General features: G+C 50.9%; 55 protein-coding genes, 1 tRNA gene and 2 pseudogenes (1 of these 58 running past the window's edge). 26 read left to right on the top strand and 32 right to left on the bottom strand.

Translation table 11 applies throughout. The features are described 5' to 3' along the window. The 4 genes in view from ACLD3P_RS18910 to hpaG are tightly spaced (at most 9 nt apart) and all read right to left on the bottom strand, a layout consistent with a single transcriptional unit that may run on beyond the window. A protein-coding gene (locus ACLD3P_RS18910) for a 5-carboxymethyl-2-hydroxymuconate Delta-isomerase (protein ID WP_260776474.1) crosses the window boundary here: on the bottom strand, nt 1-257 show its 5' portion. The gene continues 124 nt to the left of window position 1, outside the view; 257 of the gene's 381 nt are visible here — the first part of the coding sequence; its start codon is at nt 255-257; the stop codon falls past the left edge of the window. A gap of 9 nt (nt 258-266) precedes the next feature. After that, nucleotides 267-1,118: a 3,4-dihydroxyphenylacetate 2,3-dioxygenase gene (hpaD, locus tag ACLD3P_RS18905; protein WP_000517001.1), complete on the bottom strand. Its 852-nt coding sequence runs from the start codon at nt 1,116-1,118 to the stop codon at nt 267-269. A 1-nt stretch (nt 1,119) separates the two neighbouring features. Continuing rightward, complete coding sequence (gene hpaE / locus ACLD3P_RS18900) at nt 1,120-2,586, bottom strand: aldehyde dehydrogenase (protein ID WP_411006621.1); 1,467 nt, start codon at nt 2,584-2,586, stop codon at nt 1,120-1,122. Then, on the bottom strand, nt 2,583-3,872 hold the full coding sequence (gene hpaG, locus ACLD3P_RS18895; RefSeq protein WP_000679210.1) for a 4-hydroxyphenylacetate degradation bifunctional isomerase/decarboxylase: 1,290 nt from the start codon (nt 3,870-3,872) through the stop codon (nt 2,583-2,585). The genes hpaE and hpaG overlap by 4 nt, the downstream gene beginning before the upstream one ends. A gap of 274 nt (nt 3,873-4,146) precedes the next feature. Here hpaG and hpaR point away from each other — a divergent pair, with 274 nt between their 5' ends. The 3 genes from hpaR (at nt 4,147) to ACLD3P_RS18880 (ending at nt 6,897) form a co-directional block, all read left to right on the top strand. Continuing rightward, the gene (hpaR, locus tag ACLD3P_RS18890; protein WP_000543922.1) at nt 4,147-4,587 is read left to right on the top strand and encodes a homoprotocatechuate degradation operon regulator HpaR; all 441 of its coding nucleotides are present in this window, start codon (nt 4,147-4,149) and stop codon (nt 4,585-4,587) included. A gap of 217 nt (nt 4,588-4,804) precedes the next feature. Beyond that, nucleotides 4,805-6,367: a 4-hydroxyphenylacetate 3-monooxygenase, oxygenase component gene (gene hpaB / locus ACLD3P_RS18885; protein ID WP_000801496.1), complete on the top strand. Its 1,563-nt coding sequence runs from the start codon at nt 4,805-4,807 to the stop codon at nt 6,365-6,367. 17 nt (nt 6,368-6,384) lie between these two features. Further along, the gene (locus tag ACLD3P_RS18880) at nt 6,385-6,897 is read left to right on the top strand and encodes a 4-hydroxyphenylacetate 3-monooxygenase reductase subunit (protein WP_001195556.1); all 513 of its coding nucleotides are present in this window, start codon (nt 6,385-6,387) and stop codon (nt 6,895-6,897) included. 332 nt (nt 6,898-7,229) lie between these two features. Here ACLD3P_RS18880 and hiuH read toward each other — a convergent pair whose 3' ends face one another. Further along, nucleotides 7,230-7,640, bottom strand: a complete 411-nt coding sequence (gene hiuH / locus ACLD3P_RS18875) for a hydroxyisourate hydrolase (RefSeq protein WP_000833182.1) — start codon at nt 7,638-7,640, stop codon at nt 7,230-7,232. A gap of 135 nt (nt 7,641-7,775) precedes the next feature. Here hiuH and hprR point away from each other — a divergent pair, with 135 nt between their 5' ends. The 4 genes from hprR to ACLD3P_RS18855 all read left to right on the top strand — a co-directional run bounded on the left by hprR (nt 7,776) and on the right by ACLD3P_RS18855 (nt 11,674). Then, nucleotides 7,776-8,456, top strand: a complete 681-nt coding sequence (gene hprR / locus ACLD3P_RS18870) for a response regulator transcription factor HprR (protein WP_000698207.1) — start codon at nt 7,776-7,778, stop codon at nt 8,454-8,456. Beyond that, complete coding sequence (locus tag ACLD3P_RS18865; protein ID WP_183052015.1) at nt 8,449-9,813, top strand: heavy metal sensor histidine kinase; 1,365 nt, start codon at nt 8,449-8,451, stop codon at nt 9,811-9,813. The genes hprR and ACLD3P_RS18865 overlap by 8 nt, the downstream gene beginning before the upstream one ends. A gap of 172 nt (nt 9,814-9,985) precedes the next feature. After that, nucleotides 9,986-11,455, top strand: a complete 1,470-nt coding sequence (locus ACLD3P_RS18860) for a C69 family dipeptidase (RefSeq protein WP_020898652.1) — start codon at nt 9,986-9,988, stop codon at nt 11,453-11,455. Nucleotides 11,456-11,563: 108 nt separating this feature from the next. Then, a complete protein-coding gene (locus ACLD3P_RS18855) occupies nt 11,564-11,674 on the top strand; it encodes a hypothetical protein (protein WP_001579221.1) in 111 nt (36 codons plus the stop codon). Here the strand turns inward: ACLD3P_RS18855 and ACLD3P_RS18850 are convergent, their stop codons facing one another. Then, nucleotides 11,675-11,845, bottom strand: a complete 171-nt coding sequence (locus ACLD3P_RS18850; RefSeq protein ID WP_001111006.1) for a YlcI/YnfO family protein — start codon at nt 11,843-11,845, stop codon at nt 11,675-11,677. Between the two features lie 332 nt (nt 11,846-12,177). Between ACLD3P_RS18850 and sopB the strand changes: the two genes are divergently transcribed. Together sopB and sigE are read left to right on the top strand one after the other, a co-directional pair. Then, a complete protein-coding gene (gene sopB / locus ACLD3P_RS18845) occupies nt 12,178-13,863 on the top strand; it encodes an SPI-1 type III secretion system effector inositol phosphate phosphatase SopB (RefSeq protein WP_411006657.1) in 1,686 nt (561 codons plus the stop codon). A gap of 16 nt (nt 13,864-13,879) precedes the next feature. After that, on the top strand, nt 13,880-14,221 hold the full coding sequence (sigE, locus tag ACLD3P_RS18840; protein ID WP_076726376.1) for a type III secretion system chaperone SigE: 342 nt from the start codon (nt 13,880-13,882) through the stop codon (nt 14,219-14,221). 9 nt (nt 14,222-14,230) lie between these two features. Here sigE and ACLD3P_RS18835 read toward each other — a convergent pair. After that, nucleotides 14,231-14,550, bottom strand: a pseudogene (locus ACLD3P_RS18835) (hypothetical protein). 217 nt (nt 14,551-14,767) lie between these two features. Here ACLD3P_RS18835 and pipB point away from each other — a divergent pair. Continuing rightward, nucleotides 14,768-15,643, top strand: a complete 876-nt coding sequence (gene pipB / locus ACLD3P_RS18830) for an SPI-2 type III secretion system effector PipB (RefSeq protein WP_411006656.1) — start codon at nt 14,768-14,770, stop codon at nt 15,641-15,643. A gap of 222 nt (nt 15,644-15,865) precedes the next feature. Beyond that, nucleotides 15,866-16,546 (top strand): type III secretion system effector protease PipA, encoded by a 681-nt coding sequence (gene pipA / locus ACLD3P_RS18825; RefSeq protein WP_000938182.1) that lies wholly within the window; start codon nt 15,866-15,868, stop codon nt 16,544-16,546. Nucleotides 16,547-16,754: 208 nt separating this feature from the next. Here the strand turns inward: pipA and tnpA are convergent, their stop codons facing one another. Together tnpA and ACLD3P_RS18815 are read right to left on the bottom strand one after the other, a co-directional pair. Then, on the bottom strand, nt 16,755-17,213 hold the full coding sequence (tnpA, locus tag ACLD3P_RS18820) for an IS200/IS605-like element IS200F family transposase (protein WP_000502119.1): 459 nt from the start codon (nt 17,211-17,213) through the stop codon (nt 16,755-16,757). 181 nt (nt 17,214-17,394) lie between these two features. After that, nucleotides 17,395-17,482: transfer RNA gene (locus ACLD3P_RS18815), tRNA-Ser, on the bottom strand. 394 nt (nt 17,483-17,876) lie between these two features. Here ACLD3P_RS18815 and yccA point away from each other — a divergent pair. Together yccA and tusE are read left to right on the top strand one after the other, a co-directional pair. Further along, nucleotides 17,877-18,536, top strand: a complete 660-nt coding sequence (gene yccA, locus ACLD3P_RS18810) for an FtsH protease modulator YccA (protein WP_000374046.1) — start codon at nt 17,877-17,879, stop codon at nt 18,534-18,536. 86 nt (nt 18,537-18,622) lie between these two features. Continuing rightward, on the top strand, nt 18,623-18,952 hold the full coding sequence (tusE, locus tag ACLD3P_RS18805) for a sulfurtransferase TusE (RefSeq protein ID WP_000904446.1): 330 nt from the start codon (nt 18,623-18,625) through the stop codon (nt 18,950-18,952). Here tusE and yccX read toward each other — a convergent pair. The 3 genes from yccX to ACLD3P_RS18790 are packed head-to-tail and all read right to left on the bottom strand — an operon-like array spanning nt 18,949 to nt 20,632. Beyond that, nucleotides 18,949-19,230, bottom strand: coding sequence for an acylphosphatase (gene yccX / locus ACLD3P_RS18800; RefSeq protein WP_247249522.1), 282 nt, complete (start codon nt 19,228-19,230; stop codon nt 18,949-18,951). The genes tusE and yccX overlap by 4 nt on opposite strands. Before the next feature lie 48 nt (nt 19,231-19,278). Beyond that, the gene (locus ACLD3P_RS18795; protein WP_000548082.1) at nt 19,279-20,058 is read right to left on the bottom strand and encodes a helix-turn-helix transcriptional regulator; all 780 of its coding nucleotides are present in this window, start codon (nt 20,056-20,058) and stop codon (nt 19,279-19,281) included. 25 nt (nt 20,059-20,083) lie between these two features. Further along, the gene (locus ACLD3P_RS18790) at nt 20,084-20,632 is read right to left on the bottom strand and encodes a YbhB/YbcL family Raf kinase inhibitor-like protein (RefSeq protein ID WP_316987890.1); all 549 of its coding nucleotides are present in this window, start codon (nt 20,630-20,632) and stop codon (nt 20,084-20,086) included. Nucleotides 20,633-20,846: 214 nt separating this feature from the next. Here ACLD3P_RS18790 and rlmI point away from each other — a divergent pair, with 214 nt between their 5' ends. After that, the gene (rlmI, locus tag ACLD3P_RS18785) at nt 20,847-22,058 is read left to right on the top strand and encodes a 23S rRNA (cytosine(1962)-C(5))-methyltransferase RlmI (protein ID WP_000140480.1); all 1,212 of its coding nucleotides are present in this window, start codon (nt 20,847-20,849) and stop codon (nt 22,056-22,058) included. Between the two features lie 57 nt (nt 22,059-22,115). After that, a complete protein-coding gene (gene hspQ, locus ACLD3P_RS18780) occupies nt 22,116-22,433 on the top strand; it encodes a heat shock protein HspQ (protein WP_000561983.1) in 318 nt (105 codons plus the stop codon). A 44-nt stretch (nt 22,434-22,477) separates the two neighbouring features. On the opposite strand, the gene ACLD3P_RS18775 is transcribed toward hspQ, so the two are convergent. Continuing rightward, the gene (locus ACLD3P_RS18775; RefSeq protein WP_001537782.1) at nt 22,478-22,891 is read right to left on the bottom strand and encodes a CoA-binding protein; all 414 of its coding nucleotides are present in this window, start codon (nt 22,889-22,891) and stop codon (nt 22,478-22,480) included. A gap of 173 nt (nt 22,892-23,064) precedes the next feature. Here ACLD3P_RS18775 and ACLD3P_RS18770 point away from each other — a divergent pair, with 173 nt between their 5' ends. Continuing rightward, nucleotides 23,065-23,727 (top strand): DUF2057 family protein, encoded by a 663-nt coding sequence (locus ACLD3P_RS18770; protein ID WP_000847736.1) that lies wholly within the window; start codon nt 23,065-23,067, stop codon nt 23,725-23,727. A gap of 94 nt (nt 23,728-23,821) precedes the next feature. After that, nucleotides 23,822-24,280 carry a methylglyoxal synthase gene (gene mgsA / locus ACLD3P_RS18765; RefSeq protein WP_000424187.1) on the top strand — a complete coding sequence of 153 codons (459 nt, stop codon included), beginning with the start codon at nt 23,822-23,824 and terminating at the stop codon, nt 24,278-24,280. Between the two features lie 35 nt (nt 24,281-24,315). On the opposite strand, the gene helD is transcribed toward mgsA, so the two are convergent. After that, nucleotides 24,316-26,370 carry a DNA helicase IV gene (helD, locus tag ACLD3P_RS18760; protein ID WP_411006564.1) on the bottom strand — a complete coding sequence of 685 codons (2,055 nt, stop codon included), beginning with the start codon at nt 26,368-26,370 and terminating at the stop codon, nt 24,316-24,318. 123 nt (nt 26,371-26,493) lie between these two features. Here helD and ACLD3P_RS18755 point away from each other — a divergent pair, with 123 nt between their 5' ends. Together ACLD3P_RS18755 and yccS are read left to right on the top strand one after the other, a co-directional pair. Continuing rightward, nucleotides 26,494-26,940, top strand: a complete 447-nt coding sequence (locus ACLD3P_RS18755; protein WP_001261222.1) for a YccF domain-containing protein — start codon at nt 26,494-26,496, stop codon at nt 26,938-26,940. A gap of 18 nt (nt 26,941-26,958) precedes the next feature. After that, nucleotides 26,959-29,112: a YccS family putative transporter gene (gene yccS / locus ACLD3P_RS18750; protein WP_000950879.1), complete on the top strand. Its 2,154-nt coding sequence runs from the start codon at nt 26,959-26,961 to the stop codon at nt 29,110-29,112. Here yccS and ACLD3P_RS18745 read toward each other — a convergent pair. Further along, the gene (locus ACLD3P_RS18745; protein ID WP_001202375.1) at nt 29,099-29,704 is read right to left on the bottom strand and encodes a TfoX/Sxy family DNA transformation protein; all 606 of its coding nucleotides are present in this window, start codon (nt 29,702-29,704) and stop codon (nt 29,099-29,101) included. The two genes, yccS and ACLD3P_RS18745, sit on opposite strands and share 14 nt — an antisense overlap. 216 nt (nt 29,705-29,920) lie before the next feature. Between ACLD3P_RS18745 and sulA the strand changes: the two genes are divergently transcribed. After that, nucleotides 29,921-30,430, top strand: coding sequence for an SOS-induced cell division inhibitor SulA (sulA, locus tag ACLD3P_RS18740; protein ID WP_000288730.1), 510 nt, complete (start codon nt 29,921-29,923; stop codon nt 30,428-30,430). Between the two features lie 356 nt (nt 30,431-30,786). After that, nucleotides 30,787-31,839, top strand: coding sequence for a porin OmpA (gene ompA, locus ACLD3P_RS18735; RefSeq protein ID WP_001562588.1), 1,053 nt, complete (start codon nt 30,787-30,789; stop codon nt 31,837-31,839). 71 nt (nt 31,840-31,910) lie between these two features. Here ompA and matP read toward each other — a convergent pair whose 3' ends face one another. Next, a complete protein-coding gene (gene matP, locus ACLD3P_RS18730) occupies nt 31,911-32,363 on the bottom strand; it encodes a macrodomain Ter protein MatP (RefSeq protein WP_000877172.1) in 453 nt (150 codons plus the stop codon). Between the two features lie 185 nt (nt 32,364-32,548). Between matP and ACLD3P_RS18725 the strand changes: the two genes are divergently transcribed. Further along, nucleotides 32,549-34,309 carry a Lon protease family protein gene (locus ACLD3P_RS18725; RefSeq protein WP_000156458.1) on the top strand — a complete coding sequence of 587 codons (1,761 nt, stop codon included), beginning with the start codon at nt 32,549-32,551 and terminating at the stop codon, nt 34,307-34,309. A 68-nt stretch (nt 34,310-34,377) separates the two neighbouring features. Further along, a complete protein-coding gene (gene fabA, locus ACLD3P_RS18720) occupies nt 34,378-34,896 on the top strand; it encodes a bifunctional 3-hydroxydecanoyl-ACP dehydratase/trans-2-decenoyl-ACP isomerase (RefSeq protein WP_000227928.1) in 519 nt (172 codons plus the stop codon). A 100-nt stretch (nt 34,897-34,996) separates the two neighbouring features. On the opposite strand, the gene rmf is transcribed toward fabA, so the two are convergent. The 6 genes from rmf to rlmKL form a co-directional block, all read right to left on the bottom strand. Beyond that, complete coding sequence (gene rmf / locus ACLD3P_RS18715; protein ID WP_001537784.1) at nt 34,997-35,164, bottom strand: ribosome modulation factor; 168 nt, start codon at nt 35,162-35,164, stop codon at nt 34,997-34,999. Nucleotides 35,165-35,420: 256 nt separating this feature from the next. After that, a complete protein-coding gene (pqiC, locus tag ACLD3P_RS18710) occupies nt 35,421-35,984 on the bottom strand; it encodes a membrane integrity-associated transporter subunit PqiC (protein WP_000759136.1) in 564 nt (187 codons plus the stop codon). Continuing rightward, on the bottom strand, nt 35,981-37,621 hold the full coding sequence (pqiB, locus tag ACLD3P_RS18705) for an intermembrane transport protein PqiB (protein ID WP_039520520.1): 1,641 nt from the start codon (nt 37,619-37,621) through the stop codon (nt 35,981-35,983). Before pqiB ends, pqiC begins: the two co-directional genes overlap by 4 nt. A gap of 4 nt (nt 37,622-37,625) precedes the next feature. Continuing rightward, nucleotides 37,626-38,879: a membrane integrity-associated transporter subunit PqiA gene (pqiA, locus tag ACLD3P_RS18700; protein ID WP_000333143.1), complete on the bottom strand. Its 1,254-nt coding sequence runs from the start codon at nt 38,877-38,879 to the stop codon at nt 37,626-37,628. Between the two features lie 14 nt (nt 38,880-38,893). Then, nucleotides 38,894-40,801, bottom strand: coding sequence for an ABC transporter ATP-binding protein (locus tag ACLD3P_RS18695; RefSeq protein WP_000053043.1), 1,908 nt, complete (start codon nt 40,799-40,801; stop codon nt 38,894-38,896). A gap of 12 nt (nt 40,802-40,813) precedes the next feature. Further along, entirely contained in the window at nt 40,814-42,922 is a 2,109-nt protein-coding gene (gene rlmKL / locus ACLD3P_RS18690) for a bifunctional 23S rRNA (guanine(2069)-N(7))-methyltransferase RlmK/23S rRNA (guanine(2445)-N(2))-methyltransferase RlmL (RefSeq protein WP_411006722.1), read from the bottom strand. A 98-nt stretch (nt 42,923-43,020) separates the two neighbouring features. Here rlmKL and ACLD3P_RS18685 point away from each other — a divergent pair, with 98 nt between their 5' ends. Further along, nucleotides 43,021-44,130, top strand: a complete 1,110-nt coding sequence (locus tag ACLD3P_RS18685) for a YcbX family protein (protein ID WP_000224063.1) — start codon at nt 43,021-43,023, stop codon at nt 44,128-44,130. On the opposite strand, the gene zapC is transcribed toward ACLD3P_RS18685, so the two are convergent. From zapC to pepN, 3 genes are all read right to left on the bottom strand, one after another. Further along, on the bottom strand, nt 44,127-44,669 hold the full coding sequence (gene zapC / locus ACLD3P_RS18680; RefSeq protein WP_001220671.1) for a cell division protein ZapC: 543 nt from the start codon (nt 44,667-44,669) through the stop codon (nt 44,127-44,129). The genes ACLD3P_RS18685 and zapC overlap by 4 nt on opposite strands. A gap of 165 nt (nt 44,670-44,834) precedes the next feature. After that, complete coding sequence (pyrD, locus tag ACLD3P_RS18675; protein ID WP_000291723.1) at nt 44,835-45,845, bottom strand: quinone-dependent dihydroorotate dehydrogenase; 1,011 nt, start codon at nt 45,843-45,845, stop codon at nt 44,835-44,837. Nucleotides 45,846-46,052: 207 nt separating this feature from the next. After that, nucleotides 46,053-48,665 carry an aminopeptidase N gene (gene pepN / locus ACLD3P_RS18670; protein ID WP_000193775.1) on the bottom strand — a complete coding sequence of 871 codons (2,613 nt, stop codon included), beginning with the start codon at nt 48,663-48,665 and terminating at the stop codon, nt 46,053-46,055. Nucleotides 48,666-49,169: 504 nt separating this feature from the next. Between pepN and ACLD3P_RS18665 the strand changes: the two genes are divergently transcribed. After that, nucleotides 49,170-49,595: a hypothetical protein gene (locus ACLD3P_RS18665; RefSeq protein ID WP_024143826.1), complete on the top strand. Its 426-nt coding sequence runs from the start codon at nt 49,170-49,172 to the stop codon at nt 49,593-49,595. Here the strand turns inward: ACLD3P_RS18665 and ACLD3P_RS18660 are convergent. Further along, a complete protein-coding gene (locus ACLD3P_RS18660) occupies nt 49,592-50,812 on the bottom strand; it encodes an ISL3 family transposase (protein ID WP_000343758.1) in 1,221 nt (406 codons plus the stop codon). The genes ACLD3P_RS18665 and ACLD3P_RS18660 overlap by 4 nt on opposite strands. 219 nt (nt 50,813-51,031) lie before the next feature. Then, nucleotides 51,032-51,253 (bottom strand): annotated as a pseudogene (locus ACLD3P_RS18655) (helix-turn-helix domain-containing protein); the annotation flags it as partial. A gap of 208 nt (nt 51,254-51,461) precedes the next feature. Between ACLD3P_RS18655 and sopE the strand changes: the two are divergent. Next, complete coding sequence (gene sopE, locus ACLD3P_RS18650; RefSeq protein ID WP_000161705.1) at nt 51,462-52,184, top strand: SPI-1 type III secretion system guanine nucleotide exchange factor SopE; 723 nt, start codon at nt 51,462-51,464, stop codon at nt 52,182-52,184. A 196-nt stretch (nt 52,185-52,380) separates the two neighbouring features. Here the strand turns inward: sopE and ACLD3P_RS18645 are convergent, their stop codons facing one another. The 5 genes from ACLD3P_RS18645 to ACLD3P_RS18625 form a co-directional block, all read right to left on the bottom strand. Further along, entirely contained in the window at nt 52,381-52,962 is a 582-nt protein-coding gene (locus ACLD3P_RS18645; protein WP_000143158.1) for a tail fiber assembly protein, read from the bottom strand. Further along, nucleotides 52,952-53,776, bottom strand: coding sequence for a macro domain-containing protein (locus ACLD3P_RS18640; protein WP_000593434.1), 825 nt, complete (start codon nt 53,774-53,776; stop codon nt 52,952-52,954). The genes ACLD3P_RS18645 and ACLD3P_RS18640 overlap by 11 nt, the downstream gene beginning before the upstream one ends. Further along, nucleotides 53,773-56,211 carry a phage tail protein gene (locus ACLD3P_RS18635; RefSeq protein WP_023251962.1) on the bottom strand — a complete coding sequence of 813 codons (2,439 nt, stop codon included), beginning with the start codon at nt 56,209-56,211 and terminating at the stop codon, nt 53,773-53,775. Before ACLD3P_RS18635 ends, ACLD3P_RS18640 begins: the two co-directional genes overlap by 4 nt. Before the next feature lie 53 nt (nt 56,212-56,264). Next, complete coding sequence (locus ACLD3P_RS18630; protein WP_000178826.1) at nt 56,265-56,507, bottom strand: hypothetical protein; 243 nt, start codon at nt 56,505-56,507, stop codon at nt 56,265-56,267. A 38-nt stretch (nt 56,508-56,545) separates the two neighbouring features. Next, the coding region (locus tag ACLD3P_RS18625; RefSeq protein WP_411006721.1) for a phage tail tip protein at nt 56,546-57,671 on the bottom strand (1,126 nt) is incomplete at its 5' end.

Raw genomic sequence — 57,671 nt, 5'->3', positions numbered from 1 at the left:
CCAAACAGCATTTCGCCGACTTCCTGACGGCTATCCAGGCTGCGCCCGGCGCCGATTTTCAGCGTCATATGCACAAACGCGTAATCATGCTTACCGTCAGCCATCTGCCAGGTATCCAGCCAGTGGGCGCGACTGCGAATACCGCCGATGGGGAAAATCCCGCTGGCGGCCAGCGCCTCGTTTACCTTGCTGAACAGGCTTGGTAAATCAGCCTGCTCGCGAATATTTTCAGTACATTCAGCAATAAAGTGCGGCATAACCCCCCCTTACGCAGGCAGCGGGAAAACAGCGTTTACCTGGCCGGTACCGGAGCTGGCGAACAGGTCGGTGATGAACTCCACCTTGCCGTCGTATTTGTCCCAACCCAGCATTCCCAGCAGCATGACCGTGTCGTGCATGTTGCCTTCGCCGTAGCAGTAGTCGGCGTACTCCGGCAACATGGTGCAAAACTCCTTGAATTTGCCTTCGCGCCACAGCTTGACCACGCGCTCATCCATCTGATGATCGAACTCGCGGGTGTAGCTGTTCATCCCCTCTTCCGCTCGTTGGTCGTCAATAAAACGGTGCGACAGAGAACCACTGGCGAATACCGCTACGGTACCGTCATATTTCTCAATCGCCTTGAGAATGGCTTCGCCCAGTCTGCGGCTGTCGGCAAAATCATGCACAGTGCAGAACGCCGAGATGGAGACCACTTTGAAGTGCTTGTCGCTGTTCATGTAGCGCATCGGCACCAGCGTGCCATACTCCAGCTTCAGGCTCGGGATGTTATGCGCTTTAGCGCGCACGCCCAGTTTGACTGCCTCGTCGGCGATCAGGTGGCCGAGCTCCGGATTACCGTCATAGTCATAGGTCATGTCGCGAATAAAGTGCGGCAATTCGTTGCTGGTATAGACGCCCTGGAAATGGTCGGCACAATTAATGTGGTAAGCGCTATTCACCAGCCAGTGGGTGTCGAATACGATAATGGTGTCAACGCCCATTTCGCGGCAACGCTTGCCAATTTCAATATGCCCATCAATGGCTGCCTGACGACAACCGTAATTTTTTCCCGGCAGTTCAGAAAGATACATCGACGGCACGTGGGTAATTTTTGCTGCTAACGCTAACTTGCCCATATCAAACTCCCCATTTTGGGATAGGATGGTCGCCCATTGAGATGCAGACGTTTTTCATTTCCGCAAACACTTCGAAGCTATATTCGCCGCCTTCGCGCCCGGTACCGGAGGCTTTCACGCCGCCGAACGGCTGGCGCAGGTCACGGACGTTCTGGGTGTTGACGAAGACCATGCCGGCTTCAATCCCACGCGCCAGGCGCAACACTTTGCTCACGTCCTGGGTCCAGATATAAGAGGCCAGACCGTATTCCACGTCGTTCGCCAGGCGTAACCCTTCCGCCTCGTCTTTGAATGGCAGCAGGCAGGCGACCGGCCCAAAGATCTCTTCCTGCGCGACGCGCATACGGTTGTCGACATCGGCCAGCACGGTTGGGCGCAGGAAGTTACCGCCTTTCAGATGCGCAGGCAGGTCAGTGGGTTTTTCCGCACCGCCCGCCAGCAGCGTTGCGCCCTCTTCAATGCCGAGGCGGATATAACCGGAGACTTTTTCCCAGTGCTGTTGGCTAATCAGCGCGCCGACCTGGGTGTTCGGGTCGGTCGGATCGCCGACACGCAGGCGATTCGCGCGTTCGGCAAAGCGCTTCACGAACTCAGGGTAAATGCTCTGCTGGATAAAGATGCGCGACCCGGCGGTACAGCGTTCGCCGTTGATCGAGAAGATGGTGAACAGCGCGGCGTCCAGCGCGCGCTCAATGTCGGCATCTTCAAAAATCAGCACCGGCGATTTGCCGCCCAGCTCCATCGAGTATTTTTTCAGGCCGGCATTTTTCATGATATTGCGACCGGTGGCGGTCCCGCCGGTAAACGACACCGCACGCACGTCATGGTGGCGTACCAGCGCATCGCCAACAGTGGCGCCATAGCCCTGCACCACGTTCAGCACCCCTGCCGGAATTCCTGCCTCCAGCGCCAGCTCGCCCAGCCTGTCGGCAGTCAACGGCGACAGCTCGGACATTTTGAGCACCGCGGTGTTACCCAGCGCCAGGCACGGCGCGACTTTCCAGGTCGCGGTCATAAACGGCACGTTCCACGGCGACACCAGCGCGCAGACGCCGACGGGCTGCACCAGCGTATAATTGAGCATTTTATCGTCAACAGGATAGGTCTTGCCGTTCATCTGCTGGCACACTTCGGCGAAGAATTCGAAGTTATGCGAGGCGCGCGGGATCAGCACGTTTTTAGTCTGGTGAATAGGCAGGCCGGTGTCGGCGGTTTCCATCGCCGCGATTTCCGGTACGTTCTGGTCAATCAGGTCACCCAGACGACGCATCAGGCGCGCGCGCTCTTTCATCGGCAGGTTGGCCCATTTCGGGAACGCCTCTTTGGCCGCCGAGACAGCCTGGTTCACTTCTGCTTCACCGCCGGAGGCCACTTCCGCCAGCACGTCACCGGTCGCCGGGTTAGTAGTCTGGAAGTAGTCGTTACCTGCAACATTTTTGCCGTTAATCCAATGATTTATTTTCTTCATTTTGCGCTCTCCTCACTGACGATTCGGTTAACCAGGCGACCCACGCCTTCTACTTCCACGACAACTTCATCCCCCGGCACCACATCGGACAACCCTTTCGGCGTACCGGTGGCAATCATGTCGCCCGGTTGCAACGTCATAAATTCGCTCAGATAAGAAATCAGGAACGGGATGCTGAAGATCAGATCGGCGGTCGTCCCTTCCTGGCGCAGCTCACCGTTGACAAAGGTGCGTAACGTCAGGTTATGCGGATCAGAAACCGCCTCTTTATCCACAATCCACGGGCCTATCGGCGTCAGGCCGTCGCGGCTTTTTACCCGCAGATTTGGACGGTAGTAGTTTTCCAGATAGTCGCGGATCGCGTAGTCGTTACAGACGGTGTAACCGGCCACATACTCCATGGCTTCGGCTTCGCTCACCTTACGCGCCGTTTTGCCAATTACCACGACCAGTTCGGCTTCATAGTGCATATATTCGACGTTGTTCGGGCGCACCGACGTTTGATGATGTTCGGTAAAGGTGTTTGGCGCTTTGATAAATACCAGCGGCTCTTTCGGCGGCGTAAATGCCAGCTCGCTGGCATGATCGGCGTAGTTCAACCCCAGCGCAAATAGCGTTCCCGTTGCTGACAACGGCCACGTAAACGTCTGGTGGCGGGCGAATTCATCTTCTGCGACAACCGGATTTTCCAGAGCGGGTAAACCTTTCGCCAGAATACGCACCCGATCGCCGGGACGCAGCGCAACGCGATTCTGCGGCGTACCGAGTAAGATCGCATCGCCAGGGTTAAGCGTAGCGAACTCACTTAACGCGCTAAGCAGCTGTGCGGCGCTACGCTGTAAATCGGCAGTATTCCAGTGGTCCGCTTCTCGTCCGTTGATTTCAGTGATAATGGTGAGGTTATCCACATCACTCAGCGGCGCCATTTCACCCAGAGGGCAAAAGCCATCGCGACATTTCGCTTTAATCGCCGGGCGATAAAAGCTCTCTTCCGGCAGGCTGACCTCGTTAGCCAACGCATACCCGGCGATATAGTCCGCCGCCGCTTCAGGGCGTATCCGGCTGGCGGTTTTCCCCACAATGAGCGCCACTGTCGCGCCGCTCAGTACCTTTTCTCCCTGCGGATAAGGGATGGGTTCGCCGTGACGAATCACCGTATTACGCGGCTTGATGAACCACACTGCGGTTTTAGGCGGCGCATTATAGGGAGGCTGAGAGAAAGCCTCTTGCCAGGCATCAAGCTGGCTGCGATGGTTTAACGCAACGGCGAAAACAGTACCCTTCATACATAAACTCCTCAGGCCGATTTAACGGGCTGTGATTTCATTAATATATTAATGATTAGATTTATGCTTTCGCTGTACATTTAGCAAGCTGAAGTAAAGTATTTGTGATGTGATTAACAATATTTTCACAAAATAATAATTAAATACAAATATATCAAATAGTTAAATAAAATCCCTTGTTTCTGTTAAACTTTGGACATAAAACAGATGTCATAGCTCACATCGGTAAACACGATTATTCAGGTATTAATAATTCTGCAAAAGAGAAACGCTTATGCATGATTCATTAACCATCGCATTGCTTCAGGCGCGCGAAGCAGCAATGACCTATTTCCGCCCCATCGTTAAAAGCCACAATCTGACCGACCAGCAATGGCGCATTGTGCGAATCCTGGCCGATAGCCCCTCTATGGATTTTCACGAGCTGGCCTTTCGTACCTGCATTTTGCGTCCAAGTCTGACCGGAATATTGACGCGCATGGAGCGAGACGGACTGGTGTTGCGACTCAAGCCGGTTAACGATCAGCGTAAGTTATATGTCATGTTGACGGAGCAGGGACAAACGTTGTACGCCCGTGCCCGGAGCCAGGTAGAAGAGGCTTATCGAAAAATTGAGGCCGATTTCACGCCCGAAAAAACACAGCAATTGATGCTGCTGCTGGACGATCTTATTGCCCTGGGACGCCAGCATCCTGATAGCGAAGCGGAAGCATAGTATTCTTACCTTCCCTCGCCGCCGACACGGGAATCCCCTCCCGCTTACAACGTTGACGGCGATCGCATTTTACTCTTCTTCTTCGACGTTCATCTGAAAAGTACCCGCCGTTGTCCTGAAAGTCTCTTCACAGTTTACGCTTCTGCCTATTCAATTAAACAACAAATAAGAAACATATTATTAACAAAGCATTCCGATTAACGAGGAAGAGGCCGCAATGAAACCTGAAGATTTTCGTACTGATAACAAGCGTCCGTTAACGGGCGAAGAGTATTTAAAAAGCCTGCAGGACGGGCGGGAAATTTATATTTACGGCGAACGCGTTAAAGATGTTACGACACATCCGGCATTCCGCAATGCCGCAGCCTCTGTCGCACAACTGTATGACGCATTACATAAACCGTCGATGCAAGATACCCTGTGCTGGAATACTGATACCGGCAGCGGCGGTTATACGCATAAATTTTTCCGCGTGGCGAAAAGCGCAGACGATCTGCGCCAACAGCGTGATGCTATCGCCGAGTGGTCACGCCTGAGTTACGGCTGGATGGGACGCACACCGGATTACAAAGCCGCCTTTGGTTGCGCTCTGGGCGCTAACCCAGCCTTCTACGGCCAGTTTGAGCAGAACGCCCGCAACTGGTACACCCGTATTCAGGAGACCGGCCTGTACTTTAACCATGCAATCGTCAACCCGCCTATCGACCGCCACAAACCTGCCGACGAAGTGAAAGACGTCTATATCAAGCTGGAGAAAGAGACGGACGCCGGGATTATTGTCAGCGGGGCGAAAGTCGTCGCCACTAACTCTGCCCTGACTCACTACAACATGATTGGTTTCGGCTCAGCCCAGGTGATGGGCGAAAACCCGGATTTTGCTCTGATGTTTGTCGCGCCAATGGATGCCGAAGGCGTAAAACTTATTTCGCGCGCCTCGTATGAAATGGTCGCGGGCGCGACGGGCTCGCCGTTTGATTATCCCCTCTCCAGCCGCTTTGATGAAAACGATGCCATTCTGGTGATGGACAAGGTGTTGATCCCGTGGGAAAACGTCTTGATTTACCGTGATTTCGATCGTTGCCGTCGCTGGACGATGGAAGGCGGCTTTGCCCGTATGTATCCACTGCAAGCCTGTGTTCGTCTGGCGGTTAAACTTGATTTCATTACCGCGCTGCTGAAAAAATCGCTCGAATGTACGGGTACCGTAGAGTTCCGGGGCGTGCAGGCCGATCTCGGCGAAGTCGTGGCCTGGCGCAATATGTTCTGGGCATTGAGCGATTCTATGTGTTCTGAAGCAACCCCGTGGGTAAACGGCGCCTGGCTACCGGACCACGCCGCGCTGCAAACCTATCGTGTGATGGCCCCAATGGCCTACGCGAAAATTAAAAATATTATTGAACGTAACGTTACCAGCGGCCTGATTTACCTGCCTTCCAGCGCCCGTGATCTGAATAATCCGCAAATCGACCAGTACCTGGCGAAATACGTACGTGGCTCTAACGGAATGGACCATGTTGAACGTATCAAAATTCTTAAATTGATGTGGGATGCCATCGGCAGCGAGTTTGGCGGCCGCCATGAGCTGTACGAGATTAACTACTCGGGCAGCCAGGATGAAATTCGTCTGCAGTGCCTGCGTCAGGCCCAGAGCTCCGGCAATATGGATAAGATGATGGCAATGGTCGATCGCTGCCTCTCCGAATACGATCAGAATGGCTGGACGGTTTCGCATTTGCACAATAACGACGACATCAATCAACTGGATAAGCTGCTGAAATAACGCGGCAGGAGGTTCTCATGCAAGTAGATGAACAACGTCTGCGTTTTCGCGATGCGATGGCAAGTCTGGCGGCAGCGGTCAACATCGTAACCACGGCGGGTCACGCCGGACGCTGCGGTATCACCGCAACAGCGGTCTGCTCCGTCACCGATACGCCGCCCTCCGTAATGGTATGTATTAATGCCAATAGCGCCATGAACCCCGTTTTTCAGGGTAACGGCAGGCTGTGCATTAATGTACTTAACCATGAGCAGGAGCTGATGGCGCGCCACTTTGCCGGTATGACGGGGATGGCGATGGAGGAGCGTTTTCACCAGCCATGTTGGCAAAACGGACCGCTGGGCCAGCCGGTACTTAACGGCGCGCTGGCCGGTCTTGAAGGCGAGATCAGCGAGGTACAAACCATTGGCACGCATCTGGTGTATCTGGTGGCGATCAAAAATATTATCCTTAGCCAGGATGGGCATGGCCTGATTTATTTCAAACGCCGTTTTCATCCGGTCAGACTTGAGATGGAAGCGCCTGTTTAACCGTCACTCATGCCCACAAGCGGGATAACCACCGCTTGTGGGAGAAGAGTCGATACGCTGAAGATTTTTATTCCCGCCGCGATGTTTGCTCGCCATAAATCGCGGCGATTAATACAATCCAAGACCCTATCCCAGCAGGCGTTATTGACGCAGCCAGTTTGGACACGGACAGCGCGCAAAAACCGGAGCGTACACGTAGTACGTGAGGTTTGACTCGCTACGCTCGCCCTTCGGGCCGCCGCAAGCGGCGTTCAAAACGCTAACGCGTTTTGGCGAGCACTGCCCAGGTCCAAAATGGCAAGTAAAATAGCCCTAATGGGATAGGCTCTAAATTAGCTCCCGCGATAGGTTGAATAACCATACTGACTTAATAACAGCGGCACATGATAGTGCTCATTCGTTTTGCTGATATGAAACTCGACGGGAATCTCCGGGAAAAACGTGTCCAGTTTTTTACTTTCAAAATACTGGCCGGTTTTAAAAATAACGCGATAATCCCCCGGCGCGGCAGCTTTTTCGGGCCACAGAGCTTTAATACGTCCATCCTGGTCGGTATGCCCGGTGTTTAATTGCGTCCATCCGTTATCCTTTTTCTGCTCCAGTACCACCTCCACGCCGGGCGCCGGTTTGCCTGTTTGCTGATCGAGAATATGTACGCTGAGAATATTGTTGCCAGCGGCCAGCGCCATTGCCGGGGCTGCAACAAGAGATGCTATCGCGGTAGCCAGTATATATCGTTTCATGCTTCACTCCTTTACGGTATTGATGCAGGAAAATATATCTGGCGCGTCCAGGATTAACCTTACACGGACATGACAATTATGTCATCTTGTTGGAGATTTACGGATTCGCTACCAAGCCTATGGCATACTGCGTCGATGAAGATTTTATTGATTGAAGATAACCAGAAAACCATTGAGTGGGTACGTCAGGGACTCACGGAGGCAGGCTATGTGGTTGATTATGCCTGTGATGGACGAGACGGATTACACCTGGCCCTTCAGGAACATTATTCTTTGATTATTCTTGATATTATGCTGCCGGGGCTTGATGGATGGCAGGTTTTACGCGCGTTACGCACTGCGCATCAGTCCCCTGTTATTTGCCTGACGGCGCGCGACTCGGTTGAGGATCGCGTCAAAGGTCTTGAGGCGGGCGCTAATGATTACCTTGTTAAGCCTTTTTCCTTCGCCGAGCTGCTGGCCCGGGTGAGAGCTCAACTCAGACAGCATGTCCCGGTCTTTACCCGACTGACGATCAATGGTCTGGACATGGATGCCACAAAGCAATCGGTGTCACGAAATGGCAAACCGATTTCCCTGACCCGCAAAGAATTCCTGCTCCTCTGGTTACTGGCGTCCCGGGCAGGAGAAATCGTGCCCCGAACCGCGATCGCCAGCGAAGTTTGGGGAATTAACTTTGATAGTGAAACCAACACCGTTGATGTCGCGATTCGTCGGCTGCGCGCCAAAGTAGACGATCCATTTGAAAAGAAGCTCATTATGACCGTCCGGGGGATGGGTTATCGATTACAGGCGGAAACGTCGCAGAATGGTTAAGTTATCAATGACGCTGCGCCTGACAATTTCTTTTATCGCCATACTTATCCTCGCCTGTACCGGCATTAGCTGGACGCTCTATAACGCGCTGAGCAAAGAATTAACGTATCGGGATGATATGACGCTAATAAATCGGGCGGCGCAAATGCAGCAACTGTTACTGGATGGCGCCAGGCCGGAAAATCTGCCGCTCTACTTCAATCGGATGGTGGATACGAAGCAGGATATCTTATTGATCCATTCTGCAACAGGCCACAATGTTGCGATTAATCATAGCGGCATCCCCGACCAACGCTTTAACGAGATTCCGCTGGCTAAAAACATCACCCGCGAAACCTTATTTCGCCAGGCGGTACAAGGCACGGAGCTGACCGCGGTACGAGTAAACGCCAGAAGCGGCGATGACCCACTGACCCTTACTATCGCCAGGCTGGCGACGGAAAGGCGGCAAATGCTGGCGCAATATCGCCGCAACAGTTTGCTGATTAGCCTTATCGCGATCCTCGTCTGTTCGGCGCTCAGTCCATTAGTCATCAGAAACGGGCTGCGGGCCATTACGTCGCTCAGCCGACTCACCGCGGCGACAGATAGCGGCACACTTCGCCAGCCGTTGGCGGAACAGGCGTTACCCGTCGAGCTCAGACCGCTTGGACAAGCGCTAAATACCATGCGCCAGAAGCTTTCCGACGATTTTGAACGCCTGAACCAATTTGCCGACGATCTGGCGCATGAGCTGCGCACGCCGGTTAATATTTTACTGGGGAAAAACCAGGTGATGCTGAGTCAGGAACGCAGCGCCGAAGAGTATCAACAAGCCCTTGTCGATAATATTGAAGAGCTGGAGGGACTGTCGCGACTGACAGAAAATATTCTCTTTCTGGCACGCGCGGAGCACCAGAATATAGCGGTAAAAAAACAGCCTGTTTCGCTCAATGCGCTGGTCGAAAATATGCTGGATTATCTTAGCCCCCTTGCCGAGGAGAAGCGCATCTGTTTTATAAATCAATGTCAGGGAACGGTATGGGCTGACGAAATATTATTACAAAGAGTACTCTCAAACCTGCTGACGAATGCCATCCGTTATTCTGATGAAAACGCCGTGATACGTATTGAAAGCGCTTATGATGATAACGTTGCAGAAATTCGGGTCGCGAATCCGGGCAGCCACCCCGCCGATGCGGATAAGCTTTTCCGGCGTTTTTGGCGAGGAGATAATGCCCGCCACACTGCCGGTTTCGGCCTGGGGCTATCGTTGGTTAACGCGATTGCTCTATTGCACGGTGGCTCGGCATCTTACCGCTATGCCGATGAACATAATATCTTTTCGGTTCGTCTGCCTGATAGCGGTTATAGCTAAGGTCAGTACAGGTTCTGTTCCCCTTCCCTGCCACAGGGCTGTGGTTATCAATACAACCTCAATAAAGAGAAAATAAAGGATGCCGCCAAAGAATATTGCTGGCTCGATCACTTTCTCGGTTTCCAATCCAGGGTCAATTCATCCCATAACGCGTTATTCAGTGGGAACCTTTATGAAAAAGTATCTTGCATTCGCCGTTACGCTGCTGGGTATGGGTAAAGTCATCGCCTGTACTACCCTTTTGGTAGGCAATCAGGCTTCGGCTGATGGCTCCTTCATTATCGCGCGTAACGAGGATGGCTCGGCAAATAACGCCAAGCATAAGGTTATTCATCCCGTCGCGTTTCATCAACAAGGCGAGTATAAAGCACATCGGAACAATTTTAGCTGGCCGCTTCCGGAGACAGCGATGCGCTATACGGCGATTCATGACTTTGATACTAACGATAACGCCATGGGTGAAGCCGGTTTCAATTCGGCGGGCGTCGGAATGAGCGCAACGGAAACCATTTACAATGGCAGAGCGGCGCTGGCTGCCGATCCTTACGTGACAAAAACGGGAATCACGGAAGACGCCATTGAGTCCGTGATCCTGCCAGTGGCGCAATCGGCGCGTCAGGGCGCCAAATTACTGGGCGACATTATTGAACAAAAAGGCGCGGGCGAAGGTTTCGGCGTCGCGTTTATTGATAGCAAAGAGATATGGTATCTGGAGACGGGAAGCGGTCATCAATGGCTGGCAGTACGACTTCCGGCAGATAGCTATTTCGTTTCCGCCAATCAGGGACGTTTACGCCATTACGATCCGAATGATAACGCGAATTATATGGCGTCACCAACGTTAGTAAGCTTTGCGAAAAAGCAGGGATTATATGATCCGGCCCGCGGCGAATTCGACTTTCATCAAGCCTATTCGCAGGATAACAAAAACGATACCACCTATAATTATCCGCGCGTCTGGACGCTACAACACCAGTTTAATCCGCATCTGGATACGGTCGTTAGCGAAGGGAAAACATTTCCTGTTTTTTTAACGCCAATAACGAAAATTAGCGTGGCGGCAGTAAAAAACGCGTTACGCAATCACTATCAGGGAACGTCGCACGACCCTTATGCCAGTCATAATCCACAAGAACCATGGCGACCTATATCCGTTTTTCGTACCCAGGAGTCACATATTTTACAGGTCAGACCGAAATTACCGCAGGCTATCGGCAACGTAGAATACATCGCCTATGGAATGCCATCTCTTAGCGTCTATCTCCCCTATTATCAGGGAATGCGTCATTATCAACCCGGAGATGATAAAGGAACCGATCGGGCGAGCAACGACTCTACCTACTGGACATTCCGCACGCTGCAAACGCTGGTTATGCAGGACTACAATGCGTTTGCGCCAGATGTGCAACACGCCTGGAAAACATTTGAACAGCAAACAGCTAAGCAGCAGTATAAGATGGAACAGAGCTATCTGAGATTATATGCGTCGCATCCGAAAGAAGCGCAACGCTTACTGCAAAATTTTGAAGATAAAACGATGCAAAATGCGCAGACGCTCGCCCGTCGCCTGACCAATAATATTATTACGACAATGACTTACCGCACAGATATGAAATATCACTTTTCAAGTACGCAACCATAAATTTAATGACAATCTATTAGCCACTCATACACAATAAGATAAAGCGGCACCAGAATTAGCCAGATATAAAAGACAATAATTATTATAGATTCATAGAGAGGATAGTTTATGACACTCCAGGCAAATATCAGCAAAGAGATAAAAGCGGCAAAAACCCAGGAGGTATATAAGCACGTTGTTCTTTTCAAAATGGCCGCCCCCTCTTACATAAGACGATAACTACAGCTTATGTCCCGTGTTACATAACTTTTCCCGACAGGCCTCTTTTACCCATGCTGAAAAATTCCGCGTCTTCTCAGATTTCAACGCGAATTCTATCTGTTCAAGCATGGAATAGGAAAAACGAATATTCTTCGTCACGGTCTTACTTGTCCGGGGCTTTGCTGGCATACACACACCTGTATAACATTTGATGTAACGCCGTTACTTTACGCAGGAGTAAATCGGTGAATTTGATCTGAGTCAAGAAGGTGGGTTTTCAATAAAAGTTGTGCCCTAAATTGTGAAGTTTGTAGATTTTATGAACATTTGATGTGCCGTTCTCCCCCCATGATCGCCACTACGTATGGACGTCAGGACACCTCCCCGCCTGATCAGAAGCGTTTCCTCATTAAAAAGGACATTTTTTTAAAGTTCCTGGTGCATAAAAGTCACATCCTTTTAAAGGGTTGTTAACCCTGTTGAATGTTCCCACTCCCCTATTCAGGAATATTAAAAACGCTATGCAAATACAGAGCTTCTATCACTCAGCTTCACTAAAAACCCAGGAGGCTTTTAAAAGCCTACAAAAAACCTTATACAATGGAATGCAGATTCTCTCAGGCCAGGGCAAAGCGCCGGCTAAAGCGCCCGACGTTCGCCCGGAAATTATTGTCCTGCGAGAACCCGGCGCGACATGGGGGAATTATCTACAGCATCAGAAGACGTCTAACCACTCGCTGCATAACCTCTATAACTTACAGCGCGATCTTCTTACCGTCGCGGCAACCGTTCTGGGTAAACAAGACCCGGTTCTAACGTCAATGGCAAACCAAATGGAGTTAGCCAAAGTTAAAGCGGACCGGCCAGCAACAAAACAAGAAGAAGCCGCGGCAAAAGCATTGAAGAAAAATCTTATCGAACTTATTGCAGCACGCACTCAGCAGCAAAATGGCCTACCTGCAAAAGAAGCTCATCGCTTTGCGGCAGTAGCGTTTAGAGATGCTCAGGTCAAGCAGCTTAATAACCAGCCCTGGCAAACCATAAAAAATACACTCACGCATAACGGGCATCACTATACCAACACGCAGCTCCCTGCCGCAGAGATGAAAATTGGCGCAAAAGATATCTTTCCCAGTGCTTATCAGGGAAAGGGCGTATGCAGTTGGGATACCAGGAATATTCATCACGCCAACAATTTGTGGATGTCCACGGTGAGTGTGCATGAGGACGGTAAAGATAAAACGCTCTTTTGCGGGATACGTCATGGCGTGCTTTCCCCCTATCATGAAAAAGATCCGCTTCTGCGTCAGGTCGGCGCTGAAAACAAAGCCAAAGAAGTATTAACTGCGGCACTTTTTAGTAAACCTGAGTTGCTTAACAGAGCCTTAGCGGGCGAAGCGGTAAGCCTGAAACTGGTATCCGTCGGGTTACTCACCGCGTCGAATATTTTCGGCAAAGAGGGAACGATGGTCGAGGATCAAATGCGCGCATGGCAATCGTTGACCCAGCCGGGAAAAATGATTCATTTAAAAATCCGCAATAAAGATGGCGATCTACAGACGGTAAAAATAAAACCGGACGTCGCCGCATTTAATGTGGGTGTTAATGAGCTGGCGCTCAAGCTCGGCTTTGGCCTTAAAGCATCGGATAGATATAATGCCGAAGCGCTACATCAGTTATTAGGCAATGATTTACGCCCTGAAGCCAGACCAGGTGGCTGGGTTGGCGAATGGCTGGCGCAATACCCGGATAATTATGAGGTCGTAAATACATTAGCGCGCCAGATTAAGGATATCTGGAAAAATAACCAACATCATAAAGATGGCGGCGAACCCTATAAACTCGCACAACGCCTTGCCATGTTAGCCCATGAAATTGGCGCGGTACCCGCCTGGAATTGTAAAAGCGGCAAAGATCGTACAGGGATGATGGATTCAGAAATCAAGCGAGAGCTCATTTCTTTCCATCAGACCCATATGTTAAATACTCCTGGCAGTCTTCCGGATAGCGGTGGGCAGAAAATTTTCCAAAAAGTATTACTGAATAGCGGTAACCTGGAGATTCAGAAACAAAATACGGGTGGAGCGGGAAACAAAGTAATGAAAAATTTATCGCCAGAGGTGCTCAATCTTTCCTATCAAAAACGAGTTGGGGATGAAAATATTTGGCAGTCAGTAAAAGGCATTTCTTCATTAATCACATCTTGAGTCTTGAGGTAACTATATGGAAAATTTATTAAATCGTTTATATGACGCGTTAGGCCTGGATGCGCCAGAAGATGAGCCACTGCTTATCATTGATGATGGGATACAGGTTTATTTTAATGAATCCGATCATACACTGGAAATGTGCTGTCCCTTTATGCCACTGCCTGACGACATCCTGACTTTGCAGCATTTTTTACGTCTTAACTACACCAGCGCCGTCACTATCGGCGCTGACGCAGACAATACTGCTTTAGTGGCGCTTTATCGCTTGCCGCAAACCAGTACCGAAGAAGAGGCGCTCACTGGTTTTGAATTATTCATTTCAAACGTGAAGCAATTGAAAGAGCATTATGCATAATTTAATACGTCAACATACTTTCTTAATGAGATAAAACGCGATACGTATGCCCTTTACAAGAGACAAAACCAGAATCTTTGGTGGAAATGTAAGGGGCAAACGTTCCTCTCTCATTTTGCTCTGTTTGCGGGAGCATTTTTAGTGTGTAAGTATTTCTGCTCGTCAGGTTTTTACGCCATCTACGCACATTTATTCTGCTATAAGTTGAAATACTGCAAAAAAATATTAAGGCTTATTATTTTTTCTTTAGGTAAATTTTCGCTCAACAAACTTAATTGTTTATTCATTGATGATGAAGCGTAAGCTATGCTGGAAATGAAGGAAGTCAATAGTAAGGATAATCTTATTATTCACGGGTGATATTACTTCTGCTTCACCGTTATGGCAGATATCATCGCCTCTTGTCAGATGCCAGACACCTACTCATACCCAACCAAAGCTCTAAATACAAAAATCACCTTATATCTTTTTTTATTATTCCTTGTATAAATGTGACTTGACTCACACCTATAAGGAATCGACTCACTTCCATAAGAAGGAATCAAAATGCCAATAACTAACGCGTCCCCAGAAAATATATTAAGATATTTGCATGCGGCCGGTACCGGTACGAAAGAAGCAATGAAAAGTGCAACTTCACCACGCGGTATACTGGAATGGTTTGTCAATTTTTTTACCTGTGGTGGAGTAAGAAGAAGCAATGAAAGATGCTTTCAGGAGGTAATTGGAAAACTGACCACATCATTATTATATGTAAATAAAGATGCTTTCTTCGATGGTAATAAAATATTTCTTGAGGATGTCAACGGGTGTACTATATGTCTGTCATGTGGAGCAGCATCCGAAAATACGGATCCCATGGTCATTATTGAAGTGAACAAAAATGGAAAAACTGTAACGGATAACGTTGATAGCGAGAGATTTTGGAATGTATGTCGAATGTTAAAGCTGATGAGTAAACATAATATACAACAGCCTGATTCACTTATAACCGAGAATGGTTTTCTGAACCTGCGCGGAGTAAACCTGGCTCATAAAGATTTCCAGGGGGAAGATTTGTCAAAAATAGATGCTTCTAATGCAGATTTCCGTGAAACAAATCTTTCTAATGTAAATTTAGTCGGTGCAATTTTGTGTTGTGCAAATCTACACGCTGTAAATCTAATGGGTTCAAACATGACTAAAGCAAACCTAACTCACGCAGACCTGACTTGCGCTAACATGTCCGGTGTAAACTTAACCGCTGCAATTCTATTCGGCTCAGACTTAACTGACACCAAACTAAATGGTGCGAAATTAGATAAGATAGCTCTAACTTTAGCGAAATCATTAACAGGAGCCGATCTGACAGGTAGTCAACATACCCCTACTCCACTCCCGGATTACAATGATAAAACGCTTTTTCCCCATCCGATATTTTAGTCGAGATAAAGGGATTTTATAAACAAGGAGTATTCAAACAGAAGCCCCCCTTGTTTTATTACATAAACCCCGCCCCTAAGTTTCATTATAAATAACATTTTCAGCGTATTACTTGTTGGTTTTGTCTGAATCATAGCGTTATCTGTATATGGCACATTAACTAAAAACACTATTATTATTTAATTTAAATAATTCATAATTGTAGTCAGGGAATAAGAAGTTATGCTTCCGGTCACCTACAGATTAATACCTCAAAGTGGAGTATCCACATATGGATTAAATACCGCAGATACACCTGTTTTCCCCGATATTCCCGAACATGCACCAAACCCCTCACGGCTACGCCTTGCTCATGACAGCCTTGCCATAAACAGTGAATTCCGTCTGGAGCCAGAGTGTGTGGTGGAGTACCTTATCTCAGGCGCGGGTGGAATAGACCCTGATACAGAAATTGATGACGACACTTATGACGAATGCTACGATGAACTATCCTCCGTACTTCAAAATGCGTATACCCAAAGCGAAACATTCCGCAGACTGATGAATTACGCATATGAAAAAGAACTACATGATGTGGAGCAGCGCTGGCTACTGGGGGCAGGCGAAGCCTTTGAAACTACCGTGGCTCAGGAACACTTCAAACTTTCAGAAGGCAGGAAAGTTATTTGTCTCAATCTGGACGATTCTGATGATTCATATACCGAACATTATGAAAGTAACGAAGGAAGACAACTTTTTGACACAAAACGTTCATTTATTCATGAAGTTGTACATGCACTGACCCATCTTCAGGATAAAGAAGAAAATCATCCAAGAGGCCCTGTTGTCGAATATACCAACATTATTCTGAAAGAGATGGGGCATCCTTCACCTCCCAGAATGGTCTACATCTTCAATAAATAGACACATCAGGAAACGAAAAGAAACTAAAGACCCACGTAGTCCGTTTTTTCGGGAAATGTTCTGGCAGTATTTTCTAACTATATTCTAAGCGCCCAAAAAAATAAATATCCTCCGGCATAGCCGGAGGTTTTTCAGATGCGCCTGTAAGGCTCTCTTACCAGCCGCGCCCTAACAGGCGCATACGATCTGACATTTGCATCAAACTTCGTTACTTACGGCCCGTAAACGGGCTGCCCGGATAAGGGATCGATAATTGCTCACCCATTTTATCCTCTTCAAGCTGGTGCTTTATGTAGTCCTGTATCTTCGCCGTGTTCTTACCCACCGTATCGACATAGTACCCTCTGCACCAGAACTCTCTGTTCCTGTATTTGAATTTTAGATCCCCAAACTGCTCGTAAAGCATCAGACTACTTTTACCCTTCAGATATCCCATGAAGCTCGACACACTCATCTTCGGCGGGATCTCCAGAAGCATGTGAATATGATCTGCACAACATTCCGCTTCCAGGATTCGTACGTTTTTCCATTCACACAATTTTCTTAATATGCTGCCTACTGCCCTACGCTTCTCTCCATAGAACGCTTGTCTTCGGTATTTGGGCGCGAAAACTATGTGATATTTACAGTTCCATCGGGTGTGCGCTAAGCTCTTTTCGTCCCCCATTGGGACCCCCTTTTGATTTCTTGTTGAACTTTTGCAGTTGCCAGACCGCAAGATGTTTTAACAAATCAAAAGGGGTTTTAATAACTGGCTTAAAGCTGAAAGCTTTCCGGAACCCCCAGCCTAGCTGGGGGTTTTCCATAGACAACAAAGGGGTTACCTTTCGGTAACCCCTTGTTTAATCTGGCGGAAGCGCAGAGATTCGAACTCTGGAACCCTTTCGGGTCGCCGGTTTTCAAGACCGGTGCCTTCAACCGCTCGGCCACACTTCCGGAATGAGGCGCACTATAAACATCCCGGTGCGTCATGTAAAGACCGAATGTGTTCGTTTGCGTGAAAAACAGGCAAAATTTCGTTAATTGCCTGAAATAGCGGCACATTGACCATTTCTTCAACACAAAAACTGGCTTAATACGTGTTGATCGTCCCCACTGTTTTATCGCTGTGATTATCAATTTTTTATCGGTAGCGCGTGGTTGGCGCTGCCGCCTGTTTTATGGCGTAGCGCCAGACATGAGCAGACCGTTTTAACGACGGTAATCACCTGAAATCTCTTAAGGAAACTAAACGTAAACGAATGCGTAAAGATGGGTAAAACCACTGGGTGACAGTGACTGTTTTTATTATTCTCCTTTATTAATTACATCTGTCATAAGAGAGTGACTAATGGATCGTATCATTACATCATCGCGTGATCGTAGCTCGCTACTGAGTACGCACAAAGTACTGCGCAACACCTATTTTCTGTTGAGCCTGACGCTGGCTTTCTCCGCAATTACCGCGACAGCCAGTACGGTACTGATGCTGCCCTCCCCCGGCCTGATTCTGACGCTGGTCGGTATGTATGGGCTGATGTTCCTGACCTATAAAACCGCCAATAAGCCGGTCGGTATCCTGTCTGCTTTTGCGTTTACCGGCTTCCTCGGCTATATCCTGGGCCCAATTCTTAACGCCTATCTGTCAGCAGGCATGGGCGATGTCATTGGCCTGGCGCTGGGTGGGACCGCGTTAGTATTTTTCTGCTGCTCCGCTTACGTTCTGACCACCCGTAAGGATATGTCTTTCCTGGGCGGTATGTTAATGGCCGGGATCGTCGTCGTGCTGATTGGTATGGTGGCGAATATTTTCCTGCAACTGCCTGCATTGCACCTGGCGATTAGCGCGGTGTTTATCCTGATTTCCTCGGGCGCTATCCTGTATGAAACCAGTAACATCATTCACGGCGGTGAAACCAACTATATTCGTGCGACCGTCAGTCTGTACGTTTCGCTGTACAACATCTTTGTCAGCCTGCTCAGCATTCTGGGCTTCGCCAGCCGCGACTAATCGACATTCCCCTCTTCCAGCCCTGCTTATGCAGGGCTTTATTTTTTGCTACACTGCCGTCCGTGTTGATTACGCAGTGAAACGTTATGTTGATCTTTGAAGGTAAAGAAATCAGTACTGATAGCGAAGGCTATCTGAAAGAGACGACGCAGTGGAGTGAAGCGCTGGCAGTCGCTATCGCCGCCAATGAAGGCATTGAGCTCTCTGCGGAACACTGGGAAGTCGTGCGCTTCGTGCGCGAATTTTACCTGGAGTTTAATACCTCTCCCGCCATCCGAATGCTGGTAAAAGCGATGGCGAATAAGTTCGGCGAAGAAAAAGGCAACAGCCGTTATCTGTATCGTCTGTTCCCGAAAGGCCCGGCAAAGCAAGCGACCAAAATCGCCGGTCTGCCCAAACCGGTAAAGTGTATTTAATACCGAATACTGAAGCCTGTTAGCATCTCGCGAGGGCTGTGCGGTTCAGTGAGGATTTTGTCCACACGAGCAGAGCGCGGCCCGCCCTCTTTCAGCCACTTGATGAGTTTTTCCACCTGCGCCGCGTCGCCACAGGCCACTACTTCTACGCTTCCGTCATCCATATTCTTCGCATAGCCGGTTAACCCCAGCCGCTGCGCCTCATGCTGCGTGGTATAGCGAAACCCGACTCCCTGAACGCGACCATAAACCCAGGCGATAATGCAGACGTTCGACATGATGGTTCTCCTTTCATAATCAACGGTGAAGACGCATACAGGACATACTTAACGTACCTGACTGGGCAGACACCCATAATGTTGGCGGAATCTGGCCGTAAATCTCGACCCCGACAGGTAACCGCACCGTAGCGCTATTTCTCCGATCGGCAGCGTCGTCGATTGCAGTTGAGAAAGCGCGCAGGACATGCGCACCTCTTCAACAATTTGTCGATAACTCTGCGATTCGCGCTGCAAACGCCGACGCAGCGTCGATGTTCCCATAGCAAGACGGCGGGCTATCTCCTGGGCTGTCCATAGCTTAGCAGGCGAGAGCATAATCAGTTGCCGCACCTGCTCCGTGAGGGTGTAACGCCGTTCAATAAGCAGTGGTCCCGCCGCGCCATCATGCAAAAGCGCTAACAGTAACCCCATCGCCTGATGTTCCTGTAGCCCAACGGGCAACCCCTGGCGCACAGCATCCAACACGTTCTCCCACATAAATGTCAGGCTACGGCTCATCGGCGTACACAGCGATGTCAGGTTTGCCGGTGGATAATCCTGAACGTACATCGTTTTAAAGCGAGCAATAATCTCCGGTGAAAGTAACAACAGGTCGGAGCGAAAACCGTTCTGCGCAGGCTGATTAATAATCTCCAGCGGCGTGTTCGCCGGGATAATGATCAACTCGCCCGGCCCGGCGACAAGGCGGCTATCATCCTGAATGATGACTTTACTGCCCTGCGTAATATGGCAGATAGCGGCGGAAAAAAGCGTAACACGATGCAAACGGTGCAGATGACTGGAACGCACCTCTGCCGTCGTAAGATCCTGATGTCGAATATGCATCTCCTGCACCGTGCCGTCCTCTGTTTTACCTTCCGTGTGTGGCCGTGAATTTTGCTTTCGCAATCACATGCGCGTTAAGCATAAACCCTACCAACGCGCCACTCGACTCACTGTCGAGCGGCAGTGTTGCCGTATTCAGCGCCCACACAGTAAACTGGTAGCGATGAGGCTTATCGCCCGGCGGCGGACAGGCGCCGCCAAAGCCAGCATAACCGAAATCATTCCGTCCCTGCACCACTCCAGCGGGTAACGTTTTTTTATCAGCTCCCGTCGGCAGGTCGTGAATCTGCGCAGGAATATTCACCATCGTCCAGTGCCACCAGCCGCTTCCGGTGGGCGCATCAGGATCGAAGACGGTAATAGCGTAGCTTTTGGTTCCGGCAGGCGGATTGCGCCAGCTCAGCTGCGGCGAAATATTTTCTCCGCTACAACCAAATCCTTTAAAGACGTGCTGTTGCGTTAAACGAAAATCCGCCGGAATATCCGCGCTACTGAGGCTAAACGCCGATGCGGCAGATACGCTGCCACTCAATGCCATCATTGCGGCTGCGGTCAAAGAGAAGACTGTTTTCATTGTATTTCCTTCTTCATATAAAGAAATAACACTATAAAAAGCGCCCGCTGAAGAAACTGTGCCTTTACGATTCTATTTTGTGCAGAAACGCTCACCACCATACGCTGATGATTGCCCCTCTTATCTGTGCTACCCTACGCGCCATTTCGTTTTCACGGTCCCTGGCTGGAGCTATTATCCGGCTCGCGTCACTGTTTGTGAGAGGTTACTCCGCATGACTGAATCTACATTTCCGCAATATCCCCGTTTAGTCCTCAGCAAAGGGCGAGAAAAATCTTTACTCCGCCGCCACCCATGGGTCTTTTCCGGCGCCGTATCCCGTCTGGAAGGCAAAGCCAACCTCGGTGAAACTATCGATATCGTCGACCATCAGGGAAAGTGGTTAGCACGCGGCGCCTGGTCGCCAGCATCTCAGATCCGCGCGCGCGTCTGGACATTTGATAAAGCAGAATCCATTGATATTGCGTTTTTCACCCGCCGCCTGCGCCAGGCGCAGCAGTGGCGCGACTGGCTGGCGAAAAAAGACGGCCTGGATAGCTATCGTCTGATCGCCGGTGAGTCCGATGGCCTGCCTGGCGTCACTATCGATCGTTTTGGTCATTTTTTGGTGCTGCAACTGCTCAGCGCCGGGGCCGAATATCAACGCGCCGCATTAATTAGCGCTCTGCAAACATGCTATCCGGATTGCGCTATTTACGATCGCAGCGACGTCGCCGTGCGGAAAAAAGAAGGGATGGCGCTGACGCAAGGCCCGGTCACTGGCGAACTGCCGCCTGCGCTTCTGCCAATTGAAGAACACGGTATGAAATTACTGGTCGATATCCAGGGCGGCCACAAAACCGGTTATTATCTTGATCAGCGCGACAGTCGTCTGGCGACGCGCCGCTACGTGGAAAATCAGCGGGTACTGAACTGCTTCTCTTATACCGGCGGTTTTGCCGTGTCGGCATTAATGGGCGGTTGTCGCCAGGTTGTCAGCGTGGATACCTCACAGGATGCGCTGGATATCGCCAGGCAAAACGTTGAACTGAACCAACTGGACTTGAGCAAAGCCGAATTCGTGCGCGATGACGTGTTTAAGTTGCTGCGCGCTTACCGTGAACACGGCGAAAAATTCGACGTCATCATCATGGACCCGCCCAAATTCGTCGAAAATAAAAGCCAGTTAATGGGTGCCTGTCGGGGCTATAAAGACATTAACATGTTAGCGATTCAACTGCTCAATCCGGGCGGCATACTGCTGACATTCTCTTGCTCCGGACTGATGACCAGCGATTTATTTCAGAAAATCATTGCCGATGCCGCAATAGATGCCGGTCGTGATGTACAATTTATAGAGCAGTTCCGTCAGGCCGCCGATCACCCGGTGATCGCCACCTACCCGGAAGGGCTGTATCTGAAAGGGTTTGCCTGTCGCGTCATGTAACTTGAAAAGTGGAATAGTATCCTCATATAAAGGGTATCTATTTCCCGGGAGGTGACTATGATAGCCAGCAAATTCGGTATCGGCCAACAGGTCCGCCATTCCCTGTTAGGTTACCTCGGAGTGGTCGTCGATATCGACCCGGAATATTCGCTTGATGAACCGTCGCCTGATGAACTGGCGGTTAACGACGAACTTCGCGCCGCTCCGTGGTACCACGTGGTAATGGAAGATGATGATGGTCAGCCAGTGCATACTTATCTGGCCGAGGCCCAGTTGCGAAGCGAAATGCGGGACGAGCATCCAGAACAGCCATCGATGGATGAACTGGCGCGTACCATTCGCAAGCAGCTTCAGGCGCCGCGACTACGTAACTGATTGTATTTAAAAGGCCGGAGAGCGATATCCGGCCATTTAAACTTTTATTTCGCCAGCCCCAGGCGAGGGATCTCAATCGCCGGGCAGCGATCCATCACCACGGTCATGCCTGCATCCCGCGCCAGTACCGCCGCCTGCTCGTTGATCACGCCAAGCTGTAGCCACAGCGTTTTTGCGCCGATGGCGATAGCTTCCTGTGCGACGCCCCATGCAGCTTCAGAGTTGCGAAAAACATCCACCATATCGACTTTTTCGGGAATGTCCGCCAGCGTGGCATACCCCTGTTGCCCCAGCAATGTCTTACCCGCGACTTTTGGCGCAACCGGAATCACATGGTAGCCCTGTTCAAGCAGGTATTTCATTACCCGATAACTTGGACGATCGGGTTTATCGCTCGCACCTACCAGCGCGATAGTGCGAGTGGACGTCAATACATCAGCAATATCGGTCTCTTTCATCATCTTTCTCCTGGCTGTTTTGCAAAGTGTACGACAAACCTGACATAGCAACCATTCATCCCATACCGATGTATGAGAGCAAAACGCCAAAATATGTCTATATGTTAGTAAACATGATCTAAGAAAAATTTCGATACATTATTAGCCAGACGGCCTTTGGACAGGAGAACCTTATGAAAACCGGCGCGCTAACCACCTTCCTTGCTCTCTGTTTGCCGGTGACTGTTTTTGCCACAACGCTCCGTTTGTCTAATGAGGTTGATCTGCTGGTGCTGGACGGCAAAAAGGTGTCCAGCTCTTTATTACGCGGCGCAGAGAGCATCGAACTGGAAAACGGGCCGCATCAACTCGTTTTCCGGGTGGAAAAAACCATCCGCCTGTCCGGTAATGAAGAGCGGCTTTATATTTCTCCGCCGCTGGTGATAAGTTTCGATACCCAACTGATAAGTCAGGTCAATTTCCAGCTCCCGCGGCTGGAAAACGAGCGCGAAGCCTCGCATTTTAACGCGGCGCCGCGTCTGGCGCTTTTGGACGGCGACGCCATGCCCATTCCGGTAAAACTCGATATTCTGGCCATTACTTCTACGGCTAAAGTGGTCGATTATGAAATAGAGACCGAGCGTTATAATAAATCGGCGAAACGCGCCTCGCTTCCTCAGTTCGCCACGATGATGGCAGACGACAGCACATTACTTTCCGACGTCTCAGAGCTTGATACCGTACCGCCGCAATCACAAACTCTGACAGAACAGCGGCTGAAATATTGGTTCCGACTGGCCGACCCGCAGACACGCCATCATTTTCTGCAATGGGCGGAAAAACAGCCGCCCTCTTGATATGAGTTGCCCCAGCGCGCAATTTTTTTGTCTTTCTCTTGCAGCATCAAGCGCTTCCAGTAATCTGTAGACAGGTTAACTACGGAATCGAATTATGGAACTGACGACTCGCACCTTGCCGACGCGCAAACATATCGCGTTGGTTGCTCACGACCACTGCAAACAGATGTTAATGAACTGGGTGGAACGCCATCAGCCGTTGCTGGAAAAACACGTTCTTTATGCAACCGGCACCACGGGGAATCTGATCCAGCGCGCAACCGGTATGGACGTTAATGCGATGCTGAGCGGCCCGATGGGCGGCGACCAGCAGGTTGGCGCGCTCATTTCAGAAGGGAAAATCGACGTGTTGATTTTCTTCTGGGACCCGCTTAACGCGGTACCGCACGACCCCGATGTCAAAGCGCTACTGCGTCTGGCCACCGTATGGAATATCCCTGTCGCCACTAACGTCTCAACGGCGGACTTTATCATCCAGTCCCCGCATTTTAATGACGCTGTAGATATTCTTATTCCGGATTATGCGCGTTATCTGGCCGAGCGCCTGAAATAACCGCTACGCGGGCGGGATGCTGTACCGCCCGCGCTTTAGGGCTTCCTCGCCACCGGCACATCCAGCTGTTTAAGCGCCTCCACAAAGCGCGAGGGATTATCTTTATTAAAAAGCAGCCAGACCCGCGCACGCGCGCGCGTCAACGCCACATATAACAACCGCCGCTCTTCAGCGTCCGGAAAATCCTCAACCTGAGGAAGAAGCGCACTTTCCATAATGGACTCTCGCGCCGGGGCGGGGAAACCGTCGTTACCCTCCTGCAATCCGACAAGAATCACGTAATCGGCCTGTTGGCCTTTGCTGGCATGGATAGTCATGAAATCTATCTGTAACTTTGGCCAGCGAGTCGCCGCTTTTTGTAGACTCGCGGGTTTCAGATGGTGATAGCGCGCCAGCACCAGGATACGTTCATCCTCCTTCGCATAGCCGGATAATTTATCCAGTAACGCGTCCAACTGGCTTTCATCCAATAACGTCACCGCTTTTTTATCGCCTGGGGTCAGACTATTTAACGGTTTTTTAAGCTGGTGCGGATTCTGCTGTACAAAGCGATTGGCAATATCGCCAATCCGACTGTTAAAACGGTACGTGGTGTCCAGGTGGCAATGCTCGCCCTCGCCGAACGTCTGATGAAACGCCGTCGTTAAGGAGAGCTGCGCCCCGCTAAAACGGTAAATCGCCTGCCAGTCATCGCCCACGGCAAACAGCGTAGTCTGGCTATTCTGCTTGCGTAGCGCCTCTAACAGCGCCGCCCGTTGCGGGGAAATATCCTGAAATTCATCGACCAGAATATGCTTCCACGGGCTGATAAAACGCCCTTTTTCGAGAATCACCATTGCCTGATGGATCAGCCCGGAGAAATCAACGGCATTTTCCGCTTTCAACGCGCTTTTCCAGGCCTTTAGCAGCGGCGCCATCAGCTTAATGCGTTTGCCAAACAGCTCGCGGCACTCCTCTGGCGCGCCAGCGATCATTTCTGCCTGCGCGCCGCCGTACATACGCATCAAACTGACCCAACGATCCAGGCGAGGGGCCAGACGCCGCTGCAATGTCTCATCGTCCCAGAAATTACCTTCCGGCACCGCCCACTGCATCTCCTCTTCCAGCCACTGACGCCAGCCTTTGGCCTGCGCTTTTTTCTCGCTACACTGCTGACGCCAGGTGTGCAGAAATAGCTGATGCCGCGCGGTGGCGTCACTTTCCAGCTTACTGACAACCGGCGCTTTTTTACTGCCTTGCTGAATAATATACAGCGCCAGCGAATGGAACGTACGAGCAGTAATCTCTTCCGTATGTAAGCGCTCGCGGATACGCTCATCCATCTCCTCTGCCGCCTTGCGACCAAACGCCAGTAAAAGAATTTGCCCCGCATCGGCTTGTCCGCGCGCCAACAACCAACCCGCGCGCGCCACCAGCACCGAGGTCTTGCCGCTTCCCGCGCCCGCCAGTACCAGTAACGATGATTCGCCGTTAACCACCGCCCTGGCCTGGGAAGGATTAAGCGGAGAGGATTCTATCTGCGTAAAAAAGTCGGCATGCGCTTCCAGCATGGCATCAGCATACGCCTGATTATGCTGCTGCCGACTTCCCTCGCTATCCTGTAACCATGCCAGACACTTACGCCATATCTCGCGACAGTGAGCAAACTCCTCCAGACGTGAGACCGGCAGCGGCAAGGCGGCAAACGTCTGGCGAATTTCATGTTCCAGCCCCCGAACGCGTTCACGGGTAAGCCATTGGTTTTCGCCCGTTCGCTCACTAATACGCGCCCATTGCTCCTGTAATGCCTGCGCGGCGACATCACTCATCTCCTGGCTCCAGCGACGCCAGTGCGCGTCCAGATAGCGATGGAATTGCTGGGTTTCCGACCACTCGGTACCGTGCAAACGCACGACTTTATCCTCCGGGAGGACAAACTCCAGCTCGCCCCATACCAGCCCACGTTTGCAGTGAATCGCCAATAACTGATTGAATGGAATAAGATATTCATGCCTGTCGCCAGACACTTTCACCCCAGCGTTGAGGATCACGGCACGATCATACGGGTGTTGCGCCAGACGTTTTCCAAGAGAAGTTGCTTTCAGTTCCATGACTCAGCGAATCCAGACGTAAAGATGTGCTTATCAGTGTAACCGCCAGAGAAAACGTGCTCCAGTCTAAAAAAACGTTACAATTGCCCGCAGTGATAGAAAACCGGAATGAACTGAGGGTTTATGCGTACCGTTCTGAATATTTTAAACTTTGTACTGGGCGGCTTTGCCACTACGCTGGCCTGGCTGCTGGCGACGCTGGTCAGTATTGTGCTTATTTTTACCCTGCCGCTGACCCGCTCCTGCTGGGAGATAACCAAACTGTCCCTGTTCCCTTACGGTAATGAAGCCATTCACGTTGACGAACTTAATCCGGCGGCGAAAAGCGTATTAATGAATACTGGCGGTACCTTGCTGAATATTTTCTGGTTACTTTTTTTCGGCTGGTGGCTATGCCTGATGCACATTGCCTCCGGTATCGCGCAGTGTGTCACTATCATCGGGATACCTGTCGGTATTGCGAACTTTAAAATTGCCGCGATTGCGCTTTGGCCTGTCGGTCGCCGCGTCGTCTCTGTAGAAACCGCTCGCGCCGCGCGAGAAGCTAACGCGCGCCGCCGTTTTGAATGATCGGGACAAATAGCCTTTATGTTAAGTCCGTTGATTCGCCGTTATACCTGGAACAGTACCTGGCTGTATTACATCCGCATTTTTATCGCTCTGTGCGGCACCACTGCCCTGCCCTGGTGGCTGGGCGACGTCAAACTTACCATCCCGCTCACGCTCGGTATGGTTGCCGCGGCGCTAACCGATCTCGACGACCGCCTTGCCGGACGCTTGCGTAATTTAATCATTACCTTAATTTGCTTTTTTATCGCATCGGCTTCTGTGGAGCTGCTCTTTCCCTGGCCGTGGCTATTTGCGTTGGGCTTAACGTTATCCACCAGCGGATTTATTCTGTTGGGAGGATTAGGGCAACGCTATGCCACCATCGCGTTCGGCGCGTTACTCATTGCCATCTATACGATGCTGGGTACCTCTTTATACGATCACTGGTATCAGCAACCTCTACTCCTGCTGGCAGGCGCAGTATGGTATAACCTACTGACGCTAACCGGGCATCTGCTATTTCCGATCCGTCCGTTGCAGGATAATCTGGCACGCAGTTACGAACAGTTAGCGCACTATCTGGAACTGAAATCACGTCTGTTTGATCCTGATATTGAAGATGAAAGCCAGGCGCCGCTCTATGATTTAGCGTTAGCGAACGGGCAGTTAATGGCGACGCTGAACCAAACGAAAGTGTCGTTGTTGACTCGCCTGCGCGGCGATCGCGGTCAACGCGGTACGCGCCGCACCCTCCATTACTATTTTGTGGCGCAGGATATTCATGAACGCGCCAGTTCTTCGCATATTCAATACCAGACGCTGCGCGATTATTTTCGCCATAGCGACGTCATGTTCCGCTTTCAGCGTCTGATGTCGATGCAGGCGCAGGCCTGTACGCAGCTGGCGCGCTGTATCTTACTGCGTACGCCGTACCAGCATGATCCGCGTTTTGAACGCGCCTTTACCCACATTGACGCCGCGCTTGAACGTATGCGCGCCAGCGGCGCTTCTTTAGAGCTGTTAAATACGCTTGGGTTCTTATTAACCAACCTACGCGCCATTGATGCGCAACTGGCGACGATCGAGTCGGAGCAGGCCCAGGCAATGCCGCGCAATGAGTCAGAAAACCAGTTGGCTGATGATAGCCTGCACGGGTTTAGCGACATCTGGCTGCGTCTGAGCCGTAATTTTACCCCGGAGTCCGCTCTCTTTCGCCATGCGGTACGCATGTCGCTGGTATTGTGCATCGGTTATGCTCTCATCCAAATTACCGGGATGCGCCACGGGTACTGGATATTGCTCACCAGCCTGTTCGTTTGTCAGCCTAACTATAACGCGACCCGCCATCGCCTTGCGCTCCGGATTATCGGTACGTTGGTAGGCGTTGCTATCGGCCTGCCGATTTTATGGTTTGTCCCTTCGCTTGAAGGACAGTTAGTTCTGCTGGTGATTACCGGCGTGCTTTTCTTCGCATTCCGTAATGTACAGTATGCCCATGCGACGATGTTCATCACCTTGCTGGTATTACTCTGCTTTAACCTCCTGGGCGAAGGCTTTGAGGTAGCGTTACCGCGCGTCGTCGACACGTTAATTGGCTGCGCTATCGCCTGGGCTGCGGTCAGCTTTATTTGGCCGGACTGGCGCTTTCGCAACCTTCCCCGGGTACTCCAGCGCGCCACCGATGCTAATTGCCGCTACCTTGATGCGATCCTTGAGCAATATCACCAGGGACGGGATAACCGCCTGGCCTATCGCATTGCCAGACGCGACGCGCACAACCGCGATGCAGAACTGGCATCCGTGGTTTCTAATATGTCGAGCGAACCCGACGTCACGGCTGAAACCCGGGAGGCGGCGTTCAGGCTGCTTTGCCTCAATCACACTTTTACCAGCTATATCTCCGCCCTCGGCGCGCACCGCGAAAAGCTCAGTAATCCGGACGTGTTGGGGCTTCTGGATGACGCGGTCTGCTACGTTGATGATGCGCTTCATCATCAACCTGAAGACGAACAGCGCGTACACCAGGCGCTGGAGGGTTTAAAGCAGCGAGTTCAGTCGCTGGAAACACGTCCGGACAGCAAAGAACCGCTGGTTGTTCAACAAATTGGTTTGCTCATTGCCTTACTGCCCGAGATTGGACGCTTGCAACGGCAAATTTCACCGCCGACTTCTACATTAATTACCCAGCCGTAAGCGAATGAGCCCAGTCGGCAAGCTCCTGGCGACGACTCGCCGGGAGCGCCGCTTCATGTACGCCGACAATTGCGCCTTCCAGGGCATACAAAACTTTCACCGTCAGCAAGGGATTGCTTTGTCGCAACCTTAGCCAGCACATTTTCGCGCCCAGTATGCGTAACATATTTTCGTCCTTTATCCCTGACTCATTGAGCAATGTTTCCAGATGGAAGGTCATATTGGGGAGATCTTTGAGCCTGTGTTGTAAAATACGGCTGTGTTTTTCCTTCATTGCCGCGTCAAGCGAATACTTCGATAAACGTACCAGCTGCTGCTGATCGCGCCACAGGCTTTCATCCACCCGGTAATAGTTGAGCATAACGGGACGTCCACACTTCATAAACATGAGCCAGGCGGGAGGATGCTTCACACAGTAGGGTACGCTTTCTTCACAGGCGCGGAGATAAAGCTCGCCATTAGCCACCATCGCAAAGACGGTATCCTCCACGGTCAGACTATAGCTACCGAATAAAGATCGATACTGGATCGTCCCCAAAGAGGCCAAATATTCTTGCGATTTATAGATCCTGTCATAAGAGAGTGCTCTCATAAAATTCCTTTTAAATCATAAAGTAAAAGAATGATTTGCAGTAACGGATCCGTTAATGACGAAAATAGGCAACTTATACTCCGCGAGCAAGATGATTTTTATTTTTGACGCCACTAAGAATAAAAATTGCGAGACAGTTTCCGAAAATAGAGTTGATCTTTCATCGCCACAGGGGTACTGTATGAATATACAGTGACTCACAGGGCTGGATTGATTATGTACACTTCAGGTTATGCAAATCGTTCTTCGTCATTTCCTACCACTACCCACAACGCTGCGCGCACCGCTACGGAAAATGCCGCGGCAGGACTGGTCAGTGAAGTTGTCTACCACGAAGACCAGCCCATGATGGCGCAACTCCTGCTTTTGCCTTTACTCCGTCAGTTAGGCCAACAATCACGCTGGCAGCTCTGGCTCACGCCGCAGCAAAAGCTCAGCCGTGAATGGGTACAGTCTTCAGGTTTGCCATTAACGAAAGTGATGCAAATTAGCCAGCTTGCGCCTCGTCATACGCTGGAGTCGATGATCCGCGCTTTGCGTACAGGAAATTACAGCGTGGTAATTGGTTGGTTGACTGAAGAACTGACAGAAGAAGAACATGCCAGCCTGGTTGAAGCAGCGAAGGTAGGTAATGCGGTAGGGTTTATCATGCGCCCTGTACGTGCGCACGCTTTACCCAGGAGACAACATTCCGGGCTAAAAATTCACTCTAATTTGTATCATTAAGTAAAATTAGGATTTATCCTGGACTTTTTTTTACGCGAACGCATCTCCTTTGAGTGGTAACGTTTTTTTTGCGAGAAAGCTTGCCAGAAGCGGTTTCCGCAATTTTTGCTGTACGATTTATCATCTGAAACTGTTAAATGATGTGTATATCCAGCATGTTTTTTTCACATGTCTGACGGAGTTCACACTTGTAAGTTTCCAACTACGTTGTAGACTTTACATCGCCAGGGGTGCTCAGCATAAGCCGTAGATATCGGTAGAGTAACTATTGAGCAGATCCCCCGGTGAAGGATTTAACCGTGTTATCTCGTTGGAGATATTCATGGCGTATTTTGGATGATAACGAGGCGCAAAAAATGAAAAAGACAGCTATCGCGATTGCAGTGGCACTGGCTGGTTTCGCTACCGTAGCGCAGGCCGCTCCGAAAGATAACACCTGGTACGCTGGTGCTAAACTGGGCTGGTCTCAGTACCATGACACCGGCTTCATTAACAATGATGGCCCGACTCATGAAAACCAACTGGGCGCAGGTGCTTTTGGTGGTTACCAGGTTAACCCGTACGTTGGCTTTGAAATGGGCTACGACTGGTTAGGCCGTATGCCGTACAAAGGCGACAACATCAATGGCGCTTATAAAGCTCAGGGCGTTCAGTTGACCGCTAAACTGGGTTATCCAATCACTGACGATCTGGACGTTTATACCCGTCTGGGTGGTATGGTATGGCGTGCAGACACCAAGTCTAACGTCCCTGGCGGCGCGTCTACTAAAGACCACGACACCGGCGTTTCCCCGGTATTCGCGGGCGGTATCGAGTATGCCATCACCCCTGAAATCGCAACCCGTCTGGAATACCAGTGGACTAACAACATCGGTGATGCCAACACCATCGGCACCCGTCCGGACAACGGCCTGCTGAGCGTAGGTGTTTCCTACCGTTTCGGCCAGCAAGAAGCTGCTCCGGTAGTAGCTCCGGCACCGGCTCCGGCTCCGGAAGTACAGACCAAGCACTTCACTCTGAAGTCTGACGTACTGTTCAACTTCAACAAAGCAACTCTGAAACCAGAAGGCCAGCAGGCTCTGGATCAGCTGTACAGCCAGCTGAGCAACCTGGATCCGAAAGACGGTTCCGTCGTCGTTCTGGGCTTCACTGACCGTATCGGTTCTGACGCTTACAACCAGGGTCTGTCCGAGAAACGTGCTCAGTCTGTTGTTGATTACCTGATCTCCAAAGGTATTCCGTCTGACAAAATCTCCGCACGTGGTATGGGCGAATCTAACCCGGTTACCGGCAACACCTGTGACAACGTGAAACCTCGCGCTGCCCTGATCGATTGCCTGGCTCCGGATCGTCGCGTAGAGATCGAAGTTAAAGGCGTTAAAGACGTGGTAACTCAGCCGCAGGCTTAAGTTTCCGTCTGATAAAAAACCCCGCGTCGCGGGGTTTTTTGCTCTGGTCTGGGTGACAACGCCTTTCAGCGTTACTTCTTGCCTAATAACGCCTGTAAATCCTGCTTTAACGTGGTCATTTGCGTGGCATATTTCTCTTTATGCTCCGCGTCTTCTATCAGTTGCACAATCGTTTCGGATAATGTTTTACCGCGTCGCTGCGCAAGGCCCGCCAGACGCTGCCAGACCATAAACTCTAAATCGATAGATTTTTTGCGCGTATGCTGATGTTCCGCATTGAAGTGTCGTTTGCGTCTTGCCCGAATGGTTTGTTTCATCCGATTAAGCAAGGCAGGATTCATATGCCTGTCTATCCAGACATTTACCCGCACCGGTTCATTTTCGAGGGCCAACAACAAATTGACGGCTTCCTGGGCAGCACTGGCTTCCACGTAGCGGGTGATCAACTCCCCTTCGCGGTGCTTTTTCACCAGATATTTCCATTTCCAACCGCTTTCAAGATTTTCAAGTTGTTGATATTTCATTGTGATCCCAATGTTACCGTGTAACTGTTATCAGAATATCAGTTTTTTAGCCATCTGAAGAAAAGAATCTCGAACCTGTGAATGGTTACACGTCTTCATATTACTTTGCATTCGCTTTCCGCGTGTGCAGCGTGACGGGTTAGGCTATAATCCCCCCTTTTACAACAGACTAAAAAACCTCAACTTTGACCATTACGAAACTTGCATGGCGTGATCTGGTTCCGGATAGCGAAAGCTATCAGGAGATATTTGCACAGCCACACGCGACTGACGAAAACGACACCTTACTCAGTGATACTCAGCCACGACTGCAATTTGCGCTTGAGCAGCTTATTCAGCCGTGGAGTTCATCCTCTTTTATGCTGACTAAAGCGCCTGAAGAGCAAGAGTATCTCACTTTACTTTCAGATGCCGTCCGCGCTCTGCAAACCGATGCCGGACAATTAACCGGCGGACATTATGACGTTTCCGGGCATACTGTTCATTACCGCGCCGCGCAGAATGCGCAAGACAACTTTGCCACCGTCACACAAGTCGTCAGCGCGGACTGGGTCGAAGCCGAACAGCTCTTTGGTTGCCTGCGGCAGTATAACGGCGACATTACCCTGCAGCCGGGACTGGTTCATCAGGCGAACGGCGGCGTGCTGATTATTTCCTTACGAACCCTTCTGGCGCAGCCGTTGCTATGGATGCGTCTGAAAGCCATCGTTAGCCGCGAGCGTTTTGACTGGGTGGCGTTTGACGAGTCGCGTCCATTACCGGTCTCCGTGCCATCAATGCCGCTCAAACTGAAGGTGATTCTGGTTGGCGAACGTGAATCACTGGCTGATTTTCAGGAAATGGAACCGGAGCTCGCGGAACAGGCTATCTACAGTGAATTTGAAGACAATTTACAGATAGCGGACGCAGAAGCTATGACCCTATGGTGTCAATGGGTGACGCGTATCGCTTTACGCGATAATTTGCCCCCTCCGGCACCAGACGCCTGGCCCGTCCTGATACGCGAGGCTGTGCGCTATACCGGCGAACAGGATACGCTGCCTCTTTGCCCACTGTGGATAGCCCGCCAGTTTAAGGAGGCATCGCCTTTATGCGAAGGCGATACCTGCGGCGCAGAAGCGCTCAGTCTGATGCTTGCCCGACGCGAATGGCGAGAAGGCTTTCTGGCGGAACGGATGCAGGATGAGATTCTGCAAGAGCAGATCCTGATTGAAACCGAAGGCGAACGTGTTGGACAAATCAATGCGCTTTCCGTCATTGAGTTTCCCGGACATCCACGCGCCTTTGGCGAACCGTCGCGAATTAGCTGTGTTGTGCATATCGGCGATGGCGAATTTAACGATATTGAGCGCAAGGCCGAACTTGGCGGAAATATCCACGCTAAGGGAATGATGATTATGCAGGCCTTCCTGATGTCGGAGTTGCAGCTGGAGCAACAAATTCCCTTCTCTGCCTCGTTAACCTTTGAGCAGTCCTACAGCGAAGTGGATGGCGATAGCGCCTCTATGGCGGAATTATGTGCGCTCATCAGCGCGCTGGCCAATGTGCCAGTGAATCAAAACATTGCGATTACCGGCTCGGTCGATCAGTTTGGTCGCGCTCAACCGGTGGGTGGGCTAAACGAAAAAATTGAAGGTTTCTTCGCCATCTGCGAGCAGCGGGAATTAAACGGTAAACAGGGCGTGATTATCCCTGCCGCCAATGTCCGCCATCTCAGTCTTAAATCTGAACTGCTGCAAGCGGTTAAAGAAGAGAAGTTCACTATCTGGGCGGTAGACGACGTGACCGACGCCTTACCGCTACTGTTAAATCTGGTGTGGGATGGCGAAGGTCAAACGACGTTGATGCAGACTATCCAGGAGCGTATCGCGCAGGCGACGCAACAGGAAGGCCGTCATCGTTTCCCGTGGCCGTTACGTTGGCTGAACGCTTTTATTCCGAACTGATCGGACTTGTTCAGCGTACACGTGTTAGCTATCCTGCGTGCTTCAATAAAATAAGGTTTACATAAAACATGGTAGATAAACGCGAATCCTATACAAAAGAAGACCTTCTTGCCTCTGGTCGTGGTGAACTGTTTGGCGCTAAAGGGCCGCAACTCCCTGCACCGAACATGCTGATGATGGACCGCGTCGTTAAGATGACCGAAACGGGCGGCAATTTCGACAAAGGCTATGTCGAAGCCGAGCTGGATATCAATCCGGACCTATGGTTCTTCGGATGCCACTTTATCGGCGATCCGGTGATGCCCGGTTGTCTGGGTCTGGATGCTATGTGGCAATTGGTGGGATTCTACCTGGGCTGGTTGGGCGGCGAAGGCAAAGGCCGCGCTCTGGGCGTGGGCGAAGTGAAATTTACCGGCCAGGTTCTGCCGACAGCCAGGAAAGTCACCTATCGCATTCATTTCAAACGTATCGTAAACCGTCGCCTGATCATGGGCCTGGCGGACGGTGAGGTTCTGGTGGATGGTCGTCTGATCTATACCGCACACGATTTGAAAGTCGGTTTGTTCCAGGATACTTCCGCGTTCTAAGTGTTGAATTGATATTCCGCGCTATCGGTATCATGCTTGCAAAGCCAATAAAGGCGAAACCTCCGCACTGCGGAGGTTTCTTTTTTCTAAAGAGACAGAATCAGGCCATTACCGCCCTGTCCTCCATGGCTTGTCGCCAACCTCCCAACCAGTATGACCGTTGATTCAGCGTCTGATAGGGACACATTTCTTTTGATCGTCCGGCGATGCCGGCCTGATATCCACGTTGATGTGCCCGTTCCAGGCGATCTCGTTTTTGTCTCTTCATGCCTCGTTTCCCTCATATTTGTATCTGGTGGAAAAGAAAACAGTGATTACAAAATGTGCAATCACACTACACGAATACCTCTAAATGGATCGCCCGTCAATGCGCAAAATTCACACCAATGTCATATTTGTGAGCTATACGGTAAATCATTTGTACAAAAAATGTGAGCCATAACAACTATTTTTCCGGCGTCAAAAATAAAAAAAACCGCCTCAGGCGCACGACCTGAAGCGGTTAAATTTACATTACTTTTATCTCAGGGAAGGCGCTTTATCTCATCTGCGATAGCGGCTGCTTCCTGACTCCATGCGCTTGCCAGTACTTTGACCATCTCATCATAGCCATCTTTCTGCTGGCTGGCTTCGATATGGAAAGGCCGCTTAATCAGTTGTCCGTTGTGGTTTAATAGCCACTCCCCGCTGACGATAACCTTACCATCGTAACGTCCATGGAATCCGGTTACGGTAACGTTCAACGTATCCTGGGTGGTTCCCAACGGCTGGGAAGCGACGACCCAGCCAGGAAGCCGGGCGCTAAGATTCGCCACCAGCGTGTTACGTAATTGCTGGTCCAGCGGGCTGGCCCACAGATTGTTATTGGCAATCACATACTGGACATCACTGGTTTGATACACCACGCCGTTACCTGCCAGATAGTCAGGTACGGAAACCTGCTCTACCCATAAGAGACGGTTGCCCTGGCTTGCGGTGCTTTGCACACCGCTTTGCGCTATCGGGAGCTGATAATAGCTTTTATTCTCTCCGCCGGAGCTACATGACGCCAGCCAGAACGCCATTATCACGACTAGCCATTTTTTCATTGTTTCGCCCTCTTAGGCTCAGGATCTTTTTTATCCTTCGCTTCAAATACCAGCGCGTTGCTCTTCTCGTTCAGAGTTTTCAACACCGGTTGTAACTCACGAAGCACCTGATCGAGACGCTGCATATCCGCCACCATTTTGTTATACGCCGCCGATCCAGGCTGGAAGCCTTGCATACTGCGGTTAAGTTCGCGTAACGTCGTTTGCATATCCGCCGGAAGCTGCTGCATCGACTGACTGGAGGTAATCTTGTTCATATTATCCAGCGTGGTTTGCAGCCGACGCATAGTACGCTGGCTTTCAGACAGCGTATTGGTCGCTTGTTCAATCATCGGATTCAGCGGCAGGTTGTTGATCTTATCCAACGTTTCCACCAGTCGCTGTTGAATTTGCGCCAGGCCGCTGCTGACGGTGGGAATAATTTCATAACCATCAAATTCGCGTAGCCCGGTGATCGGCGGCTCCTTAGGATAAAAGTCCAGATCGACATACAGCGCCCCGGTCACCAGGTTACCGGTTTTAAGCGAAGCGCGTAAACCGCGCTTAAGCAGTTCCGTCAAATGCGCGGCAACATCCGCATTTTCTCCCAGTTGCGCTTTCAGACGCTCCGGTTCAATGCGCACCAGCACAGGAATACGGTAATCATCGTTAAATACCTGGCGCATTTTAGACGCAAAGAAAGGCACTTTGCTTACCGTCCCCAGACGAATACCGCGGAACTCCAGCGGCGCGCCGGGTTGTAATCCGCGCACCGAATCTTTAAAGAACATCAGGTAATCGATATGATCGGTGTACAGCGAATCCTGAATACTTTTTTGATCGTCGTAGAGATTAAACGCCGTTTTTTCGGCGACGGGTTGCCCCTGCTCAAGTCCTTCCGGCACATCAAAACTCACGCCGCCGCCAAACAACGTCGTCAACGATCCCATTTCCACGCGCATTCCCGCCGATGTCAGATCCACAGCGATACCGCTATCTTTCCAGAATCGGACATTACTGGTGACCAATCGATCGTTTGGCGCCTTAATGAACAACTGATAACTCATTGTCCGTTTTTGCGGATCGAAAGAGCTGGTTTCAACGGATCCTACCCGATAGCCCCGGAACAGAACGGGATCGCCAGGACTGAGCTGACCGGCCTTTTTGCTGTCCAGAATCACACGAATACCTTTGGCATCGGGCGGCGCCAACGGCGGTGAGTCAAGAAGCTGATAGCTTTCCGGCTGACTACCCTTACTTCCTGGTTGTAGTTCAATATACGCGCCTGATAACAACGTCCCAAGCCCGCTAATGCCTTCACGCCCCACCTGCGGTTTTACGACCCAAAATACCGAGTCTTTATGCAGCAACTTCTCCATACCGGAATGAAGCCGCGCTTTGATTTGTACATGGGTCAGATCGTCAGTCAGCGTCGCGCTTTCAACCACGCCGACATCCACGCTGCGACTTTTGATCGTCGTTTTTCCGCCTTCAATGCCTTCCGCATTGGTGGTAATTAAGGTAACTTCCGGTCCCTGGTGGCTGTAGTGATAAAACAGAATCCAGGCTCCGATAAGCGCAGTAACAATCGGGAATATCCAGACAGGCGACCAATTTTTCACCTTTTGTACTTTGGCTTCCCCTTTTTTAGGTTCCATGCTATCAGGACTCCTCATGGCCTGGTTCGTATTCACGATCCCACGACAGACGCGGGTCAAAGGTCATCGCAGAAAACATTGTCATTATGACGACTAAAGCAAACATCAACGCACCCATCGCAGGATAAATATTCATTAACCCTCCCATACGCACCAGCGCAGAGAGTACGGCAATGACAAAGACATCAATCATTGACCAGCGCCCCACAAACTCCACTACTTCATAAATAAAATGCATCCGTTCACTGTCGCGCTTACCGTGGCCTTTCGCATCCCAACAAAGCCAGGCAATAGCGATCATTTTTAGCGTCGGCACCATAATACTGGCGAGAAAGATAACCGCCGCCACCGGATAAGACCCCTCGCTCCACAGCAAAATCACGCCAGCCAGAATGGTCGACGGCATTTTAGAGCCCAGTAAGTCGGTAATCATAATCGGCAAAATATTGGCGGGCAGATAAAGCATGATCGAGGTAAATAATAACGCCAGCGTCCACTGCAAACTGTTTTTACGCCGGACATAGCCTTTCGTATGGCAACGCGGACAGACGAGACTCTCCGCAGGCAGGATCGCCGTGCAGCAGGCGCAAGAACGCAAAGACTGCCGGATACCGGTAATCCCCGGCGTTAACGGCTGCGCCAGTGCAGGCTGCGGGGCGATATCATCCCACAGCCAGCGGCGATCGACACACTGGAACGCCCGCAGTTGAACGAGACAAAATAAGCACCAGGGAATAAAACTGCTGCCGATGCCGATATCGCCGTAGGCCATCAGCTTAACAAAACTGACCAACACCCCGGCGAGAAATATTTCCGCCATTCCCCACGATTTGAGGAGGAAAAAGATCCTTGCCAGCGTTTTTTTTACCGACAACGGCAGATTGGCGCGGTTGACAAGTAATAGAATGGTCACCAGGCAAAATGCCGGCACCAGTTGGACAAATAATAAAAAGAACGTGCCGAGGCTGGCGTAATCTTCAGAAAACATGACGCCGGGGATTTCCAGAAGCGTGACTTCGCTGGTGACGCCCGCGACATTCATATTCACGAAGGGAAAAAGGTTAGAAAGCAGCAACATAAATAGTGCCGCTAACGCATAGGCGGTAGGACGCTGCCGGGGCGCGTCCCACTCGGTCGTTAACGTTGCGCCGCATCGTGGACATGCTGCTTTTTGCCCATGCGAGAGGCGGGGTAAAGCCACCAGCATGTCGCATTGCGGGCACAATATGTGCTTCGCAGCATGGTGATGTTCACACATAGGCGCTCCTTTCGTTATGCCCCGTTTTTCAGGCCTTCAAGATACTCCCAACGTTCGAAGGCTTGCTCAAGTTCTTGCTCCGCCTGACTTAAATCGGCCAGAACTTTTTGCGTTTGCTCATGGGGTTGGCTAAAAAAGGCCGCATCCGCAACCTGCGCCTGTAGCGCTTCCAGCTTCGCTTCCAGGTCTTCAAGCTGACCGGGTAACAGCTCCAGCTCGCGCTGCAGTTTATAGCTTAGTTTGCTACTGCCACGTTTTACAATTTCTGCTTTAGGGGCAATAACTTCCTCATTTTTTTTCGCCATCGGCTGTTTCGTCGCCAGATGCTGCTCTTGCTGCGCACGCGCATCATGGTAGCCGCCGATATAACGTCCGATTTTGCCGCCGCCCTCGAAAATCCAGCATTCCGTCACGGTATTATCGACAAATTGCCGATCGTGGCTGACCAGTAGTACCGTGCCCTGATAGCCATCAATTAATTCTTCTAATAGTTCCAGCGTTTCGACGTCAAGATCGTTCGTTGGTTCATCGAGAATTAAAAGATTGCTCGGCTTGAGGAACAGTCGCGCCAGCAGCAGACGGTTACGTTCGCCGCCGGAAAGCGCGCGAACGGGCGTCATCGCCCGTTTGGGATGAAACAGGAAGTCCTGCAAATAGCCCAGTACATGGCGCGGCTTACCGTTTACCATCACCTCTTGCTTGCCTTCCGCAAGGTTATCCATCACGGTTTTTTCCGGATCCAGTTCGGCGCGATGCTGATCGAAGTAGGCGACTTCCAGCTTCGTTCCTACGTGGATGCGCCCGCTGTCAGCCTGAAGCTGTCCCAGCATCAGTTTCAGTAGCGTGGTTTTACCGCAGCCGTTCGGGCCAATTAACGCAATCTTGTCGCCGCGCTGCACCTGAGCGGAGAAATCTTTTACCAGTTGTTTTCCTTCTACCTGGTAATCGACATTCTCCATCTCAAAAACGATTTTACCGGAGCGCGTCGCCTCTTCGACCTGCATCTTCGCCGTGCCCATCACTTCCCGGCGCTCGCTGCGTTCACGACGCATCGCTTTTAACGCCCGCACGCGCCCTTCATTACGGGTGCGGCGCGCCTTGATACCCTGGCGAATCCAGACTTCTTCCTGCGCCAGTTTGCGATCAAATTCCGCGTTTTGTAATTCTTCTACGCGCAGCGCTTCTTCTTTCTCCAGCAGGTATTGATCGTAATTTCCCGGATAGGTGACCAGTTTGCCACGATCGAGATCGACAATGCGGGTTGCCATATTGCGAATAAACGAACGATCGTGAGAGATAAAAATAATCGTTCCGTTAAAGGTTTTCAGAAACCCTTCCAGCCAGTCGATAGTTTCGATATCCAGATGGTTAGTCGGTTCATCCAGTAACAATACGCGCGGATTGCTGACCAGCGCCCGACCCAGCGCGGCTTTACGCAGCCAGCCGCCGGAGAGCGACGACAGCGCGGCGTTAGGATCGAGTCCAAGCTGCGCCAGCACTTCATTAATACGGTTTTCCAGCTGCCACAGATTATGATGATCGAGCTGTTCCTGTACGCGCGCCATTTCATTGAGGTTTTTCTCGCTGGGATCGGTCATCACCAGACGGGAAATCTCATGATAACGCTTGAGGTATTCCGCTTGTTCTTCGATACCTTCGGCGACAAAGTCATAGACGCTGCCCGCAATATTACGGGGCGGGTCCTGTTGCAGACGCGCGACGATCAGATCCTGCTCATAAATAATACGCCCATCGTCCAGACCCTGTTCGCGGTTAAGAATCTTCATCAAGGTGGATTTCCCGGCGCCGTTACGCCCCACCAGACAGACGCGTTCGTTATCTTCGATATGCAACTCTGCGTTATCGAGAAGCGGCGCGTCGCTGAACGACAGCCATGCGCCATGCATACTGATTAATGACATTTACTTTTCCTTTCAGGCGGCGCGGATCAGCCAGCAGTTATGAATCTGACGGTTACGGGCAAAATCCGGGGAAAGCGTTTTTTGCGTAATTTCTTGTGCGGTAAGCCCCAGCTCAGCCAACCCTTCCAGATCCATACGGAATCCGCGCTTATTATTTGAGAACATGATGGTGCCGCCTTTACGCAGCAGGCGTTTTAAATCTTTCATTAACGCGACATGATCGCGCTGAACATCAAACGACTCTTCCATACGTTTTGAGTTAGAGAACGTCGGCGGATCGATAAAGATCAAATCGAACTGTTCATTCGCCTCGCGCAGCCAGCCCAGGCAGTCGGCCTGAATCAGGCGATGCGCGCGGCCGCTCAGTCCGTTCAGACGCAAATTACGTTCGGCCCACTCCAGATAGGTACGGGACATATCCACCGTTGTGGTGCTGCGCGCGCCGCCCAGACCCGCATGTACGCTGGCGCTGCCGGTATAAGAAAAGAGATTCAGGAAATCTTTGCCTTTGCTCATTTCTCCCAGCATTCTGCGGGCAATACGGTGATCGAGGAACAGACCGGTGTCGAGATAATCCGTCAGATTTACCCATAAGCGCGCATTATATTCGCTGACCTCAAGGAACTCGCCCTTCTCGCTCATTTTCTGATACTGGTTTTTTCCTTTTTGCCGTTCACGGGTTTTTAACACCAGTTTATTCGGCGGAATACCGAGCACTGACAAAGTTGCCGCAATAATATCGAACAGACGTTGCCGCGCTTTTTGCGCATCCACCGTTTTCGGCGGCGCATATTCCTGAATCACCGCCCAGTCGCCGTAACGGTCTACCGCCACGTTATATTCCGGCAGGTCGGCATCATACAAGCGATAGCATTCAATCCCTTCCTGGCGCGCCCATTTCTCCAGCTTTTTAAGATTTTTACGCAGGCGATTAGCGTAATCTTCCGCCACCGTCGCCGGTTTACTGTCCGCCGCGGTTTCCGCAATATGATAGTTTTTCTGCACACAGTCCAGCGGGCCATTCTTGGCTTTAAACTGTTTGTCGGCACGTAATTGCAGGCTGCCCAGCAGATCGGGCGAAGCGCTGAACAGCGACAGGTTCCAGCCGCCAAACTGATTTTTCATGGTACGGCCCAGCAGGCTGTGCAACGCAATCAGCGCCGGTTCGCTGTCCAGACGTTCGCCGTAAGGCGGGTTACTGATCACCGTACCATACGGGCCTTTCGGCAATGGATTACTCAGTTGCGCCACATCTTTCACTTCAAAGGTGATAAGCTCCCCGATACCGGCGCGACGGGCGTTGCTGCGCGCCCGCTCAATGACGCGCGCATCGCTGTCGGAACCGTAGAAATGAGAGGAATACTCCGCCAGCCCCTTACGCGCCCGGGTCTGCGCTTCGGCTTTCACTTCCTGCCAGATAGTCTCGTCATGCTGCGCCCAGCCGCTAAATCCCCAGTGACCACGGTGCAGTCCCGGCGCGCGATCGGTCGCCCACATCGCGGCCTCAATCAACAGTGTCCCCGAACCACACATAGGGTCGAGCAGCGGCGTACCGGGTTGCCAGCCGGAACGCATAACAATCGCTGCCGCCAGCGTCTCTTTAATTGGCGCCAGCCCGGTGCGATCGCGATAACCGCGCAGGTGCAGGCCATCACCACTGAGATCCAGCGCAATGCTGGCAGTTTCTTTATTCAGCCAGACGTTAATACGGAGGTCCGGCGATTCGCGGTCCACATTTGGACGCGGAAGATTTTTCCGCGTAAACGCATCGACAATCGCGTCTTTAACTTTCATCGCGCCATACTGACTATTACGGATGGTGTCGTTCAGGCCGCTGAAATGCACCGCAAACGTCGCGCCAGGATTAAAAATCTCTGTCCAGTTTATCGCCTGAACGCCGAGGTAAAGATCGAGATCGCTGTAGACCTTGCACTCACCCATCGGCAGGATAATACGCGAGGCCAGGCGGCTCCACATCAGGCTCTGGTAAATAAGCCGCGTGTCGCCCTGAAAATGGACCCCACCCTGAACAACCTGACACCCTACGGCGCCCAGTTTTTCCAGTTCAGTTTTTAACAGCTCTTCCAGCCCGCGGGCCGTACTGGCAAACAGAGAATTCATATTGTCACTTTTACGCTAAGAAAATTGTTGCGCATTATAGCTAATCTCACGCCCATGTCATAAAGTTGAAGGCTTATTTTCATTTGAGGGACTGTACGGTGGCGACGTTATCACGGCTCTTTATTCATCCGGTCAAATCCATGCGCGGCATTGGTCTGACTCATGCGCTGGCAGATATCAGCGGCCTGGCTTTTGATCGCATCTTCATGATAACCGAGCCTGACGGCACATTTATCACCGCCCGCCAGTTTCCACAAATGGTACGTTTTACCCCCTCCCCCTTACACGACGGCCTTCATTTGACCGCGCCAGACGGCAGTAGCGCGCTGGTTCGCTTTACGGATTTCACCCCGCAAGATGCGCCGACCGAGGTCTGGGGAAACCATTTTACCGCTCGCGTCGCCCCGACGGCGATTAATCAATGGTTGAGCGGCTTTTTCTCCCGCGATGTCCAGTTGCGCTGGGTTGGGCCGCAGTTGACGCGCCGGGTTAAACGGCATAACGCGGTGCCGCTGGGATTTGCCGATGGCTACCCGTATTTATTGACCAACGAAGCCTCGCTGCGCGATCTGCAACAGCGTTGTCCGGCAGGCGTACAAATGGAGCAATTCCGCCCAAACTTAGTGGTTTCCGGCGTAGCGGCCTGGGAGGAAGATAGCTGGAAAGTGCTTCGCATTGGCGATGTGATTTTTGACGTCGTGAAACCCTGTAGCCGCTGTATTTTTACGACCGTCAGCCCTGAAAAGGGGCAAAAACATCCTTCCGGAGAACCGCTGGCGACACTGCAAGCTTTTCGTACCGCCCAGGACAATGGCGATGTGGATTTCGGTCAGAATCTGATTGCCCGCAATAGCGGCGTCATTCGCGTCGGCGATGAAGTGGAGATTCTGGCGACAGCCCCGGCAAAAGCTTATGGCGCCACAACGGTCGACGACAGCGTTACGCCAGAGAAACACCCGGACGCGAGTGTAACCATCGACTGGCAGGGGCAAACCTTCTGCGGGAATAATCAACAGGTACTACTGGAACAGTTGGAGAATCAGGGAATTCGTATTCCGTATTCTTGCCGGGCTGGTATCTGTGGTTGCTGCCGGATACGTTTGCTGGAAGGCGAAGTAAGTCCGCTGAAAAAATCGGCTATGGGTGACGATGGTACGATTCTGAGCTGTAGCTGCGTGCCTAAGACCGCGTTACGACTGGAAAATTAAACCGCTTGTTCAAGGCTGAAACTGTGACAGTGAACCTGCGGTTTCAGCCTGTCGTTCATAATTTTAATCGCATCGCCAAGCTGCATGGTTCGGCCTGCTATCACCACGCCCGGCTGGGCCAGCAGACACAACGCGGCATTTTCTCCCGGCTCAACGACCAGCAAATTAACCTGTTCCGCCGTATCGCTTAACCAGACGCTTGCGGCATCGCCCGTTCCCGGGGTCCACATTTCGCCATGCGCCACAAAATGCCAGCTTTTTGGCATCTGCGGTTTGAGATAGCGAATCGCCACCAGCGCATTCAACACCAACTCCGCGCGTTGCTCTTTGGTTAATTCGAAATCCCGGCATTTTTCTTCAAAGGAAAAATAGAGCGCGGCATCATCCACACAAAAACCGGTCGGGCAAAACGCGTCCGGCGTAAGCATTTTACGAGAGAAGCGCGAGCGAAAAAGCATACCATTGGCGAGATCGAGCATCATACGATCGTGCTCTTCATCATAATACCAGCGCCAGTTATCGTCAGGTTTAATTCGCATTACCTCTCTCCCGCTTTTAAGCAACTCGTAACAGCATTGTCCTTTCGCCGCTTCGTTTATTACCCCAATAATAAAAGCCTAAAATGTCTAAATAAGCAACAGTGGAGAAATATAAAACAACCAGCGCCGGAAATAAAGCCCTGGTTGTCTGATAAAGGGTAAAGTTTAGATATGCGTTACGATTTCTTTAATCAATGGCGGGCCTTTAAAAATAAAGCCGGAATAAATTTGTACCAGCGTAGCTCCTGCCGCTATCTTCTCGCGCGCGGCGATAACTGAGTCAATGCCGCCGACGCCGATAATAGGCAATTGTCCTTTTAACTCCTGGGATAAACGGCGAATAATTTCTGTGCTTTTTAATTGTAATGGCCGGCCACTTAATCCCCCCGTTTGCTGGCAATTTTTCATTCCTTGTACCAGCGAACGATCGAGGGTGGTATTTGTCGCAATCACCCCATCAATATTATGACGAAGCAGGCTATCGGCAACCTGGATCAATTCCTCTTCACAAAGATCCGGCGCGATCTTTACTGCTACCGGCACATATTTATGATGGATCGCCTGAAGATCGTTTTGCTTATTTTTAATGGCAGTTAACAGATCGTCCAGCGCATCGCCATACTGGAGCGTACGTAGCCCTGGCGTATTCGGCGAAGAAATATTAATGGCGATATAACCCGCATAAGCATAGACTTTTTCCATACAAATCAGGTAGTCATCTTTGCCATTTTCGACAGGCGTATCTTTATTTTTACCGATGTTAATTCCCAGAATACCATCAAAATGGGCTTTTTTAACATTCTCGACCAGGTTATCGACGCCCAGATTATTAAAGCCCATCCGATTGATCAGACCTTCAGCATCCACCAGACGAAAAAGACGCGGCTTATCGTTACCCGGCTGTGGGCGCGGCGTCACGGTGCCGATTTCCAGGGAGCCAAACCCCATCGCGCCTAACGCGTCGATGCACTCCCCGTCTTTATCCAGACCGGCAGCCAGCCCCAGTGGATTTTTAAAGGTAAGTCCCATGCAGGTAACCGGCTTTGTCGGTACTTTCTGGCGCACCAGCGCTTCCAGCGGCGTACCTGTAATGCGGCGTAATTGTTGAAATGTAAATTCATGAGCGCGCTCTGGATCGAGCTGGAAAAGGGCTTTACGAACGAAGGGATAGTACATGAACTCTCCTGGATTCCCGGTGTGCAAACCGGGGGCGTATTATGGGCGATAACAAAGCAAAAGGGAATTGACCTACGGCAATAAATAGCAATCGTTTTCCTTCATTCTCACTTCACGTTTCGCCAGCGAGCGTCATCGTCCGGCAAAAAAATACCCGGCAGCGCTAACGCTTACCGGGCATGTCTTACCTCTTTATAACGGATACTGTCAGGCTAACGCTTTAGTTATCTTCTCGTACAGATCGCCGGAAAGATTCTCCAGTCCTTTTAACTGCTCCAGCGCCGCGCGCATTTTCTCCTGACGCTTATCATCATAACGTTTCAGACGAATCAGCGGTTCAATGAGGCGAGATGCTACCTGCGGGTTACGGCTATTCAGATCGGTCAGCATTTCGACCAGGAACTGGTATCCGCTACCGTCTTGCGCATGGAACGCCGCCGGGTTGCTGCCAGCAAACGCGCCAATTAATGAACGGATGCGGTTCGGGTTGCTCATACTAAAAGAACGGTGTTTGAGCAGGCCGCGTACGGTTTCCAGTACATTTTCCGCCGGGCTTGTGGATTGCAGGATAAACCATTTATCCATCACCAGGCCGTCCTGATGCCACTTATCGTCATACTCCTGCATCAGCGTATCGCGGCACGGCAACTGCGCCGCCACCGCAGCAGACAGGGCCGCCAGCGCATCGGTCATATTATTGGCGTCGCGATACTGTTTGCTGACCAGCGTATTAGCCAGCTCCGTCTCGCCAAACGCCAGGAAGCGCAGGCAAGCATTGCGCAGCGTGCGCTTACCGATATCGCCGTGATCAACACGATACTCATCCAGATGATTGGCGTTATAGATAGCCAGGAACTCATCCGCCAGTTCTGCCGCCAGCGTACGCGTTAGCGCTTCACGAACTTGCGCAATGGCGATCGGGTCGATGACCTCAAACAGCTCTGCAATTTCATTGGCCGAAGGCAGCGTTAAAATTTCTGCGGCCAACGCCGGATCGATTTTCTCATCCAACAGTACTGCACGGAACGCATCAGCGACATGCACCGGAAGCGATAGCGGTTGCCCCTGCTGATGACGCGCCACATTCAGTTTAATGTATGTGGCCAGCAGGCTTTGCGCCGCATCCCAACGGGAGAAATCATTGCGCGCATGGCGCATCAGGAACGTCAACTGCTGATCGCTCCATTTATATTCCAGTTTCACCGGCGCGGAAAACTCGCACAGCAAGGCCGGAACAGGCTGGAAGTAAACATTATCGAAGGTAAATGTCTGCTCCGCCTGCGTGACGTTCAGCACGGCGTTGACCGGGTGACCGCCTTTTTGCAACGGAATGACGTTGCCTTCGTTATCGTACAGTTCGATGGCGAATGGAATATGCAGCGGCTGCTTCTCCGCCTGATCCGCCGTCGCCGGAGTGCGCTGGCTGATGGTCAACGTGTACTGCTCGGTTTCCGGATTATAATCATCTTTTACCGTTACAATCGGCGTGCCGGACTGACTGTACCAGCGGCGGAAATGGGACAAATCGACATTAGAAGCATCTTCCATCGCCTGTACGAAGTCATCACACGTCGCGGCGCTGCCGTCATGGCGCTCAAAATAAAGCTGCATCCCCTTCTGGAAATTTTCCTCACCCAGCAACGTGTGGATCATGCGAATGACTTCCGCACCCTTTTCATAAACGGTGAGGGTGTAGAAGTTATTCATTTCGATTACTTTATCCGGGCGGATAGGATGCGCCATCGGGCTGGCGTCTTCCGCGAATTGTAAACCGCGCATGGTACGCACGTTACTGATGCGGTTCACCGCGCGTGACCCCAAATCAGAGCTAAACTCCTGATCGCGGAACACGGTTAGCCCCTCTTTCAGGCTCAACTGGAACCAGTCGCGGCAGGTGACGCGGTTGCCGGTCCAGTTGTGGAAATACTCATGACCTATCACGCGCTCAATATCGAGATAATCTTTATCCGTCGCGGTATCGGTTCGCGCCAGCACGTATTTGGAGTTAAAGATATTAAGACCTTTATTCTCCATCGCGCCCATATTAAAGAAATCCACCGCGACAATCATATAGATGTCGAGGTCATATTCGAGCCCAAAACGCGTTTCATCCCATTTCATGGAATTTTTCAGCGAGGTCATTGCCCACGGCGCGCGATCCAGATTGCCACGGTCAACGTACAGTTCTAATGCGACTTCACGCCCGGAGCGGGTGGTAAAGGTATCGCGCAGCACGTCAAAATCACCGGCCACCAGCGCAAACAGATAACACGGTTTCGGGAACGGATCTTGCCACTGAACCCAGTGACGGCCATTCTCCAGTTCACCCTGCGCAACACGGTTGCCATTGGAAAGCAGGAACGGATATTTGCTTTTATCGGCAATAATTTTGGTGGTAAATCGCGCCAGTACGTCCGGGCGGTCAAGATACCAGGTAATATGGCGGAAGCCCTCCGCTTCACACTGGGTACAGAGCGCATCGCCGGACTGGTACAATCCTTCCAGCGCCGTATTCGCCGCCGGACTTATCTCGTTGACAATGCGTAACGTAAAACGCTCTGGCAGGTCGCTGATGATAAGCGCGCCCTCTTCTTCCTTATATGCTGTCCACGGCGCATCGTTGACGTGGATAGATACCAGCGTTAAATCTTCCCCATCAAGGCGAAGAGGCGCATCAGGCGCGCCATGACGAACAGCCTGGCTTATTGCGGTGACCACGGTTTTTTCGGCATCGAGGTCAAAGGTCAAGTCAATATCAGTAATCTGGTAATCCGGCGCGCGATAGTCATGGCGGTATTTGGCTTGTGGCTGTTGTGTCATAAAAAACCTTTCGCATCTTTGTGTAGAGTGTCGACTCCAGTCTATTCCTGTTGCGCAAATCGCGCTACGCAGAATGTTCATCTTTTCAGGCACAAACGGCCTATTTGCTACATTTTTATAATATGTACTCATAGTTTTTAAAATCGATAAAGATCGTCCAGGAGCGCTTTAAACAAGGGATGAGCGAGATCGAGATGAAGCTTGATTAACGAACTTTAACGAACTTCACAGACCACTTTTGCCCCATCCATGCCCCACACATAATTTTAGTCAACGCCAGACCCCATCAGCCCTGCAGGGAAAATCGATAACAAACACGCCCGCAGTATGTTCCCCAAAATTTAAAAACAAGTGGTTCATGCCTTGACAGACAAAACCGCCAAAGCAAAAATACTGTACAAGGGTCTTCCCCTGTTGTGGTGAAGTTCGTGTATAATTGAGATTTTAGGGATTATAAGTATCCCTTGCCAAAGGCGTACCTTTAGTTCTGTCTGGGAGGACAACATGTTTACAATTCATAACAACCCTAACCGGACGACGGCAGCATCTGATACACATGTAAACCATGCTAATTTAGAGGATAAGTCTACTGTCGTTACCTCGTTAACTTCAGTTAAAAACATCCCGGCAAACATGTTGAAATCAAAAAATTCTTCGCAATGCGTTATTTTAAATAACCTTCATGTTCCACAGGATGCATTAGCTACTGATATTGCTAGTTACAACAGAGGATTACAGGACCGTATTAACCTTGAGTACAGGCCCCAGGAAAATACAGTGTTTTTACTCGGTACACCTGAAGTCTTAGATACTAACGAGTCACTATCGTTACCAGTTTCTCCACATATTCTAACTCAAAAACTTTTGAGCATTAGCAACAATAAAAACCACGAATTTTCAGTAAAATCAAACGGATATGTTTGCCTTTAAAAGGCCATGTTTAATCTACCGTAATGAAACATGACAGCTACTTTGAAGCGTTCCCTGTTCCGGTATCCCCGAGCCTTTATCCTCAGTAGCATTATTTTACTGTTAAGCGCTTCGGCATTACCGTTAGATACGCAGTGCCGCATTGCGTTAAGTATTCCGTACAGCCTTTTCATGATGGTTCCTGCCATGTTTCTCATTACCGGCACATCACAGCTTCTCGCAAGCGCTATCCATTGCTGCCAGTCTGCACGGCGTTTGTCACTCCATGGGCGATTCCAGATATCTTTCGCCAGCTCTTTCAGTACCCAGCATTGACTGGTCAGCTGCATCTGCTCTCTCAGCCATGCCAGTTTTTCCTGTCGGGATTCTGTCATCCATTTTTCACTGTATTGCCACAGGAAGCGGGTTCCTTTTGCCTGGCGGCGGCTGTCCAACGGAAGCCGGGGATGCTCGTTCTGCCGCGTCTTATCAACGATTTCACCCAGTTGTTTTGCCACATGGAAGCGGTCAAAGGCTATTTTCTCTACAGCGCGCGGAAGATGGATGCGTGCCGCTCTGATATATCCGGCATTCATATCCATTGAGAACGTTTTGATTGCCTCCAGCTGACCGTCGGTGAGAGTGCGAAGATAGCTGGCAAGACTTTCTGTTCCCCGATCATCCGTTAATGCCAGCGCTCTGCCCTCACGATCTGATATCACAGTGATATACTGGTGCCCCTTTTTGAATGCAACTTCGTCCACATTCATATGCCGGGCTGATAGCGGCTTTTTTATTCGCCCAAGACCACGTTTGACTGCCCGGGTCATAATGCCGTCAACGGCATTCCAGCTAAGCTTAAGTTGCTTTCTTACCGCATCAACCGTGCTAATTTTCAGCCAGGTAAGGACGAATGATTCGAACAATAACGTATACCGGCTACCAGCTCCGGCCCATGGAACAGGTAACGTCTGGCATCCATGGTCTGGACACATGACCCGGGGGACACTCGCCTCAACGACAGTCATGAACTGGCAGGTATCGAGATGACGCCATTTGCGGTGTCGGTGATCGTGAACAGGGCATTGCTGCCCGCATGTCGGGCAGATTAGCAGTGTATTTTTGGCGATCCCGACAACAACGGTGACATAGCCAGCGTTTTCATCAAGGGAAAGAGATTCAACCTGCCACGGGGCGGACAGGTTGAGAATGTGGGCATAGAGGGATTTCTCATCCATGATGGTTGCCTCTGGTGATGAAAATTATTGCATTATCATGCACTCAACCACCACAACAGGGGAAGACCCTTTTATATACAGTTGTTTAATTTGAACATGCGCGCAAGATACAGGAGTCGCTACGGCTGTTTAATTATTCATCTCTTCGTTTGTAAGTTTCTCTCTTAATTCAAATTATGGTTTTGTAAATTTTCTGGTGGTATTGCCATATGCGCATATCTAAGCCAGTTTAGAGGCCGGGAACTTTCTGTACAGCGTCGACAGCACCACATCATAAATAATCGCTACCTGCTGCCGCGGTACTCCTGCCCTAATCAGGAGCCCAGCCTGCGCCCATTGTCCCGTTGTTAGTTTCGGTCGTCGGTCACCAATTTGCCCCTGCTCCCTTGCCGCTGCCAGCCCGGCGCTGGTACGCTCAACGATCAGCTCACGCTCCATTTCAATGCCAGAACAGCAAGGCTCCTCCTGAGCGAAAGGACATTTTTTGAAAGTTTCTGGAAAATAAAAATAGTACTATTTGAGCATTAATCTAATCAGCCGATTTTTTCTAATTCATCAATCAGATGGACATAGCATTTGCTATAAAAAATAAAAGTATTCCTGCTATCTATATATAAATGAGTTATGTACATATAAAAGGAGCATTACCGTGACAAAAATAACTTTATTTCCCCAGGATTTTAGAATCCAAAAACAGGAAACCACACTACTAAAAGAAAAATCAACCGAGAAAAATTCTTTAGCAAAAAGTATTCTCGCAGTAAAAAATCACTTCATTGAATTAAGGTCAAAATTATCTGAACGTTTTATTTCGCATAAGAACACTGAGTCTTCTGCAACACACTTTCACCGAGGAAGCGCATCTGAGGGCCGGGCAGTGTTGACAAATAAAGTCGTTAAAGATTTTATGCTTCAAACGCTCAATGATATAGATATTAGAGGTAGTGCGAGTAAAGACCCCGCATACGCCAGCCAGACCCGTGAAGCTATACTATCGGCAGTTTACAGCAAGAATAAAGATCAGTGTTGTAATTTGCTCATCAGCAAAGGGATCAACATAGCGCCTTTTCTTCAGGAAATTGGCGAAGCAGCGGAAAATGCAGGTCTGCCCGGAACAACCAAAAATGACGTTTTTACGCCAAGCGGCGCAGGGGCCAATCCTTTTATAACTCCGTTGATTTCATCAGCAAACAGTAAGTATCCACGTATGTTTATCAATCAACATCAGCAGGCATCCTTTAAAATCTATGCGGAGAAGATCATTATGACAGAAGTTGCACCACTGTTTAATGAGTGTGCTATGCCGACTCCACAGCAATTCCAACTGATACTAGAAAACATTGCTAATAAATATATACAATACACTCCCTGAACACAGAAAAACCAAAAAATATGCGGAGCCTCTTCCTGATTAATATGAACCAATAGTATCCATAATTTTCCCCAGGAACTAACTCCGGAGCTAAACCGTCATTTACCAGTGCTAAAATTATACACTCAACCATCAAAATAATAGCCATTGCTGCTATATAACATATAGCAGCAATCTCTACTACATAGCTATATTTTTATAACTGAGATGGTTTCTCCGGCCAGTCAGGATTTAAGGTATCCACCCGGTTTACCAGCACCCTGTATTTTTTCCATTCGTCGAGCTGCGCTTTCTCATCATCTGTTGCGATATCAAGATCAACAGCATCCTGTAACGGCGTGATTTTTTCAGATGCTATTTGCAGGAGCCTGTTTTTGGTTTCTTCAGCTTCACGAAGTCTGGCTGCGGCCTCCGCAGCTTCATCATTCACCCAGACCTTAGCCTTACCATCCCATTTCTGGTATTCACCAACTGGTGAAACTGATGTGACATTTTCGGGCAACGGACCAGGCTCGGAGATATAAACCTGATTGCCGGTTGTTGTGTCGTAAACCGTCTCGCCGCGGTGATCCTCCTGCAGACTCCACGTTTGGGTTTCAGCGTCAAAAACAGCTATATGACTGGAGGGAATATCAGGAGGGGCGAGATCAGTACAGTTTGCCGGTAATCCCGTGTGCGGCGGGATATATGCATCACCTGCGCCAATAAATTCGTTTGTATCTGAACGAAGATTAAAAATTTTAATTGTCTGCGGGGTATCGCTCATTTTAAACGTCATTTTTTACTCCGGATAAATATTCTGGATTCAGGTGATTGTCATGATAATCGAGGCCGAGAAAAACATGATGCCTATGAGCACCAATATAAATATCATCAACCTGATGACGGGGACTGATGCAGGTGTTACCTGATTTTTTGCAATACGTTCTGTAATCACCAAAACCGATATATTCCGTTCTGGCGTTCGGACAAAGCGTCTCTGACGGACAGTATGCCGTTGTGCTGAATACAGCATTCTGGCGGGCGCTGGCGTATTGCCAGTTGATTGCTTTGGGTGGATTACTGAAACTTTCCCACGCCAGCTTCATTTGCCGGGCGACGCTGTCCGGGGGGACCTGACCACATCCGGCCCCCATTGCAGGTAATGCAACAGATGTAATTTTCCGGTCTTCTCCGGCGCTTTTATTGTGCTGAAAAATTGCCAGTAACGCAGCCCGTGTTGCATTATAAACCGCGTCGGTGCCGTCAATAATCAGCGGAACGCGCATCATCGGGGCGTGAACCAGCCACGGATGTTTACTGTTACCCGTTTCAATAACAAAGGCGGTGCCGACGGGCTGTTCCCCCAGATATTCACGGATGATATTTTGCTGTACACGTTCCTGTAACTGCGGCCCAAAATATGCTGTTATCGCAGCATCCACGCCGCCATCCATCAAACCGAAAGAGTTCGCCGCACTGACCATGCAGTCAAATTCCGGTATGGTTTCAAACGGTCCTGGGATAATTTCCACATTTTCGGTATTCTGAAAAGAATGTTCAAAAGCCACGGCCATTGCCGGCACGGGTGCTGAAAGAATTAATTTAATCACGCCAGCCTCACAATATAGTTAAATGCAATGTTTTTAACCGTGGTTTCTGCATTACCGTCTGCGTCCACAATAACGACGTGTCCGTGTGGACCGATATACATGGTGTGCTCGTGTCCTCCGATATAAACTGTATGCGCATGGTCGCCAGCGGCCTGTGTCCATGCACCACCTCCAGGCTGAAATGAGGTGTGATTGGAATCTCCCCAGTATGAATTGATATAACCGCCGAACTGGTGAGTATGGTTGCCCGTGGTATTGGTCGATTTCGTGCCGTAATCAAAGGATGAGGTAGATTTTGTCCCTAAATCAGTATCCTGCGCCCGCGCGGTGTGTCCGTGCGCCTTGTTGCCGTCCATTTCCTGTGAGAGCACGGCTCGACCGCTGGCGGGCTTGCCTTTGATTGTCCAGCCGCGCATGTCAGGGATAATGCCGGACGGATACGCTATAGCCAGTAACGGGTAAGCAGATTTATCGAAGGACTGCCCCTGCATCAGAGCGTAACCTGCCGGAGTAGCATCAGACGGCCATGCAATCGCCGCCCCTACTGGATGCGAATCCGGAGGTGGGTTTAGTGTGGTGTAGAACATCGCCCATTCTGACCACTCAGCGTCGGCGGTATCTCGATGGCTGCGAATATATGCGGGCGCAGGAGCACCATTAACCCCACTCCATCCGATTAATATCTCTCCATCACCGGTTCCGGTCAGACGCAAAATATTCCCGTATTGCGTTGGATAACCGTTATTGTAAACCTCGCCCATTATCAGGCCGCTATCGCTGCCCCTTGTCGTACCAGTCAGTGCCGGAAGCGCGCCGCGTGATGCCAGTCTGTTCGCTGCAACAGCCGTACCGTTGGCAGGAAGCGCTCCGATATTTTGTACAAACAGCGGCTTTTCCGGAATATCGCCACCGTTCTGGTCTTTTTGCATGGCGCCGGCTGCGCGATTTATGGTTTCCCGTAAACCAACGTATTCGATAAGACCGTCAACGCTTTTTCCTGACAACGCCGTCAGGGTTTCGTCCAGCGGCTGCTTGCCCGCAATCATGTTAGTGATAGTGGTAGCAAAATTAGGATCGTTACCCAGCGCGTCAGCCAGTTCTTTCAGCGTGTCCAGCGCTTCCGGCGCAGAACCAACCAACTGTGCCACTTTCGCAGCCACAAACGCTGCCGTGGCAATTTCAATACCTGCAGCTGTGGTTTCCGGCGTTGGTGCTGTTGGCGTACCAGTCAGTGCCGGACTGTCCAGCGGGGCTTTAGCCTGCACCTCACCCATAACGGTTTTTACCGCCTTTGGCGTGGCTGCCAGCGCTTCGCTGTCACTGTCCGTGGCGCTGCTTAACTTAACGATACCTTTTTTCGTCAGGCTGGCATCTTCCAGGGAAATCACGTCCGCGATATCTTCTGCCCGTTTTGCGGCATCTTCTGCTCTGGTGGCTGCTGCTCCGGCAGCAGTACTGCTTTGCGCCGCCAGTGATGCGCTGGTATCAGATGCGGCGGCGTGAGTGGATGCCTCCGATGCTGATGACGAGGCGGCTGTTGCGCTGGCCGCTGATGTACTTGCTGACGTTGCTGCGTTTGTCTCAGATGTTTTTGCTTCGGCTGCCGATGCGGCTGCCGCCTTTTCCGACGCTGCCGCCGCAGTGGCTGACGCACCTGCATCACCAGCACTGGAAGCCGTCTGCGTTTCTGACGTCTTCGCGGCGGTTTCGGATGCTCCGGCGCGCGCTGCTGATGTCTGCGCCGCCGTCGCGCTGGCGGCTGCGGCAGCAGCTGAATCTCCGGCGGCAATACGGGAGGCATCTGCATTCGCTTCAGATGTTTTCGATGCGGCTGCCGATGCGGCTGCCGCCGTTCTGGCTGTGTCAGCCGACGCCGCGCTGGCTGATGCCTCCCCGGCTTTTGTGGTCGCCGTACCTGCGCTGCTCTCCGCAGATGCTGCGGATGAGGCTGCCTGTATGGCTGATACTTCTGCCGCTCCGGCTGCATTCACTGCTGCCGTGGCGCTTTCCGATGCCTGACCTGCTGATGTCTGCGCCTGTTCAGATGCCTGCCCTGCGGCGGTGGCATTCCGCGATGCCTCCGATGCCTGGCGGGCAACTTCTTCCACCATCGCCTCAAAACGCCGCAGCGCCTCCGGGCGGACGTCGTCTTCCGTCATGGCCCCCAGAAAATCATTCAGGGTGCCCGGCTTTGAATCATCGTAAACCGTAATAACTCCGGCATGTGACGGGGGATACCCTTCCACCAGGAGCGTGACAGTGTACTGCCCCTGCTCCACATCCATGCTGTAGCGCCCGGCGTCATCCGGATTTTCCGATGCCACCGTATTCACGACCACCGTCGTACTGGTCCGGCAGGCCTTCAGCTGAATGGTGCAGTTCTGTACCGGCGTTCCCGTAGCATCTTTCAGTACGCCGGAAATAAGTACTGGCATATTACCTCCATAAAAAAGCCCGCCCGCAGGCAGGCTTCAGATTCATTCACATCTCAGCACTGATTATCCGGGTCACGTAAATATGCCGGCAGAGAACACTGGACGCTCCGCGTGATTGTTTTTCCCTTTGCCTCGCGGTGCTGTTTCTGCCCACGGTCGGTGCCGGTATAAATCCGGGTCTGGTTTTCAATATTGCTGTTGCCGCTTCCTCTTCCGTTATCGGCAACGGCAGCAGTGGAGAATAAAACGGACAGGGAAACCCCTGCCGCCAGCGAAATTAAGCGCGACATAGTCATATCTGTTCCTTGTTAAACGAAAGGGACCGGAAATCCGGTCAGTTTGTGAAGTTGTTCCCCGACCGGGAAACCATCACCAGCGGCCAGACGGAAGCAGACGTGGTGTACTGCCCACGAACCCTCAGAGAGACGCTGATATCCACGACAGGTGAAGTGGTGTAGACCGAAAAGACGACGGTCTGATACATGGCCGGAATACCTGCGGTATACGGCATAACCTCCGCCGTTTTCACCTGGCCGTTAATATTTATCGTGACGGTGATGGCACCGGAGCCACCATTACGCTCACAGTTAGCCATCACCGTGATGGTTTTCCCAATCTGATAGGTGGCGCTGTCGGTATACCGTGTTGAGGTGCTGCGTTCGTCGTTCGTCGCCCTGATGCTCACGCCCTGCATGACTTTTGAGCCGCAGATATCACCGACAAACTCTCTTGCTTCTATCACGCCAGAAAACTTACCGGAGGTGGCATTGATTTCTCCCGTAAACGAGCCAGATACAGCGTTGATATGGCCGCTGATATCCGCATTTTTCGCAGTCAGCTTTCCATCCGGCGTCAGGGAAAATGCCGGAGGATTCCCGCCACTGGTAATGGTCGGCGCGCTCAGGTATTTCAGGAACGCCTCATTCATGATTATCTGGTCGCCCTGCATGACGAATCCGGGCGTCTCGTTTCCGTTTGCCGGGTTAATATAAGCAATGCGATCCGCCGCCACCAGGAACTGGCTTATCTTCCCGTCAGGCGTGTCTTCCATGCTCAGTCCAAGTCCGGCCACATAATATTTGCCGTCTTTGGTCTGCTCTATTTTGACGCCCCACATGGCGTTCCATTTATCGTTAGCGTCCTTCCACTCCTTCGAAAACTGCTGCAGTTTGCTGGCGTTATCCTCCGTCAGATCTACTTTTTCCAGCAGCTCCTTACCCAGGTGACTTTCAGTTATCTGCCCTTTGAAAAAATCCAGATAGCCTGCAGCATCGTTGCTGGCCTGCCCGGTCGCCTCCACGAATGCGGATTTACCGACCTGATTTACCGCCCGGATATAAAAATAGTAATCCCTGCCGGGCCTGATATTCACGCTGGCCGCTATCCAGTACAGCGCCGTTCCCAGATATCGTGCGGCGTTTTCCACCTGATGGATATCCGTAATCTGCGCGTCTGAAAAC

Source organism: Salmonella sp. 741265073_HBA, from assembly GCF_046569105.1.
Lineage (GTDB): Bacteria > Pseudomonadota > Gammaproteobacteria > Enterobacterales > Enterobacteriaceae > Salmonella > Salmonella enterica.
The sequence above is the reverse complement of the archived record's forward strand: the minus strand, read 5'-3'. Positions and strand labels throughout refer to the sequence as shown.

Coding starts and splice junctions, on each gene's coding strand:
- matP (WP_000877172.1), bottom strand. CDS start 32,363: ATGAAATATCAACAACTTGAAAATCTTGAAAGCGGTTGGAAATGGAAA.
- tusE (WP_000904446.1), top strand. CDS start 18,623: ATGTTGATCTTTGAAGGTAAAGAAATCAGTACTGATAGCGAAGGCTAT.
- pipA (WP_000938182.1), top strand. CDS start 15,866: ATGCTTCCGGTCACCTACAGATTAATACCTCAAAGTGGAGTATCCACA.
- ACLD3P_RS18795 (WP_000548082.1), bottom strand. CDS start 20,058: ATGCATATTCGACATCAGGATCTTACGACGGCAGAGGTGCGTTCCAGT.
- pqiA (WP_000333143.1), bottom strand. CDS start 38,879: ATGTGTGAACATCACCATGCTGCGAAGCACATATTGTGCCCGCAATGC.
- ACLD3P_RS18880 (WP_001195556.1), top strand. CDS start 6,385: ATGCAAGTAGATGAACAACGTCTGCGTTTTCGCGATGCGATGGCAAGT.
- ACLD3P_RS18790 (WP_316987890.1), bottom strand. CDS start 20,632: ATGAAAACAGTCTTCTCTTTGACCGCAGCCGCAATGATGGCATTGAGT.
- hpaB (WP_000801496.1), top strand. CDS start 4,805: ATGAAACCTGAAGATTTTCGTACTGATAACAAGCGTCCGTTAACGGGC.
- pyrD (WP_000291723.1), bottom strand. CDS start 45,845: ATGTACTATCCCTTCGTTCGTAAAGCCCTTTTCCAGCTCGATCCAGAG.
- hpaG (WP_000679210.1), bottom strand. CDS start 3,872: ATGAAGGGTACTGTTTTCGCCGTTGCGTTAAACCATCGCAGCCAGCTT.
- tnpA (WP_000502119.1), bottom strand. CDS start 17,213: ATGGGGGACGAAAAGAGCTTAGCGCACACCCGATGGAACTGTAAATAT.
- rlmI (WP_000140480.1), top strand. CDS start 20,847: ATGACTGAATCTACATTTCCGCAATATCCCCGTTTAGTCCTCAGCAAA.
- hpaR (WP_000543922.1), top strand. CDS start 4,147: ATGCATGATTCATTAACCATCGCATTGCTTCAGGCGCGCGAAGCAGCA.
- hiuH (WP_000833182.1), bottom strand. CDS start 7,640: ATGAAACGATATATACTGGCTACCGCGATAGCATCTCTTGTTGCAGCC.
- hpaD (WP_000517001.1), bottom strand. CDS start 1,118: ATGGGCAAGTTAGCGTTAGCAGCAAAAATTACCCACGTGCCGTCGATG.
- ACLD3P_RS18745 (WP_001202375.1), bottom strand. CDS start 29,704: ATGAGAGCACTCTCTTATGACAGGATCTATAAATCGCAAGAATATTTG.
- ACLD3P_RS18695 (WP_000053043.1), bottom strand. CDS start 40,801: ATGTCATTAATCAGTATGCATGGCGCATGGCTGTCGTTCAGCGACGCG.
- ACLD3P_RS18660 (WP_000343758.1), bottom strand. CDS start 50,812: ATGGATGAGAAATCCCTCTATGCCCACATTCTCAACCTGTCCGCCCCG.
- sigE (WP_076726376.1), top strand. CDS start 13,880: ATGGAAAATTTATTAAATCGTTTATATGACGCGTTAGGCCTGGATGCG.
- ACLD3P_RS18645 (WP_000143158.1), bottom strand. CDS start 52,962: ATGACGTTTAAAATGAGCGATACCCCGCAGACAATTAAAATTTTTAAT.
- sulA (WP_000288730.1), top strand. CDS start 29,921: ATGTACACTTCAGGTTATGCAAATCGTTCTTCGTCATTTCCTACCACT.
- zapC (WP_001220671.1), bottom strand. CDS start 44,669: ATGCGAATTAAACCTGACGATAACTGGCGCTGGTATTATGATGAAGAG.
- pepN (WP_000193775.1), bottom strand. CDS start 48,665: ATGACACAACAGCCACAAGCCAAATACCGCCATGACTATCGCGCGCCG.
- pqiB (WP_039520520.1), bottom strand. CDS start 37,621: ATGGAACCTAAAAAAGGGGAAGCCAAAGTACAAAAGGTGAAAAATTGG.
- fabA (WP_000227928.1), top strand. CDS start 34,378: ATGGTAGATAAACGCGAATCCTATACAAAAGAAGACCTTCTTGCCTCT.
- yccS (WP_000950879.1), top strand. CDS start 26,959: ATGTTAAGTCCGTTGATTCGCCGTTATACCTGGAACAGTACCTGGCTG.
- sopB (WP_411006657.1), top strand. CDS start 12,178: ATGCAAATACAGAGCTTCTATCACTCAGCTTCACTAAAAACCCAGGAG.
- ACLD3P_RS18770 (WP_000847736.1), top strand. CDS start 23,065: ATGAAAACCGGCGCGCTAACCACCTTCCTTGCTCTCTGTTTGCCGGTG.
- ACLD3P_RS18850 (WP_001111006.1), bottom strand. CDS start 11,845: ATGCCAGCAAAGCCCCGGACAAGTAAGACCGTGACGAAGAATATTCGT.
- helD (WP_411006564.1), bottom strand. CDS start 26,370: ATGGAACTGAAAGCAACTTCTCTTGGAAAACGTCTGGCGCAACACCCG.
- ACLD3P_RS18860 (WP_020898652.1), top strand. CDS start 9,986: ATGAAAAAGTATCTTGCATTCGCCGTTACGCTGCTGGGTATGGGTAAA.
- ACLD3P_RS18755 (WP_001261222.1), top strand. CDS start 26,494: ATGCGTACCGTTCTGAATATTTTAAACTTTGTACTGGGCGGCTTTGCC.
- rlmKL (WP_411006722.1), bottom strand. CDS start 42,922: ATGAATTCTCTGTTTGCCAGTACGGCCCGCGGGCTGGAAGAGCTGTTA.
- ompA (WP_001562588.1), top strand. CDS start 30,787: ATGAAAAAGACAGCTATCGCGATTGCAGTGGCACTGGCTGGTTTCGCT.
- hprR (WP_000698207.1), top strand. CDS start 7,776: ATGAAGATTTTATTGATTGAAGATAACCAGAAAACCATTGAGTGGGTA.
- ACLD3P_RS18855 (WP_001579221.1), top strand. CDS start 11,564: ATGACACTCCAGGCAAATATCAGCAAAGAGATAAAAGCGGCAAAAACC.
- yccX (WP_247249522.1), bottom strand. CDS start 19,230: ATGTCGAACGTCTGCATTATCGCCTGGGTTTATGGTCGCGTTCAGGGA.
- yccA (WP_000374046.1), top strand. CDS start 17,877: ATGGATCGTATCATTACATCATCGCGTGATCGTAGCTCGCTACTGAGT.
- ACLD3P_RS18665 (WP_024143826.1), top strand. CDS start 49,170: ATGTTTACAATTCATAACAACCCTAACCGGACGACGGCAGCATCTGAT.
- ACLD3P_RS18865 (WP_183052015.1), top strand. CDS start 8,449: ATGGTTAAGTTATCAATGACGCTGCGCCTGACAATTTCTTTTATCGCC.
- ACLD3P_RS18630 (WP_000178826.1), bottom strand. CDS start 56,507: ATGACTATGTCGCGCTTAATTTCGCTGGCGGCAGGGGTTTCCCTGTCC.
- hpaE (WP_411006621.1), bottom strand. CDS start 2,586: ATGAAGAAAATAAATCATTGGATTAACGGCAAAAATGTTGCAGGTAAC.
- mgsA (WP_000424187.1), top strand. CDS start 23,822: ATGGAACTGACGACTCGCACCTTGCCGACGCGCAAACATATCGCGTTG.
- pipB (WP_411006656.1), top strand. CDS start 14,768: ATGCCAATAACTAACGCGTCCCCAGAAAATATATTAAGATATTTGCAT.
- ACLD3P_RS18775 (WP_001537782.1), bottom strand. CDS start 22,891: ATGAAAGAGACCGATATTGCTGATGTATTGACGTCCACTCGCACTATC.
- hspQ (WP_000561983.1), top strand. CDS start 22,116: ATGATAGCCAGCAAATTCGGTATCGGCCAACAGGTCCGCCATTCCCTG.
- pqiC (WP_000759136.1), bottom strand. CDS start 35,984: ATGAAAAAATGGCTAGTCGTGATAATGGCGTTCTGGCTGGCGTCATGT.
- rmf (WP_001537784.1), bottom strand. CDS start 35,164: ATGAAGAGACAAAAACGAGATCGCCTGGAACGGGCACATCAACGTGGA.
- ACLD3P_RS18635 (WP_023251962.1), bottom strand. CDS start 56,211: ATGCCAGTACTTATTTCCGGCGTACTGAAAGATGCTACGGGAACGCCG.